This window comes from Amycolatopsis sp. NPDC058986 (assembly GCF_042741125.1).
In the GTDB taxonomy this organism is placed as follows: Bacteria; Actinomycetota; Actinomycetes; order Mycobacteriales; family Pseudonocardiaceae; genus Amycolatopsis.
Genome location: NZ_JBHYJW010000023.1, coordinates 55,959 through 112,386 on the forward strand (window position 1 = coordinate 55,959; position 56,428 = coordinate 112,386).

Annotated in this window: 53 protein-coding genes and 1 pseudogene (1 of these 54 running past the window's edge); 29 read left to right on the top strand and 25 right to left on the bottom strand. The window is 69.1% G+C overall.

Features of this window, described 5'->3' with window-relative positions:
- Positions 1-1,670: the 5' portion of an excinuclease ABC subunit UvrA gene (gene uvrA / locus ACFW0G_RS21190; RefSeq protein ID WP_378327054.1), read on the bottom strand. 1,186 nt of this gene lie to the left of the window's left edge; 1,670 of the gene's 2,856 nt are visible here — the first part of the coding sequence; its start codon is at positions 1,668-1,670; the stop codon falls past the left edge of the window.
- A gap of 427 nt (positions 1,671-2,097) precedes the next feature.
- On the opposite strand from uvrA, the gene ACFW0G_RS21195 reads away from it, so the two are divergent.
- Positions 2,098-2,775, top strand: coding sequence for an MBL fold metallo-hydrolase (locus ACFW0G_RS21195; RefSeq protein WP_378327055.1), 678 nt, complete (start codon positions 2,098-2,100; stop codon positions 2,773-2,775).
- 50 nt (positions 2,776-2,825) lie between these two features.
- On the opposite strand, the gene ACFW0G_RS21200 is transcribed toward ACFW0G_RS21195, so the two are convergent.
- The gene (locus tag ACFW0G_RS21200) at positions 2,826-3,827 is read right to left on the bottom strand and encodes a hypothetical protein (protein WP_378327056.1); all 1,002 of its coding nucleotides are present in this window, start codon (positions 3,825-3,827) and stop codon (positions 2,826-2,828) included.
- A gap of 282 nt (positions 3,828-4,109) precedes the next feature.
- Positions 4,110-5,309, bottom strand: coding sequence for an ATP-binding protein (locus ACFW0G_RS21205; RefSeq protein ID WP_378327057.1), 1,200 nt, complete (start codon positions 5,307-5,309; stop codon positions 4,110-4,112).
- A 184-nt stretch (positions 5,310-5,493) separates the two neighbouring features.
- Between ACFW0G_RS21205 and ACFW0G_RS21210 the strand changes: the two are divergent.
- A pseudogene (locus ACFW0G_RS21210) lies at positions 5,494-5,685 on the top strand (MBL fold metallo-hydrolase); the annotation flags it as partial.
- 52 nt (positions 5,686-5,737) lie between these two features.
- Here ACFW0G_RS21210 and ACFW0G_RS21215 read toward each other — a convergent pair.
- The 3 genes from ACFW0G_RS21215 to ACFW0G_RS21225 form a co-directional block, all read right to left on the bottom strand.
- Complete coding sequence (locus ACFW0G_RS21215; RefSeq protein ID WP_378327058.1) at positions 5,738-6,523, bottom strand: Tn7 transposase TnsA N-terminal domain-containing protein; 786 nt, start codon at positions 6,521-6,523, stop codon at positions 5,738-5,740.
- Positions 6,524-7,033: 510 nt separating this feature from the next.
- On the bottom strand, positions 7,034-7,438 hold the full coding sequence (locus tag ACFW0G_RS21220) for a type II toxin-antitoxin system VapC family toxin (protein WP_378327059.1): 405 nt from the start codon (positions 7,436-7,438) through the stop codon (positions 7,034-7,036).
- A complete protein-coding gene (locus ACFW0G_RS21225) occupies positions 7,431-7,709 on the bottom strand; it encodes a type II toxin-antitoxin system Phd/YefM family antitoxin (RefSeq protein WP_378327060.1) in 279 nt (92 codons plus the stop codon). Before ACFW0G_RS21225 ends, ACFW0G_RS21220 begins: the two co-directional genes overlap by 8 nt.
- Before the next feature lie 231 nt (positions 7,710-7,940).
- On the opposite strand from ACFW0G_RS21225, the gene ACFW0G_RS21230 reads away from it, so the two are divergent.
- Together ACFW0G_RS21230 and ACFW0G_RS21235 are read left to right on the top strand one after the other, a co-directional pair.
- Positions 7,941-9,014 carry a hypothetical protein gene (locus tag ACFW0G_RS21230; protein ID WP_378327061.1) on the top strand — a complete coding sequence of 358 codons (1,074 nt, stop codon included), beginning with the start codon at positions 7,941-7,943 and terminating at the stop codon, positions 9,012-9,014.
- 171 nt (positions 9,015-9,185) lie between these two features.
- Positions 9,186-10,379, top strand: coding sequence for an amidohydrolase family protein (locus ACFW0G_RS21235; RefSeq protein ID WP_378327062.1), 1,194 nt, complete (start codon positions 9,186-9,188; stop codon positions 10,377-10,379).
- Positions 10,380-10,391: 12 nt separating this feature from the next.
- Here the strand turns inward: ACFW0G_RS21235 and ACFW0G_RS21240 are convergent, their stop codons facing one another.
- Genes ACFW0G_RS21240 through ACFW0G_RS21250 form a run of 3 tightly spaced genes read right to left on the bottom strand, consistent with a single transcriptional unit; the run spans position 10,392 to position 12,507 of the window.
- Complete coding sequence (locus ACFW0G_RS21240; RefSeq protein ID WP_378327063.1) at positions 10,392-10,985, bottom strand: GNAT family N-acetyltransferase; 594 nt, start codon at positions 10,983-10,985, stop codon at positions 10,392-10,394.
- A 33-nt stretch (positions 10,986-11,018) separates the two neighbouring features.
- A complete protein-coding gene (locus ACFW0G_RS21245; RefSeq protein ID WP_378327064.1) occupies positions 11,019-12,092 on the bottom strand; it encodes a serine hydrolase domain-containing protein in 1,074 nt (357 codons plus the stop codon).
- 4 nt (positions 12,093-12,096) lie between these two features.
- A complete protein-coding gene (locus ACFW0G_RS21250) occupies positions 12,097-12,507 on the bottom strand; it encodes a MarR family winged helix-turn-helix transcriptional regulator (protein ID WP_378327065.1) in 411 nt (136 codons plus the stop codon).
- A gap of 85 nt (positions 12,508-12,592) precedes the next feature.
- On the opposite strand from ACFW0G_RS21250, the gene ACFW0G_RS21255 reads away from it, so the two are divergent.
- A complete protein-coding gene (locus ACFW0G_RS21255) occupies positions 12,593-14,050 on the top strand; it encodes an MFS transporter (protein WP_378327066.1) in 1,458 nt (485 codons plus the stop codon).
- A gap of 132 nt (positions 14,051-14,182) precedes the next feature.
- Positions 14,183-14,839 carry a hypothetical protein gene (locus ACFW0G_RS21260; protein ID WP_378327067.1) on the top strand — a complete coding sequence of 219 codons (657 nt, stop codon included), beginning with the start codon at positions 14,183-14,185 and terminating at the stop codon, positions 14,837-14,839.
- Position 14,840: 1 nt separating this feature from the next.
- Here the strand turns inward: ACFW0G_RS21260 and ACFW0G_RS21265 are convergent, their stop codons facing one another.
- The 3 genes from ACFW0G_RS21265 to ACFW0G_RS21275 are packed head-to-tail and all read right to left on the bottom strand — an operon-like array spanning position 14,841 to position 16,706.
- Positions 14,841-15,275, bottom strand: a complete 435-nt coding sequence (locus ACFW0G_RS21265) for a nitroreductase family deazaflavin-dependent oxidoreductase (protein ID WP_378327068.1) — start codon at positions 15,273-15,275, stop codon at positions 14,841-14,843.
- A gap of 49 nt (positions 15,276-15,324) precedes the next feature.
- The gene (locus tag ACFW0G_RS21270) at positions 15,325-15,906 is read right to left on the bottom strand and encodes a putative glycolipid-binding domain-containing protein (RefSeq protein WP_378327122.1); all 582 of its coding nucleotides are present in this window, start codon (positions 15,904-15,906) and stop codon (positions 15,325-15,327) included.
- A complete protein-coding gene (locus tag ACFW0G_RS21275; protein ID WP_378327069.1) occupies positions 15,903-16,706 on the bottom strand; it encodes a DUF1684 domain-containing protein in 804 nt (267 codons plus the stop codon). The genes ACFW0G_RS21270 and ACFW0G_RS21275 overlap by 4 nt, the downstream gene beginning before the upstream one ends.
- A 189-nt stretch (positions 16,707-16,895) precedes the next feature.
- Here ACFW0G_RS21275 and ACFW0G_RS21280 point away from each other — a divergent pair, with 189 nt between their 5' ends.
- On the top strand, positions 16,896-17,810 hold the full coding sequence (locus ACFW0G_RS21280; protein WP_378327070.1) for an HIRAN domain-containing protein: 915 nt from the start codon (positions 16,896-16,898) through the stop codon (positions 17,808-17,810).
- 6 nt (positions 17,811-17,816) lie between these two features.
- On the opposite strand, the gene ACFW0G_RS21285 is transcribed toward ACFW0G_RS21280, so the two are convergent.
- On the bottom strand, positions 17,817-18,410 hold the full coding sequence (locus ACFW0G_RS21285; RefSeq protein ID WP_378327071.1) for a hypothetical protein: 594 nt from the start codon (positions 18,408-18,410) through the stop codon (positions 17,817-17,819).
- Between the two features lie 42 nt (positions 18,411-18,452).
- Between ACFW0G_RS21285 and rnhA the strand changes: the two genes are divergently transcribed.
- From rnhA to ACFW0G_RS21305, 4 genes are all read left to right on the top strand, one after another.
- A complete protein-coding gene (rnhA, locus tag ACFW0G_RS21290; RefSeq protein WP_378327072.1) occupies positions 18,453-18,923 on the top strand; it encodes a ribonuclease HI in 471 nt (156 codons plus the stop codon).
- Positions 18,924-19,178: 255 nt separating this feature from the next.
- A complete protein-coding gene (locus tag ACFW0G_RS21295) occupies positions 19,179-19,814 on the top strand; it encodes a hypothetical protein (protein WP_378327073.1) in 636 nt (211 codons plus the stop codon).
- 12 nt (positions 19,815-19,826) lie between these two features.
- Entirely contained in the window at positions 19,827-20,207 is a 381-nt protein-coding gene (locus ACFW0G_RS21300) for a YchJ family protein (protein WP_378327074.1), read from the top strand.
- Between the two features lie 167 nt (positions 20,208-20,374).
- The gene (locus ACFW0G_RS21305; protein WP_378327075.1) at positions 20,375-23,077 is read left to right on the top strand and encodes a sugar-binding domain-containing protein; all 2,703 of its coding nucleotides are present in this window, start codon (positions 20,375-20,377) and stop codon (positions 23,075-23,077) included.
- Positions 23,078-23,137: 60 nt separating this feature from the next.
- On the opposite strand, the gene ACFW0G_RS21310 is transcribed toward ACFW0G_RS21305, so the two are convergent.
- Complete coding sequence (locus ACFW0G_RS21310; protein ID WP_378327076.1) at positions 23,138-24,562, bottom strand: carboxylesterase/lipase family protein; 1,425 nt, start codon at positions 24,560-24,562, stop codon at positions 23,138-23,140.
- 81 nt (positions 24,563-24,643) lie between these two features.
- Between ACFW0G_RS21310 and ACFW0G_RS21315 the strand changes: the two genes are divergently transcribed.
- Together ACFW0G_RS21315 and ACFW0G_RS21320 are read left to right on the top strand one after the other, a co-directional pair.
- Positions 24,644-26,509 (top strand): Na+/H+ antiporter, encoded by a 1,866-nt coding sequence (locus ACFW0G_RS21315; protein ID WP_378327077.1) that lies wholly within the window; start codon positions 24,644-24,646, stop codon positions 26,507-26,509.
- Positions 26,510-26,545: 36 nt separating this feature from the next.
- Positions 26,546-27,220, top strand: coding sequence for a histidine phosphatase family protein (locus tag ACFW0G_RS21320; protein ID WP_378327078.1), 675 nt, complete (start codon positions 26,546-26,548; stop codon positions 27,218-27,220).
- Here the strand turns inward: ACFW0G_RS21320 and ACFW0G_RS21325 are convergent.
- Positions 27,217-27,966, bottom strand: coding sequence for an ABC transporter permease (locus tag ACFW0G_RS21325; RefSeq protein WP_378327079.1), 750 nt, complete (start codon positions 27,964-27,966; stop codon positions 27,217-27,219). The genes ACFW0G_RS21320 and ACFW0G_RS21325 overlap by 4 nt on opposite strands.
- 35 nt (positions 27,967-28,001) lie before the next feature.
- Positions 28,002-28,514 (bottom strand): MmpS family transport accessory protein, encoded by a 513-nt coding sequence (locus ACFW0G_RS21330; RefSeq protein WP_378327080.1) that lies wholly within the window; start codon positions 28,512-28,514, stop codon positions 28,002-28,004.
- Positions 28,515-28,741: 227 nt separating this feature from the next.
- Between ACFW0G_RS21330 and ACFW0G_RS21335 the strand changes: the two genes are divergently transcribed.
- From ACFW0G_RS21335 to ACFW0G_RS21345, 3 genes are all read left to right on the top strand, one after another.
- Positions 28,742-29,719: a LacI family DNA-binding transcriptional regulator gene (locus ACFW0G_RS21335; protein ID WP_378327081.1), complete on the top strand. Its 978-nt coding sequence runs from the start codon at positions 28,742-28,744 to the stop codon at positions 29,717-29,719.
- Between the two features lie 351 nt (positions 29,720-30,070).
- Positions 30,071-30,652 (top strand): DNA-binding protein, encoded by a 582-nt coding sequence (locus tag ACFW0G_RS21340; RefSeq protein ID WP_378327082.1) that lies wholly within the window; start codon positions 30,071-30,073, stop codon positions 30,650-30,652.
- Positions 30,653-30,707: 55 nt separating this feature from the next.
- Positions 30,708-31,364, top strand: coding sequence for an RES family NAD+ phosphorylase (locus ACFW0G_RS21345; protein WP_378327083.1), 657 nt, complete (start codon positions 30,708-30,710; stop codon positions 31,362-31,364).
- Between the two features lie 44 nt (positions 31,365-31,408).
- Here ACFW0G_RS21345 and ACFW0G_RS21350 read toward each other — a convergent pair whose 3' ends face one another.
- Positions 31,409-33,367, bottom strand: coding sequence for a prolyl oligopeptidase family serine peptidase (locus ACFW0G_RS21350; protein WP_378327084.1), 1,959 nt, complete (start codon positions 33,365-33,367; stop codon positions 31,409-31,411).
- Between the two features lie 21 nt (positions 33,368-33,388).
- Positions 33,389-34,372, bottom strand: a complete 984-nt coding sequence (locus ACFW0G_RS21355) for a TerC family protein (RefSeq protein WP_378327085.1) — start codon at positions 34,370-34,372, stop codon at positions 33,389-33,391.
- Between the two features lie 289 nt (positions 34,373-34,661).
- Between ACFW0G_RS21355 and ACFW0G_RS21360 the strand changes: the two genes are divergently transcribed.
- From ACFW0G_RS21360 to ACFW0G_RS21370, 3 genes are all read left to right on the top strand, one after another.
- Positions 34,662-37,553 (top strand): alpha/beta fold hydrolase, encoded by a 2,892-nt coding sequence (locus tag ACFW0G_RS21360; RefSeq protein ID WP_378327086.1) that lies wholly within the window; start codon positions 34,662-34,664, stop codon positions 37,551-37,553.
- A 20-nt stretch (positions 37,554-37,573) separates the two neighbouring features.
- Positions 37,574-38,497, top strand: coding sequence for an ABC transporter permease (locus ACFW0G_RS21365; protein WP_378327123.1), 924 nt, complete (start codon positions 37,574-37,576; stop codon positions 38,495-38,497).
- 269 nt (positions 38,498-38,766) lie between these two features.
- Positions 38,767-39,186, top strand: a complete 420-nt coding sequence (locus ACFW0G_RS21370; RefSeq protein WP_378327087.1) for a hypothetical protein — start codon at positions 38,767-38,769, stop codon at positions 39,184-39,186.
- An 8-nt stretch (positions 39,187-39,194) separates the two neighbouring features.
- Here the strand turns inward: ACFW0G_RS21370 and ACFW0G_RS21375 are convergent, their stop codons facing one another.
- Positions 39,195-39,716 carry an SRPBCC family protein gene (locus ACFW0G_RS21375; RefSeq protein WP_378327088.1) on the bottom strand — a complete coding sequence of 174 codons (522 nt, stop codon included), beginning with the start codon at positions 39,714-39,716 and terminating at the stop codon, positions 39,195-39,197.
- A 235-nt stretch (positions 39,717-39,951) separates the two neighbouring features.
- On the opposite strand from ACFW0G_RS21375, the gene ACFW0G_RS21380 reads away from it, so the two are divergent.
- Positions 39,952-41,370: a S28 family serine protease gene (locus ACFW0G_RS21380; protein WP_378327089.1), complete on the top strand. Its 1,419-nt coding sequence runs from the start codon at positions 39,952-39,954 to the stop codon at positions 41,368-41,370.
- Between the two features lie 7 nt (positions 41,371-41,377).
- Here the strand turns inward: ACFW0G_RS21380 and ACFW0G_RS21385 are convergent, their stop codons facing one another.
- The 5 genes from ACFW0G_RS21385 to ACFW0G_RS21405 form a co-directional block, all read right to left on the bottom strand.
- Entirely contained in the window at positions 41,378-41,779 is a 402-nt protein-coding gene (locus tag ACFW0G_RS21385) for a type II toxin-antitoxin system VapC family toxin (protein WP_378327090.1), read from the bottom strand.
- The gene (locus ACFW0G_RS21390) at positions 41,776-42,048 is read right to left on the bottom strand and encodes a type II toxin-antitoxin system VapB family antitoxin (RefSeq protein WP_378327091.1); all 273 of its coding nucleotides are present in this window, start codon (positions 42,046-42,048) and stop codon (positions 41,776-41,778) included. The genes ACFW0G_RS21385 and ACFW0G_RS21390 overlap by 4 nt, the downstream gene beginning before the upstream one ends.
- A 36-nt stretch (positions 42,049-42,084) precedes the next feature.
- Entirely contained in the window at positions 42,085-44,241 is a 2,157-nt protein-coding gene (gene uvrB / locus ACFW0G_RS21395; RefSeq protein WP_378327092.1) for an excinuclease ABC subunit UvrB, read from the bottom strand.
- Between the two features lie 188 nt (positions 44,242-44,429).
- Complete coding sequence (locus tag ACFW0G_RS21400; protein WP_378327093.1) at positions 44,430-45,065, bottom strand: carboxymuconolactone decarboxylase family protein; 636 nt, start codon at positions 45,063-45,065, stop codon at positions 44,430-44,432.
- Positions 45,066-45,076: 11 nt separating this feature from the next.
- A complete protein-coding gene (locus tag ACFW0G_RS21405) occupies positions 45,077-46,411 on the bottom strand; it encodes a DUF5685 family protein (RefSeq protein WP_378327124.1) in 1,335 nt (444 codons plus the stop codon).
- Positions 46,412-46,529: 118 nt separating this feature from the next.
- Between ACFW0G_RS21405 and ACFW0G_RS21410 the strand changes: the two genes are divergently transcribed.
- The 7 genes from ACFW0G_RS21410 to ACFW0G_RS21440 all read left to right on the top strand — a co-directional run bounded on the left by ACFW0G_RS21410 (position 46,530) and on the right by ACFW0G_RS21440 (position 53,951).
- Positions 46,530-47,048: a DUF402 domain-containing protein gene (locus ACFW0G_RS21410; protein ID WP_378327094.1), complete on the top strand. Its 519-nt coding sequence runs from the start codon at positions 46,530-46,532 to the stop codon at positions 47,046-47,048.
- A 139-nt stretch (positions 47,049-47,187) separates the two neighbouring features.
- Positions 47,188-48,093 (top strand): ABC transporter ATP-binding protein, encoded by a 906-nt coding sequence (locus tag ACFW0G_RS21415; protein WP_378327095.1) that lies wholly within the window; start codon positions 47,188-47,190, stop codon positions 48,091-48,093.
- 25 nt (positions 48,094-48,118) lie between these two features.
- Positions 48,119-48,862 carry an ABC transporter permease gene (locus ACFW0G_RS21420; RefSeq protein ID WP_378327096.1) on the top strand — a complete coding sequence of 248 codons (744 nt, stop codon included), beginning with the start codon at positions 48,119-48,121 and terminating at the stop codon, positions 48,860-48,862.
- A 2-nt stretch (positions 48,863-48,864) separates the two neighbouring features.
- Positions 48,865-50,388 carry an ArnT family glycosyltransferase gene (locus tag ACFW0G_RS21425; RefSeq protein ID WP_378327097.1) on the top strand — a complete coding sequence of 508 codons (1,524 nt, stop codon included), beginning with the start codon at positions 48,865-48,867 and terminating at the stop codon, positions 50,386-50,388.
- 109 nt (positions 50,389-50,497) lie between these two features.
- Complete coding sequence (locus ACFW0G_RS21430) at positions 50,498-52,018, top strand: ArnT family glycosyltransferase (RefSeq protein ID WP_378327098.1); 1,521 nt, start codon at positions 50,498-50,500, stop codon at positions 52,016-52,018.
- Positions 52,015-53,328: a sensor histidine kinase gene (locus ACFW0G_RS21435; protein ID WP_378327099.1), complete on the top strand. Its 1,314-nt coding sequence runs from the start codon at positions 52,015-52,017 to the stop codon at positions 53,326-53,328. The genes ACFW0G_RS21430 and ACFW0G_RS21435 overlap by 4 nt, the downstream gene beginning before the upstream one ends.
- A complete protein-coding gene (locus ACFW0G_RS21440) occupies positions 53,325-53,951 on the top strand; it encodes a response regulator (protein ID WP_378327100.1) in 627 nt (208 codons plus the stop codon). Before ACFW0G_RS21435 ends, ACFW0G_RS21440 begins: the two co-directional genes overlap by 4 nt.
- A 19-nt stretch (positions 53,952-53,970) precedes the next feature.
- Here ACFW0G_RS21440 and coaE read toward each other — a convergent pair whose 3' ends face one another.
- Positions 53,971-55,158, bottom strand: coding sequence for a dephospho-CoA kinase (gene coaE, locus ACFW0G_RS21445; RefSeq protein WP_378327101.1), 1,188 nt, complete (start codon positions 55,156-55,158; stop codon positions 53,971-53,973).
- 215 nt (positions 55,159-55,373) lie between these two features.
- Between coaE and ACFW0G_RS21450 the strand changes: the two genes are divergently transcribed.
- Both ACFW0G_RS21450 and ACFW0G_RS21455 read left to right on the top strand, forming a co-directional pair.
- A complete protein-coding gene (locus ACFW0G_RS21450) occupies positions 55,374-55,586 on the top strand; it encodes a hypothetical protein (protein WP_378327102.1) in 213 nt (70 codons plus the stop codon).
- 165 nt (positions 55,587-55,751) lie between these two features.
- Positions 55,752-56,375 (top strand): TetR/AcrR family transcriptional regulator, encoded by a 624-nt coding sequence (locus ACFW0G_RS21455; RefSeq protein ID WP_378327125.1) that lies wholly within the window; start codon positions 55,752-55,754, stop codon positions 56,373-56,375.
- Positions 56,376-56,428 lie beyond the last annotated feature (53 nt).

A 56,428-nucleotide genomic window follows, 5' to 3' on the forward strand; every position in this document is an offset into this window, starting at 1 on the left:
TGCTCGACCACGATCAGCGTGTTGCCGAGGTCGCGCAGCCGGGTCAGCGTCTCGATCAGCCGGTGGTTGTCCCGCTGGTGCAGCCCGATCGACGGCTCGTCGAGCACGTAGAGCACGCCGACGAGACCCGAGCCGATCTGGGTGGCGAGCCGGATGCGCTGTGCCTCGCCGCCGGAGAGTGTGGCCGAAGCCCTGTCCAGCGAGAGGTAGTTGAGCCCGACGTCGAGCAGGAAGCGCAGGCGCGCCTGGATCTCCTTGAGGACCGCGCCCGCGATCATCGCCTCGCGCTGGCCGAGCACCAGTTCGTCGAGGAACTCCGAGGCCTCCGCGATGGACAGCGCGCACACCTCGGCGATGGAGCGATCGCCCTGGGTCTGGTGCTCGAGGGTGACCGCGAGGATCTCCGGCTTGAGCCGGGTGCCCTGACAGGCCGGGCACGGGACCTCGCGCATGTAGCCCTCGTACCGCTCGCGCATGTACTCGGACTCGGTCTGCTCCTGGCGGCGTTCCAGGAACGGGATCACGCCCTCGAAGTTCGCGTAGTACGACCGCTGGCGGCCGTAACGGTTCTTGTAGCGGACGTGGACCTGCTCGTCGACGCCGTGCAGCACCGCCTTCTGCGCGCGGGCGGGCAACTTGCGCCACGGTGTGTCCATCCGGAAGCCGATGGTCTCCGACAGCGATTCGAGCAGCCGGACGAAGTAGTCCGCGGACTGCCCGCCCGCCCACGGCGCGATGGCGCCCTCGGCCAGCGACAGCTCGTCGTCGGGGACGACCAGCTCGGGGTCGACCTCCTTGCGCACACCGATCCCGGTGCACTCGGGACAGGCGCCGTAGGGCGAGTTGAAGGAGAACGATCGCGGTTCGAGGTCCTCGATGGCCAGCGGGTGCCCGTTGGGGCAGGCGAGGTTCTCGGAGAACCCGCGGATGCGGTGCGCGTCGTGCTCCGGCAGGTCGACGAACTCCAGCTCGACCAGCCCGTCGGCCAGCCGCAGCGCCGTCTCCACCGAGTCGGTGAGCCGCTGCCGCGAGCTCGACTTCACGGTGAGCCGGTCGATCACGACGCCGATCTGGTGCTTCTCTTGTTTCTTGAGCTTCGGCGGGTCGGTGAGCGGGTGCACCGTGCCGTCGACGACCACGCGCGCGTAGCCCTGCTGCTGCAGGTTCTCGAACAGGTCGACGTACTCGCCCTTGCGCCCGCGCACGACCGGGGCGATCACCTGGAAGCGGGTGCCGTCCTCCATCGCGAGCACCTGGTCGACGATCTGCTGCGGGGTCTGCTTGCTGATCGCCTCGCCACACTTCGGGCAGTGCGCCTTGCCCGCCCGCGCGTACAGCAGCCGGAGGTAGTCGTACACCTCGGTGATCGTGCCGACGGTCGAACGGGGGTTGCGCGAGGTCGACTTCTGGTCGATCGACACCGCGGGCGAAAGGCCCTCGATGAAGTCGACGTCCGGCTTGTCCATCTGCCCGAGGAACTGCCGGGCGTAGGCGGACAGCGACTCGACGTAGCGACGCTGCCCCTCGGCGAAGATGGTGTCGAACGCGAGGCTCGACTTGCCGGACCCGGACAGGCCGGTGAACACGATCAGGCTGTCGCGGGGCAGATCCAGATCCACACCGCGGAGGTTGTGCTCGCGGGCGCCGCGAACAACGAGGCGATCAGCCACGCCAGGTCCCTTCAATCTTGCTGGTCAGCTGCGGGGGCCGACCCCGGTTCGAGCTACACGGGCGGCCGCGTCCCATGCTAGGACGCACCACCGACAAAAACCGGCGCCGTCTCCCTCGGCGGGGTCGCGACGGCGGCTCCGGAGGTTTCCGGCGACGGGGTGAGCAACCGGTGGGCCGGTCGTTCGACGAGCATGGTGAGCGGCCCCAGTTCGGCAACGCGCGGGCCGGACGCAAGTCACTACCTGATGCACCGGATAAAGACGATACGAGATGCCTGCGCGTCACCCGACGACCGGGGCACGTTCCGGGTTACCCGGCCGACGCGGCGAAACACCCCGATGGGTGACCCGCCTGAGCCGCCTGTCCCGCCGGGGAAGCGCCCGCGTGGGTGGAACGCCCCGCAGCGCCACGACTACGGTGGGAAAGGTGAACATCGTCGAGACCTACACCGGGCACGTCGAGCCGGGCGGGGACGCCGCCCGCCGCACCCTGGACGCGCTGACCATCACGAAGCTGTCCGTCGGCCCGATGGACAACAACGCGTATCTGCTCGTGTGCCGCGCGCAGAACGAAGCCCTGCTGATCGACGCCGCGAACGACCCCGAGCGGATCTCCGACCTGATCGGCCACGGCCCCGACCGTCCCGCGCTGCGCACGGTCGTGACCACCCACCAGCACCAGGACCATTGGCAGGCCCTCGGCGCGGTCGCCGGCGCCAACGGCGCGAACACCGCCGCCCACCCCCTCGACGCCGACCCCCTGCCGGTCCCGCCGGACTTCCTGGTCGAGCACGGGGACACACTCAAGGTGGGTCAGGTCACCCTGGAGGTCATCCACCTCCGCGGCCACACCCCCGGCTCGATCGCTCTCCTGTACCGCGACCCGTCCGGCCACCCGCACCTGTTCACCGGCGACTCCCTGTTCCCGGGCGGCGTGGGCAAGACGGGGACGCCGGAGAACTTCACCTCGCTGCTGAACGACGTTTCGGAGCGGCTGTTCGACGCGCTCCCGGACGACACGTGGTTCTACCCCGGCCACGGCGACGACTCCACGCTCGGCGCCGAACGGCCCAAGCTCACCGAATGGCGCGAACGCGGCTGGTGAATCTTTGACGGGTGGGACCGCTCAATGTCTGCGGCGGCCCCACCCGGCCTTCAGTCCTCGTATCGTTTTGTCACGATGAAAGCTGTGCCAGCGAGCGCTTCCCCAACAGCGGTTTTCGCCCAGGCGGCGAGTACATCGGATTGCCCACCGCTACGGTTCAGCAGTTCGATGATCTCCGAGAGCTTCGGCGGTTCTGACCGAGCACAGTCTAGTACTGACTTTCCGGTCGCACTGTCGCTGTCCTCGGTTCGCGGACCGTCCGGAACCCATCGACATATCTCAATGTTCCATTCCGTCCTTGCCCACTTGCCGTTCGGCATCGGCGCCTGGACATTGAGGAAGTACCGGTCCTCGTCTTCGTCGTACGGATCATCACTGATCTCGAACCCATCGATGAGCAACCGAGCTTCATCGTTGGCACACTGCAGGTAAGCGTCAAAAAGCAAGCGTAGGTCCGCAACAGCTTGCTCAAGTTCAGCCTGGCCCAGCCCCTCTTCGAGGCTGTTCAGGTTGTCGCGATTCTCCTTATCCAACTCGGAGACCGACACATCGAGGGCCACGAACGGAGAATGGAAGTCCCAGACACGGCGCTTCTCCGGATCCGGTGGCTCGACTGCCTCGGTGAACTCGGCCAGCTCGTCTCGAAGTGCGCGAGCCTCGGTTTCCAACTCCGCACTGATCGCGGTTTTAACGGGTTCCGGCACAGCAGCAACCGCGGTGTCCAGGTCTGTCAGGGCGCGGTGCAGGAGCAGCATGGCCTGCTCGTACCAAAGGCTGTGCGCCCCCTCGATAAGGTCCGGCCGGGCATTTCGATCGGTCAATGCGGCCAGGTGACGCGCCGGGTAGTGGCGGAATTCTCCACCTCGCTCGTCCCAATCGCTGACCGGCACCGTGGCGCAAGCGGAGACCCGGTTCAGTACGTCGACGATCGGCGCGGCGAGCGCCGTGTCATCAACGCTTGTAACAGTGGAGGACACGACGCCAGCCAGCCCATGGTAAGTGGCCAGGATCTGGACTTTTCCACGATTGGCATGCTGAGAGTAGATGGTCATGGGTGTACCCCTTCAGCCGACGCCGCGGCGGGCGGAGTCGGCAACAGACAAGGAAGTTCAGTGGACGAGGCCGAGCGCAGGCACTGTCCAACGCTCCATGCCTCAGAAGAGAGTCAGCGGTGGTTCAGGTCCGATCCCGAACTCCTTGCATCAGCGCCACAGTACAGAGAATCCTGCCAGGTCGGCAATCATCACCGTGTGTTCGGCGAGTCGCTCGACACCGAAGGCGCACCAGCCTCCCTGCGTACACGAACCCAGCCACCCCCGCTGAGCACGAGGTTGTCAGCTGTCCGATCGCCATAGCGCGGAGACGGGAACCGCCCAGATGCGGTCCCCCAACGGCAAGGTCTGGGAACCGGTATGAACGACCAGACCGGTGGTGAATCGGCTCCCCAGCTTGTCCCGCAGCATCATCAGATGTTTGGCGTGCCGAGCCGTCGGCGTGCTGGTCAACTTGATCTCCAGTCCAGCCAGCTCGCCGGTCCGTCGATCTTCCGCGATCAGATCCACCTCGGCTCCATCGCGATCGCGAAAGTAGGACAGGTCCACGCTTCGCTCGCTCCAGGTCGCCTGCTTGAGGACCTCTGTGATGACAAATGTCTCAAACAACGCGCCTGCCGCCGTGCCATCTGCCGCCGGAGCGAACGTTTGCTCGCCGAGGCCGCAGAGATCGGCTGCGAGCCCGGTGTCCACAACCACAACCTTGGGCCGTCGCTTCGCCCTGTTGGTGATGTTGGTAGACCATGCGGGCAGCAATGTCACCAGATGGAGGGCTTCGAGCAGCGTGACGTAGTTCGATGCCGTCTCACGACCGACTTCGGCGTCACCCGCGATGCCCGAGACAACAAGTTCCTGACCTGTGCGAGCGGCCAAGAGCCGCAGCAGCCGACGCAGCTCCGTCTCCAGGCGAACCTCTGCGATGGGACGAAGTGCCTCCCGCGAGACGACATCATGCACATACGCCTCGAACCAGTTCCGGCGCTGCCGTCCGGCCAAGCCCTCGGTGACGATCTCGGGATAGCCACCTTCCAGCAGCGTCCGCACCAGGTCTGCGCGGGGCAAGGCTTCGGTCTTTCCAGGCCAGCTTGCCGGCTCGAACAGGAGGTCCAGGAACGTCTCTCGCACTCCGAGCCGCTCGCCCATGGACAGCGGCCAAAGCGACAGCCGACCGGCGCGGCCCGCGAGCGTCTCCGACAAACCTCGGTCAGCCAGATAGTTGGTTGACCCGGTCAACAACAACTGCCCTCGCATGCGGTCTCGATCAGCCGCCTGCTTCACGGCGAGAAGAAACCCTCGTCCCGCTCGCTGGAACTCATCGATCGCCGCCGGCCGCGGCAAGGCCTCGACGAACCCGACAGGGTCATCCGATGCCCGAGCCAGCACGCCCTCGTCGTCAAAGCTGAACCAGGCATGCCCTGGCAGGTCGAGCAGGTCTCGCACCAGCGTGGTCTTCCCCGTCTGCCGCGCCCCGCCCAGCAACACGACACGAAACGAGGAGAGCAGTTCAGTTACCCTGGGCGCTGTGGTTGCGCCGTACCAGACCCGTCACAACCACAGCCTAGCCGACAGAACGCGGACCTGCTAACCAGCAAAACGCGCCACCAATAGTCGACAGATCGCGACACGCCTGACGCCGCCGAGTCGCTGACATGTTCACCGCTGTTGTGATTCACTGTTCCCGAGCGGCGTGGGTAAGACGGGGACGCCGGAGAACTTCACCTCGCTGCTGAACGACGTTTCGGAGCGGCTGTTCGATGCGCTCCCGGACGACACGTGGTTCTACCCCGGCCACGGCGACGACTCCACGCTCGGCGCCGAACGGCCCAAGCTCACGGAGTGGCGCGAACGCGGCTGGTGAGTCACCAGTAGTCAGGGGTGTGGTTACTTTACCCCCCTGACTACTGGCAGCCTTATCGAAAGGCCAGCCGATACGGGTAAGTCAGTCGCCATTTCTCGCGCAGTGCAAGAACCGAGACATCAACACTGGTAAAATCTGCTCTCGCACGCATGGCTTGGATCTGAGGCCAGCTCACGACGCCTCCTGACAAGGCATTTTTGAACAGGGTTGCAACCTCTTCAGACACCTCTCGCCGCATGAACTGCCGCAATGTCCGCGTTCCATCGGTCACGATAAAACCCCACCCACGCCGGGCACAGTATTTTCGGGCAGCTTCGGCCTTTTCCTGATTGATCCAACTGGCCATGTCAGGCAGCCCTTTGACCTCTACAAGAACACATCGCCCATCGTCAAGCCACACCAACAGATCCGGGTAGTAAGTGCGCACCCTGCCGTCCAAGAAGTATTCAATGGCCACGGGTTGCTCGCAAAACCACTCAACATTAGCGGCATAGCTCAGAGTACGGACCATGTACATCTCGTTGACTGATTCGCAAGCGACCTTGCGGCCGACCTTGGCCGACTCCCATTCAGTGGAGCCAGGGCGCGGATTCACTTCACGAAGTGGCGAAAAGTCCGACCGGTCTGGTGCAATCTCCGCCAAGGTTTCCGGCCACTCGACGTCGTCGAGGATGGCGGCCCAGCGTCGGGTAGCCCGTTCGGCGAAACCGGCCGCCTTGACCTCAGCGACGAGATTCTGCCGCAAGGAGGCGAGCGCGCCTCCCACCGCAGACGACAGGTCGTCCGCGCCGCGCCCGAGGTAGACACCGGCCAGAACTGCGATCAGCTCACAGACCATGCGGGGCTCCGCACCCGGAAACGCTGCCACAGAGATGGCGACCAGGCATTCTGCTAGCCCTACGCCCGCTGCCGCCGACTCTGCGACCAGACACACGAAGGCATCGTGCACATGATCACTTTTTCGACGAGCTCGACCCCGTAAACGCCGCAATGCGTTGCCTTGGAGCCGCGATATCTCCGACGAGCTCACTCCACGGATGCCACCAATCGCCTTCTGCGTCTGGGGCTCTTCCCCGCTCAGCCCCAACCTTCGAGCGAGGACATCGGAATGGCTCGCAGACGCAATCTCGTCGACCGCTGTTGTAACGAGCTCCCGGATGCCCAGGATGCAATCCTGATCCCGCGCCTGGACACCCACCCAGCTGATACTTGGCAAGCCCTGCTCCACCTCGATAGACCGGAAACACACTGCAGGGATTTCACCCTACCGGGTGGCCGGTACGCCATGCCGTCATCACGTATCAGCGGCTCCCAGCGCAGTTGCATCTTCGGACGAACGACAGATCGCTCAGATGGCGATGACCTCGATCATGCTGTCCAGCCCTTTGAAGTCGGCTTCGTTCCGGGTATACAGCGGCAACTCTCGCGACGATGCGATGGCGGCGATCATCAGATCCATCCGCCGAGGCCGCGGACCCCGGTTCGCCGCGAGAACCAGCGCGACCAGCGTTCCATAACGGGCAGCCGCCTCACTGTCGAACGGCAACGGCGCGAAGTCGGCGATCGCGGCACCGAGTTTCTCGGTACGCGCCGCACGAACGGCGGCATCCTTTGCCATCGCCACACCTTGGTGCAGCTCAGCCACGGTGACAACGGTGAGTTCCGGAATCTTGGGCAATGCCGCGGGATCGAGCAGACCGAGGTCAATGTAAGTGCAGGTGTCGAGCACACCTGCCTCATGACGCTCAGTCACGAGACCGCTCCCACACATCGTCGGAATCCACGCGATCGTCGGCGCCGAAGAACTCATCGGCTTCCCGCCGCATCTGAGCAGCCTCGACCGTAGGCAACCTTCGATGTCGCTCCACCAACTCCTCAGCAGTAAGGCGACGCCTGCGCGGTATCGGCCGCAACTCAGCCACCTCGACGCCGTTGCGAGTGACGTGGTAGGTCTCGCCTGCCTCGACAGCGTCCATGACGGCAGCAGAGTTGTTGCGGAACTCCCGCTGAGTGATCACCTTCACCGCACCAGCGTAGCCACACGTAGCCCGTTGAGCTACACCCGCCCCGCTCATCCACCCACGATCGCGCTCGACCTCGTCCTCCAGCCGGACACGAACTTCACTACTCTAAGCATCACCGTTATCACTCATAGGTTTGCCGCCAACCACCTGCACAGGGGACAGCCTTGAGCTCGACAGTGCTCAACACTGAGAAGTTCGAGCCATAACGCCGTCCACGGGGAGGGAAGGCGAATGCACCCCGTTCGTCCACTCGTAGCCGTCAAATGCAAACTCGGCGAACTTGACGCCCTCAGCAACTACTACACTCGACACGACACCCATGTGCGCGTGATGGTCGAATTACTCGATTCAGTGAAGCCCAGCGGCAAATTACTGCCCGCTCTCGTCCGCGCGGCGGTGAACGCCGCAGAATTCGGTCAGACCTTGTGGTTAGACACGACATGGCTAGCATCCGGGAGCCCTCTCGCACAGCAACCGGGAGGGGTGTTCGAGTACCTCGATAACATCATCGAATCCGCGGTGACGGATACCTATGGGCTCCTCGCCCCCGACCTTGCCGCACTGGTCCCGGTCGCCTCAGTCGACGCATCGAACGATGAGCTACACAGGATTCGGCTTCTGATCGAGCACAAAGATCGCGACCTTGTCATCCGGATCCGCCACCCAAGTAGGTCAGCACGGGAACTTGGCGAGCGCATCCGAGCGATTATGCGGTTGACAGGAACCCAGCCCGAAAGCTTCCACACAGTCCTCGACATCGGATTCATAGACACCATACGCAGCCACTATGTAGCAGCGATAGCAGAAGCCGCTACAACGCTGTTGGATCTTCTCGGCCCTGGGTCGACCACACTTCTAGCTGGATCAATCCCCGCCACTCGAACCACCTACGCGACGACCGTGCGCGACCGGCCGGAGGTAACTCTGTGGAACGAAATTCAGCAGGGCAGCGCCTGCGAAGTCAACTACGGTGATTATGGCGTGACGAACCCAACTCCGTCCGCATCCGGCGGCAACGCTCGGAACCCTTTTCCCTACCTTTGCTACACAGTGCCGCGAAGGACAGTCATCTTGCGCCGCAAGCAGGAGAAAGGCGACGCAGCTGCCGATTTGTTCGCTGATCTAGTCGAGGAACTAGTTGAGCGGGACGATTTCGCCGGACCGGACTACTCGTGGGGCGACCGCGAGTTGACACAGTGCCGGCGTAGCGGCGGGCGAACTGCTGGGTCGGTGTCCCGATGGCTCGCCATGGCCACATCACATCACCTCGAACACGTGTCTCGCAGAACCGCGGCCGATCTCTGAGCCAATGTCGTTGGGGAACGCTTCACACATCAGAGGCGCACCGGACCAAGGTCGCCGCACCTGGTCACCTGGGAATCACTACCTGTCGGAAAGGTGCCTTCTTGGCAGCCCGATCATGGGCACATACGGTTTGTGGTCACCAATGGTAACCGCCACCGGGAGGACTCCGCCGTGCATCACTTCGTCATTACTGGCGCGCGCGTTTTCAATGGTGCGGACTCGCTCGGGATCGTCGACGTCGAAGTCGCGGACGGCAGGATCGCGAGCGTCGCGGGCAGACGTCCCGAGGGAGTCGAACTGATCGATGGCACCGGTGCCACGCTGTTGCCCGGCCTGATCGACGCTCACACGCATACCGACGCGGAGTCACTCCGTCAGGCCCTGACGTTCGGGATCACCACCGAGCTCGACATGCTCTCGATCCCGGAGCGCATGAACCCGCTGCGCCGCCAGGTCGCCGAGTCGAGCGACCTCGCCGACGTACGGTCGCCGTCCATCGGGCTCACGCCCGCGGACGGGCATCCGCATCAGCTCCGACAAAGAGAAGGGGACCCACCGTGGCCGACAGCCACGCGCGTGGCGGAGGTCCCGGCGTTCGTCGAAGCCAGGATTCTCGAGGGCGCCGACTACCTCAAGGTGCTGGTGGAGGATGGCCACCTGTTCGGCTCGGCCCTGCCCCGGCTCGCGCCCGAACTGGTCGCGGCTACCGTTCGCGCGGCCCACGCCCGCGACAAGATGGTCCTCGCGCACGCGATGACCATCGAGACGGCCCATCAGGTCGTCGACGCGGGCGTCGACGGGCTCACTCATCTCTTCTTCGATCGGCCTCATGACGACGAACTGATCGAGAAGATCGCCGCCGCGGGCATCTTCGTGATTCCCACGCTGACGGTGATCGCCTCGATCACCGGCGAGCCAGCCGGTGCCGAGCTCGCGAGGGATCCACGGGTCCGCCCCAAGCTGACGCCGATTTGGCTCGACAACCTGTCCGGCGCGATCGCAACGAGTCCGCCCGAAAACTTCGGCTACGCGCTGGAGGCGCTCGCAGCGCTGCGACGAGCAGGCGTCGACATTCTCGCGGGCACGGACGCCGCCCATCTCGGCGCGCCGGGAATGGCCCACGGCGCCAGCCTTCATGGCGAATTGCGGCTCCTGGTGTCAGGAGGCTTCACTCCGCTGGAGGCGCTGCGGACGGCGACCTCGGTTCCGGCTCGCCGGTTCGGCCTTGACGACCGTGGCCGGATCGAGCCCGGGCTCCGAGCTGACCTCACGTTGGTCACCGGCGACCCGACCGTCACCATCGACGACACGCTCTCGGTCCAACGCGTATGGCGCGGAGGTGTACCGGCACCCGCCGCGAACTGAAGGCCAGGTTCGTCAGCGTCGGAGGGCCCACGTCGTCGGGCCACTGTCCGGTAGCTCGACCTCGGCGGTCACTTCGAATCCGAGCTTGCGGTAAAACGCGATGTTCGCGCGCTCGGAGGTCTCCAGGAACGCCGCCACACCAGCGGAATCCGCGGCCGCGAGGCCGGGTTCGACGATCGCGCGTCCCAGTCCCCTGCCCTGATGTCCCGGGTGGACGCCGACCGTGGCGAGGAACCACACCGGCTCCTCAGGCCGGTGCGGGGCCAGCGCTTTCTCAGCGGACGCCGCGGCGAAGGCCCGGTCACCTGCCAGTTCCGGCATCAGCTCGGCCAGTTCGGCGAACGCCGCGCCGGCGCCGGTCGACTCCGGCGTGGTCCAGACCGCGGCGGCGAGCACCCCGTCCGGCCCGTCCGCCACCCACACCCGGCCGTGCGGCAGACCGATGCGTTCGACGAACAACCGCTGGAGTTCCCGCACCCGGCGGAGGTGATCGTCGGCCGAGACGGTGTGCCTGGTCCACGCGTAGTCCGCGAACGCCGCGGCCAGCACGTCTGCGGCGGCGTCGATATCGCCGGGTTCACCCGGGCGGATTCGAGTGTCGATCATCGGACGCGATGCTACCGACACACCGGACACGGCTCAGCCGAAGGCGGCGAGGACCGCGTCGCTGACCTCCGTCTGGTGCCGCGAACCTTCCCGGACGCTCGGCAGCCGGTTCGTCAGATAGGCGAACACCAGCTGACGCTCCGGGTCGGCCCAGGCGAGGCAACAATGGGAACCGTTGTGGCCGAACGTCTTCCATCCGCTCCGACGGCCCATCGGACGTGGGCGGGTCGCGTCGGGACCACCGAGCTGGAAGGCTTGGGACCACCGGATGGGCAGCCGCAGCACCCGGTCGACCTCGCCGTCGCTGGACGGCTGGCGAGCCCCGGCAATGGTGGCCGAAGCGAAAACGCGGACGCCGTCGAGTTCACCACCGGAGAGCAGCAACTGGTAGAAGCGAGCCAGATCACGAGCGGTGCTGGACACCGTCGCGGCGGGAATAACGGCCTCGCGGACGGATCGGCGATTGAACACCAGGCCGCGAAGTCTCCCGTCGAAGCCACGCGAGGTCACCGGAATGTGCTGTGCCCACAAGGAAGGCGGGGTGCCGAGGTGGGTGTCGGACAGTCCGAGCGGGTCAAGCAGTTCCGAGCGCATCACCTCGCGTACTTCGGTACCGGTGACGCGGCGGATCAGCTCGCCCAGCAGGAATCCGTAGCTCAGCACGTGATAAGCGGGGACCTCGCCGGGTCGCCACGTCGGATGCGCGCGTTCGAGAGCCTGGACCGAGCGTCGCCAGTTCGTCGCGACGAGCGCGTCCCCGTGGACGCTGCGCGCGTACGGGACACCCGACCGGTGTTGCAGCACCTGCCGGATCGTGACGGTGTCCTTGCCACGCTGCCCGAATTCGGGCCAGTACCGCGCCATCGGATCGTCGAGCGCGAGCTGTCCTCGCTCGGCAAGCAGGTGGACGAGCATGGCCACCAGCGGCTTACCCGCGGAGAAAAGCAGGAAAGACGTGTCCGCGGCGCAGCCGAAGGCGTGGTCGAGGACGACTTTTCCCTTGTGCAGCAAGCAAATCTGGGCGACCGAACCGCGGGCGTCGATGAGATCGAGAACCTCGCGGGCCGAAGCGCCCGCCCGCTCGGACGAACGTTCCGCGCCACTCACCGGGTCAGGCGTCGGCGGGAGTGCAGACGACGCACTCGCCGTCGCCGATGGTTTCCTGGAGCACCGCGCGGTGCGTCGGCTTGGCCTCGCGGTAGCGCCTGCGGCCCGTCTCGGTGAGGGTCACGAAGATCCCCCGCCGGTCCATCTCGCACAGCGCGCGCTCGACGAGGCCTTCGCGCTCCAGCCGCGCCACCAGCCGGGAAGTCGCGCTCTGACTGAGATGCACGGCCTCGGTCAGGTCCGCGGACCGGCACTTGTGGTCGCAGGTGGCGAGGCGCTCCAGCGCTTCGAACTCGCTGACCCCGATGCCATGACGTTCCTGCAGCGCGACCTCGAGGGCATTGCACACGGCGGCGTGGCGGGCCAGCAGCCCGTGCCACTGCTGCACCAAGCCTCGTTCAGCGACATCGCTCACGTCGCGAAGATAGCATGCAGGTGAATGTGATGCAAACACATTAAATGTGTTGTCATTAGATGCGCGTGCATGTAGTGTCCCGATCATGAGTTCTTCCGCGCACTTGTCCACCTCTTCAACGCGGTGGGACGCACGTCTCTGGGGTGTCCTGCTCACTGTCTCCACCGTCGTCGGTCTCGACGCGCTCGACGTCTCCATGGTCGGCGTCGCGCTGCCCTCGATCCGGGCCGACCTCGGTCTTTCCACCAGCGCCCTGCAATGGGTCGTCAGCGGCTACGTGCTCGGCTACGGCGGGCTGCTGCTCCTCGGCGGACGCACCGCCGACCTGCTCGGCAGGCGCAAGGTCTTCCTGGTGGCCGTCGCGGTCTTCGCCCTGGCCTCGCTGCTCGGCGGCGTGGTCGACAACGGCGCGCTGCTGATCGCGAGCCGCTTCATCAAGGGGCTCGCCGCGGCCTTCACCGCGCCTGCCGCGCTGTCCATCATCACCACGACGTTCAAAGAAGGCCCCGCGCGCAACCGGGCGATCAGCATCTTCGCGGTGTTCGGTGCCAGTGGTTACTCGGCGGGCCTCGTCTTCTCCGGGCTGCTGACCGAGGTCGGCTGGCGCTGGACGTTCCTGCTCCCGGTCCCGATCGCGCTCATCGCGCTCGTCTCCGCGATCAAGCTGATCCCGAGCTATGAACGGGACTCCTCGGGCGCGGGCTACGACTTCCCCGGCGCCATCACCGGAGCCCTGGGCTCCCTGCTGCTGGTCTTTTCGGTGGTCGAGGCTCCCGAGGTCGGCTGGGCCGCACCGCGTACGTTGATCTCCTTCGCCGTCGCGGCCGCGCTGCTCGTCACGTTCGTCCTCATCGAGAAGCGCAGCAAGCACCCGCTGCTGCGGCTCGGCATCTTCCGCTCCGGTCCGCTCGCCAGGGCGAACATCGGCGCCGCGCTGTTCTTCGGTGCCTACATCGGGTTCCAGTTCGTCGTGATGCTCTACCTGCAGTCGGTGATGGGCTGGTCGGCGCTGCAGACCGCGCTCGGCTTCCTGCCCGCGGCGCTGATCGTGGCCTTCGGCTCGCCGAGGATCGAGCCGCTGATCGACCGGGTCGGCACGCCGATCACGATCTTCGCCGGTGTCGTCGCCCACGTCATCGCGTACGTGCTGTTCCTCCGTGTCGACGAGCACTCCGGTTACGCGGGTTCGGTGCTGCCGAGCATGATCCTGCTGGGCATCGGCTTCACGCTGGCGTTCTCGTCGCTGAACATCCAGGCGACGGCCGGGATCTCCGACGACGAACAGGGCCTCGCCGGCGGTCTGCTGAACACCTCGCTGCAGGTCGGCGGTGCGATCGGGCTCGCGGTGGTGACCGCGGTCCTCACCGCCAACGGTGGCGCCGACGCCTCGGCGTCGGCCCTGCTCACCGGCCTGACCCCGGCACTCAGCGTCGTCACCGGCATCGCCGTGCTCGGCCTGCTGGTCGCGGTGTCCGGTGTCATCCGGCGCCGTCGTAGCGAAGCCCCCGCGGCCGAGCCGGAGTTCGCGCTCGCGGCCGACTGATCCTTCTCACCCCAGGTGGCCTGCCGCTCCTCGGAGTGGCAGGCCACCTTTGTGCTCTGTTCGGGCGAAAACCCTTGGCCTTCGCCGGGGCTGCCGGGAAATATCGGGCCTTCCGGACTTGGGGAGGGACGGATGCCTGAGGGATGGAAGAAACAGCCACGGGACTCGAAAGGTCGCTGGACCAAGAAGGGCACCGCGATCACCGCGGCGGCCGCGGTCGGCATCGTCGTCGCGGGCACCGCGAGCGGTCTCGGCGGAGGCGGCGCTTCGACTTCGGCCGTTCAGGGAGCCAGAGCGGGTTCTCAGGGGAGGGCGTCCGGCAAGGAAGCCGCCCGCAAAGGACAACGTGACGCCGCGTGGCAACGCATGGGGCTCAAGGTCGTCAGGAAGGCGGCCGAAACCGAACTACGCTGCGCGACCCGGTCGTTCGGCCAGGCACAGCAGTTCTTCCTGCGCACGCCATGCCGCAAGCTCGATCGGCTGCTCCTGGCCCTCGGCGACGGCCAAGGCAACAGTGTCGCGGTCTCGATCGCCTGGGTGCGGATGGCTTCGGCCAAGGACGCGAGCAGGTTCAAGAATCTCGTCGACACCCAGGGCACGGGCAACATCACGCCGCTCGGTGGCGCGGCGCTCGGGCTCGCCGAAATCCACTTCACCGGCCGGTACTACGACTCGCACCAGAAGGGCGCGCTCGTCGTCAACGCGGAGGCCACACCGATCGGCGGGCACCCCGGCGAACAGCTGCTCCACGACATCGCCGACGTCGCCGACGAATTCCCCCCGCCGTGACCTACCTGGCGGCCGGTTCGAGCAGGACGAGCGGGATCTCGCGGTCGGTCTTCGTCTGGTAGTTCGCGTAGTTCCGGTAGTCGGCGGTGATCTTCGGCCACAGCCGCTGCCGCTCCTCCGGCGTCGCGACCCTGGCTCGCATCGGCTGCCGCGATTCACCCTGAAGGGCGACCTCGACGTCGGGATTGTCGCGGAGGTTGAGGAACCAGGCGGGGTGGTGGTCGTCCCCGCCGCGCGAGGCCACGACCACCACCGCGTCGCCGTCCCGCAGCGGGGACGTGAGCATCACGGACCGGGGCTGGCCGGACTTGCGGCCGATCGTGGTCAGCTCCAGCACCGGCATGTTCGCGACACGCCAGCCGGCGCGGCCGCCCGAGATCTTGAGCAGACCACGGTGGACGGCGTTCATGGTCTTCAGTGCGAAATCACTGGGCATGCCCGCAACCTAGCCCTGCGACCGCAGCGCGTCGAGTGCGCCCACCGAGTCAGACGACACGAGTCGCGATGCCGGGGTACGACACCACCAGTCCTGAGTCGTCATAGCTCAGCTCGCACGCGAAGGCGAACGCGGGCGCGGCGTACGCGTACCGCTGTTCGCCGTCCGTAGTGCGCGCGTATTCCTGCTCCAGCCGGTCGACCGTGAGGTCGAGGGCCCTGACGTACGCGGCGGGCGCCGCCGAACGAGCAGCGGGCGCCAGCTTCAGCCGGTGCACGGGGAAGGCGTTGGTCATGGCCGACGCTTCGAGATCCACGTCGAAACACCCGTCCAGCCGGGGCGCCGGCTCGCCGTCGACGAACCATCGCCCCTCGCCGTCGCTCTCGAGGAGAGCCGTCCGGACACCCGCGGCCGACCTTCCGGTGACCAAAGCCCGCCGCGTAGCCCAGGTCTCGTCAAGCGTGATGTCGTAGTCGACGCTCCACGTCCGGCCGTCCTCGACAGCCGTCGTCATCCCCGCCGCCCGGAAACCGTTGCCGCTCCGGGAAAAGTACACGACCTCGAAACCGGAACGCACACTTTCGTGAGCCCACGCGGCGGTGGCGGGCAGCTCGGCGAAAATCGGGCTCAGCCCTGGCGCTCGTAGGGCAGCTTCTCCCCCGCCTCGACCGCGAACGGCAACCGGTTCCCTTCCGGCGGCAGCGGGCACGTCGCGAAATCGGTGAACGCGCAGGGCAGGTTGCGGGCGCGAGTGAAGTCGAGGACGACGGAGCCGTCCTCCGCGGGAGTGTCCACGGCGAGTGACCGGTTCGCCCCATAGGTGGTGACACCGCTCGTGGCGTCGGTGAACAGGATGCTCAGCCCGCCGTCATGACCGTTGAACGCGGTCAGCGTGTACTCGGTGCCGTCGTGGGCGAACCGCACCAGGCCGGGTGCCGTGTAGACGTGGCTGAGGCCCTCGACCACGGCTCCCACGGTCGTCGGACGGGGCTCGTCGAACGGTTCGAAGTGGCCGGTGAGCACCCAGGACGGGTCGGGCTCGTAGGCCGGGACGCCCCGGAAGTCCCGCAGCACCGGCGCCTTCGGGTCGTGCACGCGGATCAGGTAGCCGGAGCGGCGGGCGATCTCGACCTCGACTTCACCCGTGCGCACCCGCGTGCCGGCGCCGCTGTTCACCAGCTCGAACCGCCGTACGCCGGCCACCGGCTCGCCCTCGTGGGAGAACTCGGCACCCCGCGGGTCGAGATACGCGGCTTCCTTGTCCTGCCACCAGCGGCCGGGCAGTCCCGGATACTCCCGGGGTTCGTCCTCGAGCCAGTCGAGGGAGACCAGCGCCAGCCAGCCGTGGGGATCCGCGAGGTCCCGCTCCCGCTGCTCCCGCCAGTCCCGCCACCGCTGGACGAATTCCCCGGATCGCACACTCGCGCTCATTGTCTGCCCCTTTCCGGCCCGTATGGCCACCATGCCAACATCGCGCCACACCGGGTATTCCGCGTCCCACCATGCGGTCGTATCACCTCCGCGTTCCGATCCGGCTCGGGCCCTGGTAGGCGCGTAACGCTCGTCGGGCCGGGCGCGACTGCTGGGAACGCACGGGAAACAGTGCAGGGGAGGTCACAGATGTGGTCGTTGTTCAGGAGGAACACGCTTCCCGGGGCGCCGGTGAATCCGCCGTTCGCGCCACCGCCGGTCGGCCGGATCAGCGCGGAACCCCCGCCGATGGGCACCGATTCCCCCTCCCGCGCAAGGCTTGTCGCGTTACCGGAAAACGGCAGGATCCGAGTAGTCGGTGAATCCCGCTATCAGGAGGCGTTGCGGCTCGCCGCGCACGGCCGGGCCGCCGGGAACGAACTCGACGACCACATTCCGGCCACCGCGGTCCTCGTCCCCGAGCCGGGCAACAAGGCGGACGCCAACGCGGTGCGCGTCGACGTCGTGTGCGGGCAACGGAAACTGACCGTCGGCTATCTCCCCCGCGAGCTGGCCGCCGAGTACCAGCCGGAACTACTCGACCTGCGCCGGCGCGGCGCTTTCGGCACCTGCCCGGCGCGGATCGCGGGCGGCGGCGCGAAATTCTACGGAATCTACCTGCATCTCGCGCGCCCCTGGGAACTCCGGGCCGCCGGGCCGGGCGACCCCGTCGTCGCCGCATCGCACGACCGCACGGTGCTGCTGCGCAACGACTGGTTCTGCACGGTCACGAAAGAACAGGACCACCAGGACGTCCTGCTGAAGTTCGCGCCGCGGCGCGGCCAGGAGTTCCGGACGGTCACCGCGCAGCTCGGGTTCTGCACGATCAGCTCCGGGAAATACCGGGGCGAACCGGCGATCGAGGTACGCCTCGACGGCCAGCGCGTCGGGCAGCTCACCTACGCGATGTCCATGCGGTACCACGACCGGGTGAAGGCCCTGCTCGACCGCGGGCTGGAGGTCACCTGCGAAGCGGTCACCAAGAACACGGACAAGGGCATCGAGATCGAGCTCATGATGCCTGCCGGTCCGAGACGCGACAACCAACGCCGCCTCTCGCTCTGACGGGCTTCACGCACCCCTGGCGTCGAGCAGGTCGAGATAACCATTGCTCGCTTCCCACAACGCGTCGGAAATCCCGGTGAGCTTGCCGGGCTTCCAACGGCGATCGTCGTACTCGCGAGTGCGCTCGCGCAGCGCACGCAGACTGACCGCGAGTTCGTCGTCGAGCCGGGTACGCAGTTCCTCCGGTGACGGCGCGGGAAGGCGGACGTCGTGGCCCCGGCCCGCACGCAACGTGGCGAGCGTGTCCTCGGCGATCCCCGTTTCCGTGTCCCACACCAAAGCGGGCCGGTCGACGAAGTGGTTCCAGACCGGGGCGTGCGCCGACCGCCACAGCGTGCGGACCGGGATCTTCGCGACCCTGGTCATCTGCTCCCAGTGCTCCGCGCCCTGCGGTCTGGCCAACCAGGGAACGTCGCCGACCGGCAGGTCGACGACCAGCGCCACGGTGACGTAGTCGAGTTCGCGAGGCGACTCAAGGATGTCCCCGAGCGCCCACAGCTGGGTGACCGACAGCGAGTACCGCGCCATCAGCGAACCGACGAGTTCCGCGCACGTACGCGCGACCGCGTTGAGATGGTGGATCCCGCGCTCCCACTTCACCCGGGCATTCTGACCCCTCCGTCCGTTGAGTAGGGTCGCCGGGTGGCGGAGAGTGAGACCGTCGTCGAGATCTACACCGACGGCGCGTGCAGCGGCAATCCCGGACCGGGCGGCTGGGGCGCCGTGCTGCGCTACGGCAAGCACGAGAAGGACCTCTACGGCGCCGAATCCGGCACCACGACGAACAACCGGATGGAGCTCATGGCGCCCATCCGCGCGTTGGAAAGCCTCAAGCGGCCTTCGGTGGTCCGGGTCTTCACCGACAGCACGTACGTCCGCAACGGCGTCACGCAGTGGATGGTCCGCTGGAAGGGCAATGGCTGGCTCACCCAGGCGCGGCAACCGGTGAAAAACGCCGACCTCTGGCAGCGGCTCGACGCGGCCGCCGCGCCGCACGAGGTGGAATGGCGCTGGGTCAAGGGACACGCGGGGTTGCCCGGGAACGAACGCGCCGACCGGCTCGCCGTTCGCGGGGCGCAGGAAGCGGCCGGAATCGTCGCGGCGGGCGGTTAGCCGCCCGCCGTCGGTGCCCGCGAAGTCGCCGAAGCGGGCGACGTGGTGCCACACCTTCTTGGGCGGCAGCCCGTGCCCGCGTCTCCCGCACCTTTCTCGCAATCGTGGGCCCCAGCGCACGGGAAGATCCACGGGGCGTTGCGAAACGATCACAGCGCTGGGCCGTTCGGGCGATTTGTACCGAACGGACGTTTGACCGCTTCCCCTCGAAAGGAATCATCAACGCTACGAGGTCAGTCGAGGACGGAGAGTGACATGGCGGATCCTGAATTCTTCCTCGGCCCGGACGGGAAACTCCACCCCATCACCCCCAAAAAGACCGGCGGGGCGGCGGCCATGGCCGCCATGGCGCTGGGCGCCGCGATGGCCGCGAGCAGTACGGCCGGCGGTGGCACGGCAGCACAACCGGACGCGGGCGGCGGCGCCGGTGGCGGCGGCAGGACGTCGTCCGAGGCGGCGGCACGTAGCGGAAACCACGAGGAAGCCTTGCGCTTTCTGGGACTCACGACCGTCACGAAGGTCGGCAGCGCCCGCGAACCCACGTGCGTACCCCGCACCTCCGGCCAGGTGCGGCAGTTCCTGGTCCGGCATCCCTGTGTCTCGATGTCGCGGATGTCGCTCACCGCCGGGGACGACGCGGGCACCGCGATCGCGGTCACCGTCGCCTGGATAGAACTGCCCCAGGCAGGCCAGGCAGCCGAACTCGAGACCCTCACCGGCGATGTCGAGCCGCTGCCCGGCGGCGTACGTTCCGGTGCGCACCGGCAGTCGCGAATGGACGGTGCGGTCGTCGTCATCGCCGCCGCCACCGCGACGAGCGGGCAGCCGTCCGCGCGGACACTCGACGAAGTGGCGGGCACCGCCGCGCAGTTCCCGCCGCCGAGCACCTGACACAATCGCGGGATGCCCGAAACTCCGTGCCCCTGCGGCCTCGGCGAACCGTACGACGCCTGTTGCGGCCGCTACCACCGGGGCGAGCAGACCGCCCCGACCGCCGAACTGCTGATGCGCTCGCGGTACAGCGCGTTCGCCGTCGGGGACGCCGGCTATCTGCTGCGGACCTGGCATCCCTCGGCCCGGCCCGCGAACCTGGACCTCGACCCGGCCCAGCGGTGGGCCCGGCTGGAGATCCTCGGGCACACCGGCGGCGGACTCCTGCAGGCCGAGGGCACGGTCGAGTTTCGCGCGCACTACCGGCACGACGGGCAGCGCGGCGTCCTGCACGAGAACAGCCGGTTCGTCCGCGAAGGCGGGCAGTGGCTATACCTCGACGCCCTCGCCTGAAGCCAACGCCGGGCGACATTCGGACGAAACGTGACAACTGGGGCTGTTCCCCGGGTGTCCGGGCGGCTACCATCACCCTCGATTGTTAGGGATCTTTACTAACGATCAGTGCCCCACCCGTCCTTCCCGATCACCCGCCGCCGTGTGCCCAATGAGGAGGCGCGCTCGTGAGCCATCGGCATGCAAGACTCCGGATCCCGCTACGGCTGCTGGCCGTGGCGACACTCGCCGTCGCGGTGGGCGGTGCGACCGTCCCGGCGGCGACCGGCCAGGAACCCGCGCGCGCCGCGGTGTCCGTCGGCGCCGCGGCCGGGACCGCGACCCCGCTTCCCGGTTATCTCATCCAGACCTCCGCGCAGGCCGGCGACGACGCGGCGGTCTCGAAGCCCGGCTTCCCGACCGCCGGCTGGTACCCGGTCGACTCCCGCAGCACGGTCTTCGCGGGCCTGGTGCGCAACGGCAAGTACCCCGATCCGTTCTACTCGACGAACATGAAGAACGTGCCGAAGTCCGACTTCGCCGTTCCGTGGTGGTACCGCACCGATCTCACGCTCGACGACACGTCCGCGCGCACCTACCTGGACTTCAGCGGCGTACTGTCCAAAGCGGACGTCTGGGTCAACGGCACAAGGGTCGCGGCGAAGGACCAGGTCAACGGCGCCTACACGCGGCACGACCTGGACATCACCGCGCAGGTGCACACCGGCGTCAACAGCGTCGCGTTCAAGGTCTACCCCAATGATCCGAACAAGGACCTCTCGATGGGCTGGATCGACTGGGCGCAGACCCCGCCGGACCAGAACATGGGGATCGTGCGCGACGTCCTGGTCCGCCGCGGCGGACCGGTCGCGCTGCGCGGCGGGCACGTCGTCACGAATCTCGCGCTCCCCGGCCTGAAGCACGCCGACCTCACCGTGAAGGCCGACGTCCGCAACGACTCGGCGAACGCGGTGCAGACCGTCGTCTCCGGGACCGTCGCCGGGCGTCCGATCAGCCAGACGGTTTCCTTGGCGGCGAAGGAGAAGAAGACCGTCACGTTCCCGGTGGTCGGGATCGACGACCCGAACGTGTGGTGGCCGGCCGGGATGGGCGGCCAGCCGCTCCACGACCTCGACCTGACCGCGAGTGTCGCCGGGTCCATTTCGGACAGTGCACACTCAAGGTTCGGGATCCGGGACGTCAAGGCGCCGCTGAATTCCAGCGGCGGGCGCCAGTACTCGGTCAACGGACGGCCGCTGCTGATCCGCGGCGGCGGCTGGTCGCCGGACCTGCTGCTGCGCTGGGACGTACGGCACGTGGCCGACAAGCTCTCCTACGTCAAGGATCTCGGGCTCAACACCGTGCGGCTGGAGGGGCACATCGAGCCGGACGAGTTCTTCGACCTCGCCGACGCCATGGGCATCATGACCATGCCGGGCTGGGAATGCTGCGACAAATGGGAAGGCCAGGTCAACGGCAGCGAGCCCGGTGACAAGTGGACGGCGGCGGACTACCCGATCGCCAAGGCGTCGATGACCGGGGAGGCCGAGCGGCTGCGAAACCACCCGAGCGTCGTCTCCTTCCACATCGGCAGCGACTTCGCGCCGGACGCCACGATCGAGAAGAACTATCTCGACGCGCTCAAGGCGGCGGACTGGCAGCTGCCGGTGGTCCCGTCGGCGAAGACGAACTCGTCGCCGCAGCTGGGCAAGTCCGGGATGAAGATGAACGGGCCGTACGACTGGATCCCGCCGAACTACTGGTACGACAAGGCGCATTCGGACGCGGGCGGCGCGTGGAGCTTCAACTCCGAAACCAGCGCGGGGCCGGACATCCCGACGATGGACACGCTCAAGCGGATGATGACCTCCGGGGAGCTGGACACGCTGTGGAAGAACCCGTCCGCGGCGCAGTACCACCGTTCCTCGTCGTCGACGTTCTCGAACCTGAAACTGTTCGGTGACGCGCTTTCCGGACGATACGGTGCCCCGGCGAACCTCGGCGACTACGTCCGGAAGGCACAGCTGGCGCAGTACGAGAACGTGCGGGCGGAGTTCGAATCGCACGCACGGAACTACTCCGACAGCTCGAACCCGTCGACCGGGCTGATCTACTGGATGCTCAACAGCCCGTGGACTTCGTTGCACTGGCAGCTCTTCGACGCCTATCTCGATCAGAACGGCGCGTACTACGGCGCGAAGAAAGCCAACGAGCCGCTGCACATCCAGTACTCGTACGACTCGAAGTCGGTCGTCGTGGTGAACTCGACCCCCGCCGTGGCGAACGGCCTGACCGCCAAGGTGCAGCTGTTCAACCTCGACGGCACGGAGAAGTTCGCCCAGACCAAGCCCGGGCTCTCCGTCGGCGGGGACGGCGCCAAGGCCACCGCGCTGACGATCCCCTCGGTGAGCGGACTGTCCACAACGTACTTGGCGAAGCTGGTGCTCACCGACGGCTCGGGCAAGGAGGTCAGCCGCAACGTGTACTGGCTGTCCACCAAGGCCGACACGCTGGACTGGTCGAAGACCGACTGGTACTACACGCCGACGACGAGTTATGCCGACCTTTCCGGGCTGAACAAGCTCGGCCAGGCCACGGTGAGCACGACGGCGAAGTCGGCCGACAACCCCGACGGCACCACGACCACGACGGTGACGCTGAAGAACACCACGGGCGGCAAGCTCCCGGCGTTCTATGTGGACAGTCACATCGTGAACGCGAGCGGGAAGCCGGTGCTGCCGATCCAGTGGAGCGACAACGCGGTCAGCCTGTGGCCGGGTGAGTCGACGACGCTGACGGCGACCTACCGGACAGCCGATCTCGGCGGCTCGGCGCCGTCGGTCCGGGTCTCCGGCTGGAACACCGGCACGCAAACCGTCCCCGCGAGGTAGGCCGCCGAAGGTCCGTGAAGGCCTCCTTCCCAGCGCTGGCAAGGGGGCCTTCACGGAACGTCAGAGCGAGTCCCAGAGCAGGCGTTGCTCCCGATCGGGGTCGGACGCCGGGGCGCTGACGTCGTCGAAGAGCATCGTGACGCGGTCCGCGGGCGTGTAGCGCGCCCAGCCGGGATCGCCGGCGGTGACGAACCGGACCCAGACGTCGAACATCGTCGTCGCGATCGCCTGCAGCCGTTCGCGGGGTGGTTTGGCCGTGGCGAAGAGAAAACGCCAGTTCACGTTGCCGATGTCGTCGAACACCAGCGGCAGGTCGAGCCCGTGCGGAGCGCCGAAACTCTTGCCGCGCGGGGCGATCCGCCAGTCGAGCCGGTACATCCACGCCGCTCCCCCGGCACCGTGCTGTGCCTCGGCGAGCCGGATCGCGGGCAGCCACCAGTCGCCCGCGGTGAGCGCGCGATTGCGGACGTGGTCCTCCGGCCAGTCCGGCAGCACCTCCCGATAGGCGGCCGTCGCCTTCTCGATCGCGGCCGTGTCCAGCATGGTCGACCCGGTGCCGAGCGGGTTCGCGCTCCCCGTCGCGAGCCACGCGAACAGGTCGTACTCGTCGGCCGTGGTCCCGGTCAGGATCTCGACGTCGCGAGCGGCGCCGGCCGCCACCGCGTCGCCCGGCCGTTCCGGCAGGACGTCGCCGTCGACGACAACCCGGTAGGTCACCAACGTGCCCGAGGCGGCCGAAACCCGTTGCTGTGCCTCGAGAATGCGCGTCGTGGGCAAGGTCGCCAGCCGGTCGGGACCGACGCCGAGTTCGGCCAGCACGGCCTCGGCGACCCGGTCCGCCTCGGCCGGGGTGTGCACCACCGAGCCGACCCCGGTGCCGCTCTGTACGATCGCCCGCCGGAACAACCCCCGCGCCGCGGGCACCGCCAGCAGCGTCCCGACCGTGCGCCCGCCGTTGGACTGCCCGGCGAGGGTGACCCGGCCGGGATCCCCACCGAACGCCGCGACGTTGTCGCGCACCCATTCCAGGGCCGCGACCTGGTCCCGCAGCGACAGATTGCTGTCGGCGATCCCGGGCAGCCGCAGCATGCCGAGCACGCCCAGCCGGTACCCGACGGTCACCACCACGACGTCCCGCCGCGCGAACGCCGACGCGTCGAACTGGTGTGGTGCGCCCATGACGCCGCCTCCGCCGTGGATCCACACCAGCACCGGATGCGGCCCCGGCGTCGTGGGCGCGTAGACGTTGACGGACAAGCAGTCCTCGTCGCCGAGAAAGCCCTTTCCCGTGATGCTGGGTTGCGGCGCCCGCGCGGCGAACTTCAGCGTCTCCCGCACCCCCGTCCAGCCTGCCGGGCGCCGCGGAGCGCGGAACCGCAGCTCCCCCACCGGCGGTTCGGCGTACGGGACGCCGAAAAAGACCCGGATGCCCTGGCGTTCCCTGCCGCGGACGGCGCCCGCGGCGGTTTCGACGGTGATCTCCACCCGGCCAGCCTAGAACCGGGAGTTTCGCGGCGGGGGCCAGCCCGGCGGGCCCCGGGCGACCGCCCGGGGAATGATGTTCGCGTGGAGATCGCAGCAGAGATTGTCGCCCTGGTGGTGGCGGTGCTCGTGGTGAGCGCCGTGGCGCGGCGGCTGGACTGGCCGGCGCCGCTGTGCCTGATCGCGTTCGGGGTGGCCGTCTCGTTCGTCCCCGGCATCCCGGAGTACCACCTCGAACCCGAGGTCGTGCTGCTCGGGCTGCTGCCGCCGCTGCTGTACTCGTCGGCGATCCAGGTGTCGCTGATCGACTTCCGCCGCAACCGGGGGCCGATCGCGCTGCTGTCGGTCGGGCTGGTCGTGTTCACCACGTTCGGGGTCGGCCTGGTGGCCTGGCTCATCGTCCCCGGCCTGCCGCTGGCCGCGGCCATCGCGCTCGGCGCCGTCGTCGCACCGCCGGACGCGGTCGCGGCCAGCGCGGTCGCGCGCCGGGTCGGCATGCCGCGCAAGCTGGTCCGGCTGCTCGAAGGCGAGAGCCTGTTCAACGACGCCGCCGCGCTGGTCGCGCTGCGGACCGCGATCGCCGCCATCGCCGGATCGGTGAGCCTGTGGCAGGTCGGCGGGGACTTCCTGCGTGCCGCGGTCTTCGGCGCGGCGGCCGGGCTCGTGGTCGGGTTCGCGGGCGCGTGGATCAGGACCAGGCTGGACGAGCCGGTGCTCGACACCGCGTTGTCGTTCGTGCTGCCGTTCATCGCCTACCTGCCCGCCGAGGCCGTGCACGGCTCGGGGGTGCTCGCGGTGGTGATCGCCGGGCTGATCCTCGGGTACAAGGCGCCCACCATGCTGTCCGGATCGTCCCGGCTGGCCAGCAGGCTCAACTGGCACACCATCCAGTTCCTGCTGGAGAACATGGTGTTCCTGCTGATCGGCCTGCAGCTGCGGCGCATCCTCGCCGAGGTCGCGGACACCGGCATCGGCATCTTCGGGCTGGCAGGGATCTGTGCCGCCGTCCTCGCGGCGACGATCCTCACGCGGGTGCTGTGGCTGGCCGGGATCGGCCTGTTCCGTCGCGTGATCGGCACGAAGAAGAAGGTGTGGCCGTGGCGGTACTCCGCCGTGCTCGCCTGGGCCGGGATGCGGGGCGTGGTCACGCTCGCCGCCGCCTTCGTGCTGCCGCAGGACACCCCGCAACGTCCCGTGCTGGTGCTCGCCGCGTTCGTGGTGGTGGCCGGGACCCTCGCGCTCCAGGGCACGACCCTGCCGGCGCTGATCCGCAGGCTCCGGCTGCCCGCGCCCGACCCCGCCGAGGACGCGTTGCAGGAGGCCGCGGTCCTCAACGACATGACCCGCGCGGCGCTGGCGAAACTGGAGGAGATCCGGCGGCCGGAGGACCCGGACGACGTCGTCGAGCGCATTCGCGACCGGCTCCAGGCCCGTTCGGACGCCGCGTGGGAACAGCTGGGGCGGCAGAGCGCGCTCGCGGAAACGCCGAGCGACGCCTACCGTCGGCTGCGGATCCAGCTGCTCGAAGCGGAGCGCGAGGTGTTCCTGAAGGCGCGCGCCGCCGGGACCGCCGACGACGACGTGCTGCGGCGGGTGCTGGAACGGCTCGACATCGAGGAGTCGATGCTCGACGCGGACGAGGAGGAACCGCCGATGGAAGGCCGTGAACTGCGGACCCCGGCCGCGTCGGCGGGCTCCTGCAAGCATCTGGCGCACGACTGGCCGGACCACCGGCCGGAAACCACCGACTCCTGCGCGGAGTGCGTCGCGGAGGGCAGCACCTGGGTGCACCTGCGGATGTGCCTCAAGTGCGGGCACGTCGCCTGCTGCGACTCGTCACCGAAGCGGCACGCCTCCGGGCATTTCCACGACACCCGCCACCCGGTGATGCGCAGCGTCGAGCCCGGTGAGACGTGGCGCTGGTGCTTCGTGGACAAGCAACTCGGCTAACCATCGCGGTCCTTCGGCACTGTTATGTTCGGCCGTATGAGTACGCCCGAGCAGGAGATCGAATACCGCCAGCACCGTTTCACCCCGCCGCCCGGCGCGGCCGACATCTTCCTGGTGCGGCACGGCGAATCGGCGCCGGTGCGGGTGAGCTCGCCGCCGCCGATGCTCGACGGCCAGGCCGATCCCGCCCTCGCGCCCGAGGGCAGGGAGCACGCCGAACGTGTCGGCGAACGGCTGGCGGACGAGCGGATCGACGCGCTCTACGTGACGCCGCTGCGGCGGACCGCGGAAACCGCCGCGCCGCTCGCCGCGAAGCTCGGCCTCACCCCGCGAGTCGAACCGGGCCTGCGGGAGATCAACCTCGGTGAGTGGGAGGGCGGGCTGTTCCGCAAGAACACGTCCGAGGGACATCCGATCGCCGAGCGGCTCTGGAACGAACAGCGCTGGGACGTCATCCCCGGCGCCGAAGCCGACGAGGCTTTCGGCGCCAGGGTCCGGGCCGCGATCGGCAGGCTCGCCGCCGCGCACCCGGATCAGCGCGTCGCGGTGTTCACCCACGGCGGAGTCATCGGCGAGGTGTTCGCGCAGGCCGCCGGTGCCGGCGAGCGGTTCGCGTTCCTCGGCGCCGACAACGGCTCCATTTCCCGGCTGGTCGTCCTGGGCGACACGTGGATCGTGCGCGGCTTCAACGACGTCACGCACCTCGGTTAAGGACGGGAAACGTATCCCACGGCGACGAGTTCGACCGCGACGAGCACCGAGACGGCTTCGGCGGCGACCAGGCCGATGAGCACCAGGACCTGGGTCATCCCCGCCTGCACCGGGGACGCGCCGCCCAGCAGGACGCCGACATACGCGCCGGGCAACGTCACGAGCCCGACGGTCCGGGTCTGGTCGAGCGCCGGGATGAGCGCCTGACCCGCCGACGGGCGGCAGATCTCCAGCGCGGCGGGACGCGGGGTGAAGCCGAGCGCGAGTGCCGCTTCGTACTCACCGTGCCGCGCCTGGAGTTCGTCCAGCGCCCGTCGCGACGCCTGCGACGTCGCGGTCATCGCCCCGCCGATCACGATCCCGGCGATCGGCACGACCGCGATCGGCCGGAACGGCACCACCCCGGCCGCGAGCACGAGCCCCAGCACCGGGGCGACCCCGGCGGCGATCGCGACCGCCACCCACGGCAGTACTCTCCCGGCCCTCGACCCGCCGATCCGGCGTGCCGAGGTGACCGCCGCGATGCCGAACATCAGCAGCACGAACAGGCCGGTCAGCCAGCCGGAGCGCAGGATCGCCGTGATCACCAGCGAAACGAGGGCGAGCTGGACGACGGCGCGCACCGCGGCGACGACCACGGCCCGCCCCCGGCCCAGCCCGCCGTACCGCACCACGAGCGCCCCGGCACCCGCGAGTACCGCCAGCACCACCACCAGCGCCGGTCCGAACGTGATCACAGCGCTCATTATCGGGCGCTTCCGCGATCACGCCCGGCGATCGGCTAAGCGGTACAGGTCAGTTGGCGGTCTTCACCGGTGACGGTCTTTTCCGCCACGACGACGCCGTCGACGAGAATCCGGCAACGCAACGTGCCAGGGCCGGCATTCTGTGCCGACACGCTGGAGAACCCGGTCCGGTCGGCGGGCCCTGTCCTGGTGAAGGACATCGACCACGGTGTGGTGACCTCGGCGGACTGGACGAGGTCGGTGCCCGCGCCGACGTAGGTGAGGTTGCGCGCCCCGTGCTCGCCGGTCAGTTCGTAGACCACGGCGTGGCTGACCGGCTTCGCCGCCACGACCGGCGCGGCGCGTGCTTGCTCCGGGGGCGGCGCCGACGGCCGCGACGCCGTCTTGGGCATCACGTACCACGCCAGCGCGATCGCCACCGCCGCGACGCCGAGGACGACCACCACGTTGCCGATCGGTCTGTCCCGGCCCGTCCCGCCCGAAGCCGGCGGTGTCCCCGGCGATCCCGGCGACGACGGTGGCGGTGAGACCACGGTGCGAACGCGCATGGAGAGGTCATCCCTCGTTCGAGCGCACTCCCGACGAGTACGATGCCTACTTCTCGTCCGGTGTGGACGGCGCGTTAGCCACTCGACCCAAGAACTCCCACATTCACCCTTTCGGGCGCGTATCGGTCACGGAGTGTCCGACGGTTAGCGAGGGGTTAACGACGGCGGTGACGCCGTGGTCCGTGTGCGAAGGTGTCTGGTATCGCCATCAGTGCAGGGAGGTCGCGATGGCCACCATCACCGACGTCGCGTCCAGGGCCGGGGTGTCGACCGCGACGGTGTCCAGGGCGCTCAACGGCAAGTCCACTGTGGACCCGCTGCTCGCCGCCAGGGTCCAGCAGGCCGCGGCCGAACTCGGCTATCACCCCAACGGGCTCGCCAGGAACCTGCGCCGCCAGGAGACCGCCGTCCTCGCCCTCATCATCTCCGACGTCGAGAACCCGTTCTTCACCGCGATCGCGCGGGGCGTGGAGGACCTCGCCCAGACCTCCGGCTATTCGGTGGTGCTGTGCAACGCCGACGAAAACGCCGACAAGGAGCGCCGCTACATCGACGTCGCGCTGCAGGAACGGGTCGCGGGCGTGGTGCTGTCCCCGACCGGCCTCGCGACCAACGTCGACCGGCTGCGGCGGCAGGGCACGCCCGTCGTCGCGGTGGACCGCCCGCTCGCCGGGATCGTCGGCGACCAGGTGCTCGTCGACACCCGCCACGCCGCGAGCGAGGCCACCGGTCATCTGCTCGGCAACGGTTACCGGCGCGTCGGCTGTCTCACCGGTCCCGCCGGGGTCCGCACCGCGGACGACCGGCTCGCCGGGTACGTCGACGTCGTCGGCGGCCCCTCCGCGATGTTCCGCCGGTCGGAGTACCGGGCCGAGGGCGCGCGCCTCGCCGCGCTGGAACTGCTCGACGAACCGGCGCCGCCGGACGCGTTGCTGGTCGCGAACAGCACGATGACCATCGGCGTGCTGGAAGCGCTGGCCGGGCGCGGACTGCGGCCGGGGCGCGACGTCGGGATCGTGTCGTTCGACGACGCACCGTGGACGACGCTGATCGACCCACCGCTGACCGTCGTCGCCCAGCCCGCCTACGACGTCGGCCGCGTCGCGGCGGACCTGCTGCTGGCCCGGATCGGTGACAGCACCCGCGAGCCCGCCACCGTGACGCTGGAAGCCCGGCTCATCGAGCGGCGCAGCTCGCGGCGCTGATCCCCCGCGCGGGCGAGAAAGCGCTCTCTCCACGAACGTGCCCGGGGGCCGGCGAGATTGCCGGCCCCCAGGCACGCCCCACCCCCTGTGTCCCCCAGGTCCGGCGGCCGTGGCCACCGGGGCCAGTGAAGCACGAAGGCAGGAAATCGATTTCACCGGAACGTAAAGGCCACACGTCGGGGTGTCAAGCGAATACAAGCCTGGACAAGCTCGTCCGATCGAGGCAGACTTTCCGTCAGTCGCCTACCGTTCGTGTTGAGTAATGTGCGGTCTGTGTCGATCTTTGGTGAATTGACCCACAAATTGGGCGAGATACCGCACGAACCCGCACATCCGGGTTAGTCTAGGCGCATGTCTGTAGCGCTGGAGAACGTCCTCGCCAAGGCGGGCCTCAAAGTCGACGCCACCGAGTTCCTGACGATGGTCGAGGACGCCGCTCGCAGACTGTCCCCACCCAACCCGGATCCTTCGCACTACTTCTCCCCCGACCAACGGGCCGCGCTCACCGATGTCGGCCTCGACCTGACCCCCCGCGCCGAGGGCGAACCCGACTTCCGGGCCCGCACCGTGGCCGCGCACGCCGTCCTCGCCGAATCAGCGCTCAGCGTGGTCGAAGCCGCCCGGATCCTCGGTGTCGACGACAGCCGCATCCGCCACCGCCTCAAGGAAGGCAGGCTCACCGGCTGGAAGGACCAGGGCTGGCGGCTGCCGTCCTGGCAGTTCGCGGGCTCGGGCGTGCTTCCCGGCCTGGAGGTGGTGCTGCGCGCGCTGCCCGAGGACCAGCCCGCCCTGGTCGTCGCCGCCTTCATGAGCACCCCCCAGCCCGACCTCGTCATCAACGACCACCCCGCGACTCCCCGTCAGTGGTTGCTCTCCGGGGGTGACCCGGAACACGTCGCCCGGCTGATCGCCACGTTAGGCTCGCCGTTCTAGGCTGATACGTTCGCAAGTAACGATCTCTCCGACAAGGACGGACAACTCCCGACGTATGGCCCGGCTCCCCCTGCCGCCCGCACGGTCTGTCCTGGTCAAGGAGCTGAACCGCACCAAAGACGTGGTGCCGGTCCAGCCCGACACCAGGCTGGTCAGGATCTTCACCGCGCACGGCAACCATCCGCAACAGTGGAATTCGTTCCGCTACACCGGCCCGCTCCCGCACGGCCGGTTCGACCAGCAGTCGCCCGGCCGGGGCGGCCGCCCGGTCACCGACGCGGCCAACGGCGTGCTCTATTTCGGGCTTACCGTACGCACCAGCGTCGCCGAGGTCTTCCAGACCAGCTCCACCGTCGACCGCAAGACCCGCGGTCCGCGCCTGGTCGTCGTCCGTCCCACCCGCACCCTCCACCTGCTGGACCTCACCGGCCTCTGGCCCACCCGCGTCGGCGCGTCCCAGGAGATCTCGAGCGGGCCGAAGAAGCTCACCCAGGCATGGGCACGCGCGATCCGCGCCGCCTTCGGCGATCTCGACGGGCTCTGGTACCGCTCGTCGATGGACTCCGGCGGCCCCGCGCTGTGCCTGTGGGACCCGCCCGCCGGCGCCGCCCTCCCGATCGCGCCCGACGTCCTGCTGCCGCTCGACCACCCCGGCCTCGACGTCCCCCTCGGCCGCGTCTGCGAGGAGCTGAACTACACGCTGCTGTCGTGATCAGCCGGAGATCTCATGTGATCAGCCGGAGATCTCGCGTGTTCCTACAGGTGACGTGACCACCAGTCGAGGACGGCGTCGAAGCGCTGGACCCGGTGGCGGGGCTTGCCCGAGCGAGTCAGCTCGTGGCCTTCGCCGGGGAAGAGCAGGAACTCCGTCTCGGTGCCGTGCCGCCGCAGTGCCACGAACATCCGCTGCCCCTGCTCGATCGGGCACCGCCAGTCCTGCTCCGAATGCACCACCGCGAACGGGATGTCGATCTTCTCGGCGTGGGTCAGCGGACTGCGGTCGCGCTGCACCTCCGGATCCTTGCCGACGTACAGATCCACGAACGTGTAGCCGATGTCCGAACTGCCGACCATCGACACCCAGTCGTTCACCGCGCGCTCGCTCCACGCCGCCTGGAACCGCTCGCCGTGGTGCGCCGCGAGCCAGCCGGTCATGAACCCGCCGTAGGAGCCGCCCATGATCCCGACCCGCGCGGCGTCGAGGTCGGGCCGTTCGAGCGCGACGTCGAGCAGTGCGAGCACGTCGTCGGCGTCGACCGTGCCGAGGCCGCGAACGACGGCCCGTCCATAGCTTTCCCCGTATCCCGCCGAGCCGCGCGGATTGCCGAGGACGACGGCGTAGCCCGCCGACGCGTACACCTGCGCCTCGTCGAACACCGCCCAGTCCTGCTGGGCGAACGGCCCGCCGTGCACCACGCGCAACACCGGATGCGGCCCCTCGCCCTCGGGCAGCACCAGCCAGCCGTGTACGGGATACCCGTCGGGCGCGGTCGTGTTCAGCTCGACGACCTCGCACAATCCTTTGTCCCGCAACGGCTTCGAGTAGTCGGTGAGCACCCGCGGCCCACCCACGGCGAGCAGGACGACGTCGCCGGAGCTGACCGGAGTGGCGACCACCGCGACCACGTTCGGCCCGTCGGCGGCGAACCCGCGGACCACGGCCTGCCCGGCGAACACCACGGGAAGATCGGTCAGCGACGCGGTTTCCGCCGTCACGGGCACCGTACGCAGTTCCACCGCACCGCGGTTCCGCACCGCGACGAGGACGTCCTCGCCACGCGGCACCGGAGCACCCGCCGAAGCGTCGCAGTCCACCGACTCGATCTCGGTGAGCCTGCGCGCCTGCCACGGCCCTGCCCCGTCGAACGGACCGGCCGCGTAGAGGCCGGTGTTGCAGACCTCCCAGTTTCCATCCACAAAGGACTGTCCATAGAAGAACAGCGTGCCGTCGGTACCGAACACCGGATGTTCGAGATATCCCTCGCCACGCACGAAAAGTTCCGGCTCGCCACCCTCGTGGCCGACGACGTACAGGTCGCGTTCCTCGGTCTCCACCCGGCCCCAGGCGACCGGGGCGGTGAACACGATCCGTGCTCCGTCGGGTGTCCACACGGGATGCTCGACGTCGACCGCGCCGTCGGTCAGCGGCTCCGGCTCGCCCGGCTCGTCGGCGTCCAGCGCCGCGGCCACGTCGAGCGCGAACAGCCGCTGCGGCCGGTCGCGCAGGAAGCCGATGTCGTCGATGTGGTAGTCCATGCGCGTGATCCGGCGCGGCGCCTCGGCGTCGGGTTCGAGCACCTCGCCGTTTTCGTCAGGGACGCCGTAGCGGCCCGGTTCGGGAATCCGCGCCACGAAGGCGATCCGGCTCGAATCCGGGGACCACGCCGGCGCGGACACGCCGAGCGGGAGCGCGGTGAGCCGCTTCGCGTCCCCGCCCCCGGCGGGCATGACGTGCAGTTGCGGACCGCCTTCGGCGCCGCGGCCGGACCCGGCTCGCAGGAACGCCACCCACCGCCCGTCCGGCGAGATCACCGGTGACGCGTCCCGCGGCCCATGGGTCCAGGCGCGCTCGCCACCCTCGAGCGCGACCTGCCGGAGGGACCGCCGCTCGGTGTTGGACTTCAGGTCCGGCCCGCCCACCCCGACGAGCAGCAGATCGCCGTGCAGAGCGGGATGACCGGGGACCACCAGGGCTTCGATGTCGGCAGGGCGCATTCCGCCGACGGTACCGGATCGTTAGCTTGCCGAACTACCGCTCTTCGTCGTGAGCCCGGCACGTTCGTCGCGCTTGGCTTTCACCAGGCTGGCCACCGTGGTGGTGGTCAGCACGACCACGATGACGCCGAGCGAGACCCAGTTGTTGATGTCCGCCCAGTCCGGGACGACGTGGTACTCGTGCAGGGCATGCAGAACCAGCTTGAGGCCGATGAAGCCGAGGATCACCGCGAGGCCGTAGGAGAGGTAGACCAGCTTCGTCACCAGCCCGCCGAGCAGGAAGTACAGCTGCCGCAACCCCATCAGCGCGAACGCGTTGGCGGTGAAGACGAGGAACGCCTCCTGGGTGATGCCGAAGATCGCCGGGATCGAGTCGACCGCGAAGAGCAGGTCCGCGCTGCCGATCGCGACGATCACGACGAACATCGGGGTGATCATCCGCTTGCCGCCGACCTTCACGAAGGACTTGTGCCCGTGGTAGTCGTCGGTGACCGGGTAGACCTTCCGCACCCAGCGGGTGACGGCGTTCTCGTGGTACTCCTCTTCCTCCCCCTTGTTGCGCAGCATGCTGACCGCCGTCCAGATGAGCACGGCGCCGAAGAGGAAGAACACCCACACGAACTGGGCGATCAGCGCGGCGCCGACGGCGATGAACACGCTGCGCATGGCCAGCGCGAGGAGGATGCCGACGAGCAGCACCCGGTGCTGGTGGATGGCGGGCACCTTGAACGACGTCATGATGATCATGAAGATGAACAGGTTGTCCACGCTGAGCGAGTACTCGGTGATGTACCCGGTGAAGAACTCGACGCCGGGATCGTGCCCGGCGAAGAGGAAGACGCCGATGCCGAAGAGCACCGCGCACGAGATGTAGAAGATGACCCACCGCGCGGCTTCGCCCGTGGTGACCTCATGCGGCTTGCGGTCGACGATGACCAGGTCGAGCGCGATGAGCGCCAGCAGGCCACCGACCGTGGCGATCCACAGCCACAAGGGGACGAACATCGACGAAACCTCCGGATAGTGCGCAGCAGCAACTAACCGGAGGTCTCTTCCGCCGGTGCGGACACCGGCCGACGGTGCCGGGGGCGCTGGCCACCGTGCTGACGACACCGCCGCGGAGGAATACTCCCCTCACAGCGTGTCTAGTTTGACCGTTACTGACGGCGAACGCCAGTCAAGGTTGCCCGTGTCACCGTCTTGGTCGTGTTAACAGCGTCACGTGCACCCATCGGTGTCTGATCCGCGTGAGGCCGAGCCCGTGTTCTCAGGAAACTTCACATACGGTGACCTCGTGCCCCGACTCCCGATCCCGCGTACCCGCGGTGCCCGGCTCTTCGCGCTCGCCGCGGTCGTGGTGGTCCTCGCCGCCGCTGTCGTCGTCTGGTCGACCCGCTCCTCCGCGCCACCTCCGGTGCGCACCCAGGACGCCGTCCTCGACCTTCCCGCCGCGCCCGGCTCGGCCGACAAGGTCGCCATCGACACCACCACCTATTACCCCGAGCGAACCCCCGCGCCCGCCGTCCTGCTCGCGCACGGCTTCGGCGGCAGCAAGAACAGCGTCGCCGACCAGGCCCGTGAACTGGCTGGGAACGGCTTCGTCGTGCTGACCTGGTCGGCCCGCGGATTCGGGCGCAGCACCGGGAAGATCGGCCTCAACGACCCCGACGGCGAGGTCGCCGACGCGAGCGGGCTGATCGACCACCTCGTCGCGGCCCACGAGGTCGTCACCGACGCGAACGGCGACCCGAAGGTCGCGGTGACGGGCGGGTCCTACGGCGGGGCGCTGGCCCTGCTGCTCGCCGGCACCGACAAACGCGTCGACGCCGTCGCCCCGGTGATCACCTACAACGACCTCGCGCAGGGGCTGCTCCCGAACGCCGCCGCCGCGAAGGCACCGGCCGCCGGCACCCCCGCGGCGGGCGCGTTCGCCGCGGACGGGGTCTTCAAGAAATCCTGGGCGGGCAACCTCTTCTCCGCCGGATCGGGCCAGTCGGCCTCGGGCGCCGGTCCCGCCATCGAAGCGCCCGAACCCGGTCAGCAGACCCGGGACGCCGGTCAGCAGGCCGGCGGCACCGGGGGCACGGGCGGCGGTTCGGCACCGGCGCAGCCGGGCACTGGCCAGCCCGGCCCGGGTGCCGCGCAGCCCGCGCCCGCCGGGCTCTGCGGCCGGTTCACCGCGCCGGTGTGCGAGGCCTACACCGAGCTGGCCACCACCGGGAAGGCCAGCGCGAAGACGGTCGACCTGCTGCGGCGCGTCTCCCCCGCGTCGGTGACGAACCGGATCACCGTGCCGGCACTGCTCGTGCAGGGCGAGAACGACACGCTCTTCGGCCTCGACCAGTCCGACGCGACCGCCCGGCAGATCACCGCGGCGGGCGGCAAGGTCACCACGATCTGGTACACCGGCGGACACGACGGCGGCTCCCCGGGCCCGCAGCTGCGTGGCAAGATCGCCGGGTTCCTCAAGAACGCGCTCACCGGCGAGGGCCCGGCCCCGGCGAGCGAGTTCAGCTACGACGTCCAGGGCACGTTGCGGGCCAACGGAACGCCGTCGGTGCGCACCGTGCAGGCACCGGCCTACCCCGGCCTGACGACCCCGCCCGCCGAACGGCGGCTGTTCGCGCTGCGGGGCCAGGCCCAGCCGGTGGTCCGGCCCGCCGGAGCCGTTCCTTCGGCGGTGAGCGGGATTCCCGGGCTCAACGGCCTGGCGAGCGGAAGCTCGCGGCTGAGCGCGTTCTTCGGGATCGACCCGCCCGGCCAGTCCGCGCAGTTCGGTACCCCGCCGATGGACAGCCAGGTCGTCGTGGCCGGGTCCTCGACGGTGCGGCTGCGGATTTCGGCCGACCCCGCGCACCCGGTGCCCGAGGCGGTGCTGTTCGCCAAGCTCTACGACGTCGGCCAAGACGGCACGCGAGCGCTCCCGGCGAACGCGGTCGCGCCGTTCCGGGTCACCGGACTACCCGCGGACGGCAGCCCGGTGGACGTCACCGTGACGCTGCCGGGCATCGTGCGCCCCGTCGAAGCCGGTCATTCGCTACGCCTCGTGGTCGGCACGACCGATCAGGCGTACTCGGTGCCTGCCACACCGGCGGCGTTCCGGATCGCCCTGGCCGACAACACCGCGCTCGGCGTCCCGGTCGTGCAGGGCACGGCCGTCGGCGCAGGGGTGCCCGCGTGGCAGCTGATCGGCATCGGCGGCACGCTCGCGATCGGGATCGTGGTGGTGGTGTTCGCCGCGATCCGGCGCCGCCGGGCCCATGACGTCGACCCGGAGCTGGAGCGGACGCCGCTGGTCATCGAGGGACTGCGCAAGCGGTACTCCGGCGGGTTCGTCGCCGTCGACGGCCTGTCGTTCCGGGTCGAGCCGGGCCAGGTGCTCGGCCTGCTCGGGCCGAACGGCGCCGGGAAGACGACGACCCTGCGCATGCTGATGGGCCTGATCACCCCGACCGAGGGCAGCATCAGGGTCTTCGGCCACCGCATCACGCCCGGCGCGCCGGTGCTCTCCCGTATCGGGTCCTTTGTGGAGGGTTCGGGGTTCCTGCCGCACCTGTCCGGCAAGGCGAACCTCGAACTGTACTGGGCGAGCACGGGACGCCCCGCCGAGAAAGCGCATTTCGCCGAGGCGCTGGAGATCGCGGGGCTCGGCGACGCGGTGCACCGCCGGGTGAAGACCTACAGCCAGGGCATGCGGCAGCGGCTCGCGATCGCGCAGGCGATGCTCGGCCTGCCGGAGCTGATGGTGCTCGACGAACCGACCAACGGGCTCGACCCGCCGCAGATCCACCAGATGCGCGAGGTACTGCGCCGGTACGCGGCGACCGGGCGCACCGTGGTGGTGTCGAGCCACCTGCTGGCCGAGGTCGAGCAGACCTGCACGCACGTGGTGGTCATGCACCGCGGCAAGCTGGTCGCCTCGGGCGAGGTCGGCGAACTGGCGGCGTCCAGTGGGGAAGCGACGTTCCGGGTGGACAACCCGCGGACGGCCGCCGAGGCGCTGCGAGCCGTCGGCGGGGTCACCGGTGTCGCCGTCGAAGGCGACCTCGTGCACGCGAACCTCGACGGTGTGCCGCGCGCCGAAGCGGTGGCGCTGCTCGTCCGCGCGGGTGTCGCGGTGGAGCAGGCCGGACCGCGGCGACGGTTGGAAGACGCTTTCCTGCAGCTGGTCACGGAGGAATCGTGAGTAACCAAGGGACCGACGGGATGCACGGTGGGGTGCACACCGATCCGGCCGCGCTGACCGAACTGACCGACGTCGCCTCACACGAGCCTGCGGAGGTGGGGCCGGACGGCGCCGTCGCCGGGTACCGGGCCGACCGCACGCTGCGGCTGGGTGTGGAACTGAAACGGCAGCTCAGGCGCCGCCGCACCCAGCTGCTGCTCGGGTTCGTCGCGGTGCTGCCGTTCATCCTGGTGCTGGCGTTCGAGCTGGGCCAGTCCAGCCCGAACCGGCGCAGCGGCGGGTTCGTGGACCTGGCGACCGCGAGCGCGCCGAACTTCGTGGTGCTGGCGCTGTTCGTCTCCGGTACGTTCCTGCTGCCGATGATCGTGGCGTTGTTCTTCGGCGACACCATCGCGAGCGAATCGTCGTGGTCGAGCCTGAAGTACCTGCTGGCGATCCCGGTACCCCGGCACCGGGTGCTGCGGCAGAAGGCGATCGTGTCGGGGATCCTGTCGGTGGCCGCGCTCGTGCTGCTGCCACTGGTATCCCTTGTGGTGGGGCTGCTCTGGTACGGGGCGGGCGACGCGATCAGCCCGACCGGCGACGCGGTGCCGTTCGGCAAGAGCCTTGTCGCCATCGGACTGTCCACTGTGTACATCATCGTGCAGTTGGCGTGGGTGGCCGGGCTCGCGCTGCTGCTGTCCGTGTCCACCGACGCGCCGCTCGGCGCGGTCGGCGGCGCGGTGCTGGTGGCCATCCTGTCCCAGATACTGGACCAGATCACCGCGCTGGCCGGGCTGCGGAACTACCTGCCGACGCACTACTCCTTCTCCTGGATCGACCTGATATCCACCGATATCGACTGGACGAACATCGCCTCCGGGCTGTTCTCGGCGGCCGTCTACGGCACCGTGTTCCTGTTGCTGGCCGGTCGCCGCTTCGCCACAAAGGACATCACCAGCTGACATTCGGTGAGCCGGGAACGGGCCGTCGCAAACACCGGTGTCCCCCAGGGAGACGAACCAGAGTCCTTGGGGGACACCGGTTTTCACCGCTCGTGGCGATATTCACCCAACCGAGCGGGCGAGCCGTGGAATCCATTCGCTGATTACTATTTCTTCCGCCGTGGCCCTCTTCGGGTGAAAACCGCTCCGGCCATGGCTCATCCGGCGGGAACTCTCTATCTTCATGAAGGACGACGCGGCGAGGGCACCGAGAACGCAAGGATGTCGCCATGACCCAGTCTGTGGAAGTTCCACTCCAGGAATTCGTCCTCGATTGGACGCTGCCCGCACCCGACGGCAGCCGGATCAGCTTCGTCGCCTCTGGTGAGGTGAGCCTGCTGAACGGCGACCGCGCCTACAAGATCGACGGTGTGCTCTACATCGCCGAGGGCGGCGAACATCTCCGTCAACTCGGCAGCCCCAAGTTGTTCGTCCGCCGCAACGGCGTCGAGGCCAGCGGACGCTACTGGGGCTGGGAAACCATCACCCGCCAGTCCGGCACCCGGCTGACCGAGATGGACGCGTACTTCATCCGCACCGGCTACTGGGCTCCCGCGGATCGCTCGATCCTGCTGAGCCTCGGCGCGGAAACGGGCTGGACCAAGAAGAAGACCTACAGTCCCACGGTCCGCGTCCGCCTGGTCGACTGACCGCCGGGTCAGCCCGCCGCGCCGACGTTTTCCTCGCGGGGGCCCGCTTCGGCGAGTGCCTTGATGCCCTCGACGGTGGCTCGCATGTTCGTGCGGAACTCCTCGATCCGCATGGCCACGAGCTGCTCCTCGCGTTCGGGCATCTTCGCGATGATGTCGGTGAGGTTGGAGGGGCCGGGGCCCATCTGCCCGCGCTGCCGCAGGAGGGTCCCGTCCCCGTCCGGGATCAGCTCGAACCGCCAGGTCCCGGCCGGATTGTCCACGTCCTCTACCGCCCACGCGAACAGCCTGCCGGGCTCGAAGCCCACCACCGTCGAGGTGGTCTCCCACTCCCCCGCGTACGGGTGGGAGTTGCGGCCGCGGAACCGGGCACCGAGCCCGGGTCCGGCGTCGTCGAGCCAGTAGCCGCCCTTGAACTCGGCCGAGAACCGGGACGGCAGGTCGACGTCGATCAGCCACGACCACACGTGCTCCGGCGACGCGGCGATCCGGATTTCGACCTCGGCCGACGGACAGTCCGAGTACTTCATGGCTCTCCCCAGTGCTTCCGGCGATTCGGCGTTCTCGCAACCTAGTCATCGCGGTACGGCGGGAACAACTCGCACCGTGCCCGCGTCCGGGCACCACCGGAGATGCCACCCCGGCGGTGACGAGCCAGCCGAAAGTCGGTGACCGGCCGGTTCTTCCACCGGTCAGCGCTTGTCGCCCCCATGCGGTTTCTGTGAGGATCCCACGGCTGGGGAAATCCCGAACTCGGAGGCGCGGATGCGCGGGCTGCTCGCTGTCTGGTCGGCGGTTCTGGTCACCATCCTGACCGTGTCGGGCTTTGCCCCGTCCGCGCGGGCGGCCACACCCGGCGGCGGGGACATCGGCGACGCGCTGCGGCACATTCCCGGTCTCACGGTCGTCGGCGAGGATCCCGCTCCGGCGGGTTACCGCTTCTTCCGGTTGACCTTCACCCAGCCCGCCGACCACCGCGATCCGCGGGCGGGGACGTTCGAGCAGCGGTTCACCTTGCTGCACCGGGATTTCGCGGCGCCGACCGTCGCCTACACCAGCGGGTACAACGTGTCGACCACGCCGAACCGGTCCGAACCGACCCAGCTCGTCAACGGTAACCAGCTGTCGATGGAGTACCGGTATTTCACCCCGTCGCGGCCGCGGCCGGAGAACTGGGCCGAGCAGCTGACGATCTGGCAGGCCGCGGTCGACGAGCATCGCGCGGTGCAGGCGTTCAAGGCCATCTACCCCGGGAAATGGCTGGCCACCGGTGGCAGCAAGGGCGGGATGACGGCGACCTACTTCCGCCGGTTCTTCCCGGACGACGTCGACGGCACGATCCCCTACGTCGCACCCAACGACGTCATCAACGAGATCGACAGCTACAACCGGTTCCTTTCCCGGGTGGGCAACGATCCGGGCTGCCGTGCGGCGCTCAAGGCAATCCAGCGAGACGCGCTGAAACGACGCGACGAGTTCGGCGCGCTCGCCGGGGCCGACGCGGCGAAGAAGGGGTACACCTTTTCGATCGTGGGCTCACTGGACAAGTCGCTGGAGGTCGCGGTCATCGACTCGTACTTCGCCTTCTGGCAGTACCAGAAGCAGGCGGACTGCGCGACGGTGCCGAAGGCGGGCGCTCCCGCGGCCGACGTCTACGCCTGGTTCGAGAAGGTGGAAAGCTTCACCACCTACGCGGACCAGGAGCTGGCACCGTACATCCCGTACTACTACCAGGCGGCGGTCCAGCTGGGCTCACCCGAGGCGTACGACGGTTATCTGCGGGATCTGTTGCGCTACCCGGGCGCCGACGTCCCGGAGACCTTCGTGCCGAAGTCGATCGAACGTCCTCCGTTCGACCACTTCGCCATGCCGGACATCGACTTCTGGGTGCGCTCGCAGGGCCGCCGACTGCTGTTCGTCTACGGCTCGAACGACCCATGGGGTGCCGAGCCCTTCCGGCTCGGGCCCGGTTCACGCGACTCGTACCGGTACTTCGTTGCGGGCGGCAACCACGGCGCGAGGATCGCGCAACTGCCGGCGGACGACGCTTCGGCGGCAACCGCGACGATCCGCCGCTGGGCCGGACTGCCACCGGCTTCTTCGGCGCTGACGGCGAGGTCCGCCCCGGCGGGCTTCCCGGACTTCGACGCCGATCCGATCATGACCACGCGGCCGCGGCTGTGAGGCCGGACTACTGCTCGCCGAGCTTCACCAACTCCAGATCGGTCTGCGGGAAATCGTCCCCGATACACAGCAACGGCTCCCCCGCGACGAACGCGGCGGCATAGGTCAGGCAGTCACCGAAGTTCAACCCGGCGGGGTGTCGTCCCTTGCCGTACCGGAGGTACGCGACCTGCGCGGCCCTCCAGTGCGCGTCTCCGAAGGACAACACATCGAAGTTCCGCTGCTGCAGGAAATCCGCGAGCAGCGCCTTGCCTCGGTTGCCTTCCTTGTGCACGAGCACGATCGTCGTCTCGACCAGGGTCGGCGAACCGATCCGGCACACCGGGGCGGCACCGATGGCCGCGCCGATCCGCTCGGCCCGGGGTTCTCCGAGAATCGCGGCGATGATCGCGGAGCTGTCCAGGATCACACGCCACCCGGCCCGTACCCGAGGATCTCCTCGCGCTCCGCCTTCGTCACCGGCACGCCCCGGTTCTCCGGGCTGACCTGCGGCCAGATCTCCTCCCGGAGGAAACGCACGAACTCCTCGCCGTTGCGCGCGCCGTCCCGTTCCGCGACCAGCCGATCACGCAGCAGCCGTAAACCGTCGCGCACCGCCGCCGTCTTGCTACCACCAGTCATCGCTGCCACCTCCTCGGCAAGTCGCTCCGCGTCCGGATCCTTGATGTTCATCGGCATGGTGTAATGGTACCCGGCTATGGTGTAAATGCACCATCATTTGATTCCGGCCGCGTCCATGCCGCGCAGCTCCTTCTTCAGGTCGGAGATCTCGTCTCGCAGCCGGGCGGCCAGCTCGAACTGCAGATCGCGCGCGGCCTGCATCATCTGGTCGGTCATCTGCTGGATGAGGTCGGCGAGCTGGGCCCGCGGCATGGCCGAGACGTCCTTGTCCACGAGCATCCCGGAGCTGCGGACCTTGTCCCCCTGTTCGGGCTTCTTGCCCCGCGAGACGTTGCGGCCCGAGCCGCCGACGGCCACCGACTCGGTGTCCTCGGCCTCGCTGTAGACCCGGTCGAGGATGTCGGCGATCTTCTTCCGCAGTGGCTGCGGATCGACGCCGCGCTCCTCGTTGTACGCGACCTGCTTCGCGCGGCGCCGGTCGGTTTCCTCGATCGCGTGCCGCATCGAATCGGTGATCTTGTCCGCGTACATGTGCACTTCGCCGGACACGTTCCGCGCCGCGCGGCCGATGGTCTGGATCAGCGAGGTCCCGCTGCGCAGGAAGCCTTCCTTGTCCGCGTCGAGGATCGCCACCAGCGACACCTCGGGCAGGTCGAGGCCCTCCCGGAGCAGGTTGATGCCGACCAGCACGTCGAAGTCGCCCGCGCGCAGCTGCCGCAGCAGCTCGACGCGGCGCAGCGTGTCCACCTCGGAGTGCAGGTACCGCACCCGGATGCCCAGTTCGAGCAGGTAGTCGGTGAGGTCCTCGGCCATCTTCTTGGTCAGCGTCGTGACCAGGACGCGCTCGTCCTTCTCCGCGCGCTCGCGGATCTCGTGCACCAGGTCGTCGATCTGCCCTTCGGTGGGTTTGACGACCACCTTCGGGTCGACCAGGCCCGTCGGCCGGATGACCTGCTCGACGAACTCGCCGCCTGCCTGGCCCATCTCGTACGGCCCCGGCGTCGCCGACAGGTAGACGGTCTGGCCGATCCGGTCGGTGAACTCCTCCCAGGTCAGCGGGCGGTTGTCGACCGCGCTCGGCAGCCGGAAGCCGTACTCCACCAGGTTCCGCTTGCGGGACATGTCGCCCTCGAACATGCCGCCGATCTGCGGCACCGTCTGGTGCGACTCGTCGATGACCAGGAGGAAGTCGTCCGGGAAGTAGTCGATCAGCGTCGCGGGCGCGGACCCGGCCTCGCGGCCGTCGATGTGCCGCGAGTAGTTCTCGATCCCGGAACAGAAGCCGACCTGGCGCATCATCTCGATGTCGTAGGCCGTGCGCATCCGCAGCCGCTGCGCCTCCAGCAGCTTGCCCTGCTTCTCCAGGTCGGCCAGCCGCTCCTCCAGCTCGGCCTCGATCCCGCGGATCGCCTTCTCCATCCGCTCCGGCCCGGCGACGTAGTGCGTGGCCGGGAAGATGCGCACCTCGTCGACCTCTTTGACGATGTCCCCGGTCAGCGGGTGCAGGTAGTACAGCTTCTCGATCTCGTCACCGAAGAACTCGACCCGGATGGCCAGCTCCTCGTACGCCGGGATGATCTCGACCGTGTCGCCACGGGCGCGGAACGTGCCGCGGGCGAACGCGATGTCGTTGCGCGTGTACTGCACGTCGACCAGCGCGCGCAGGAAGACGTCCCGGTCGAGCTGCTCGCCGACCTTCAGCTTCGTCGATCGGTCCAAATAGGACTGCGGCGTGCCGAGGCCGTAGATGCAGGACACACTGGCCACCACGATCACGTCCCGCCGGGACAGCAGGTTCATCGTCGCCGAGTGGCGCAGCCGCTCGACGTCGTCGTTGATCGAGGAGTCCTTCTCGATGTAGGTGTCCGTCTGCGCGATGTACGCCTCGGGCTGGTAGTAGTCGTAGTAGCTGACGAAGTACTCGACCGCGTTGTGCGGGAACAGCTCGCGCAGCTCGTTGGCCAGCTGGGCGGCGAGCGTCTTGTTCGGCGCCATCACCAGCGTGGGCCGCTGGACGCGCTCGATCAGCCACGCCGTGGTCGCCGACTTGCCGGTACCGGTGGCACCCAGCAGCACGACGTCCTTCTCGCCCGCCTTGACCCGGCGTTCGAGCTCGTCGATGGCCGCCGGCTGGTCACCGGCGGGCTGGTACTCGCTGACCACCTCGAACCGGCCGCCGGTGCGCGGGATGTCGGTCACCGGGCGGAAGTCGGACTGGGCGAGTACGGGATGTTCGGTTGCGAAAGCCACGAGAACCAGGGTAGGCGCCACCACCGACAGTTTCCCAACCGAGCGGCGCCGACCTGCGTGAAGCCGCCCGGCCGACGCGCCGGGCCAGCGTGCTGAAGGACGCTTTCAGTGCGTTGGCGGTGCTGAAGGACGCCTTTAGTGCATCGAGCGCTCCGAAGGCGTCCTTCAGCACATCCGGCCGCCGGAACTCAGCCGGGGCGGTAGGCGGTGACGTCGGTGACGGCCGTGCCGGAGACGGTGAAGAACAGCAGCGCGGCCGGGACGGGCGCGTCGCCGTAGCACTCGACCACGACGCGGTCCGGACCGGTCGCGCGCACCTCCGTCCGGCCGCAGGCGGCCAGCACCGCCAGCACCTCGGGTGCGACCGCGTCCCGCTCCCCCGCCCGCACCCGCGCGCAGAACGCGAGGACGACCTCGCGCGGGGAGGGCGGCGGCGGCGAGGGCAGGCCCGCTTCGTCGAAGAGGCGATTGAGCTGGTCGGCGGCCGAAACCGCGCGCGGGAAGCCGGCGAAGGCGGCGGCCTGGACGACCACCTCGCACAGCTCGGCAGGCGAGAGTCCGGATGCCAGTCCGGTCTTCAGGTGCACGCTCAGCGGCGGGCCGACCATTCCCGCCGCCACGATCGCGGAGAGCGTCGCGGCTTCGCGCGTCCTGGCGTCCAGGCCCGGCCGCTCGTGCAGGTGGCCGTACACCGTGCCGACCGCCAGTTCGCCGAGCGCCGGGACGGTCGCGAACAACGCGTCCAGCCGCTGCTCGCCGCCTTCGACCAGTTCGGCGAAGTTCGCCCGCCCGCGACGGTGCAGTTCGTCCATCGGCTCGGTCATCGAGGTTCCTTTCAGCAGCCGCAGTCGCAGCAGGAACAGCACTCGCAACAGGAACTGTCACAGCCACAGCCGTCGCACGACGTGCCGACGGGCTTGCCGCTCCACGGGCCGGGATAGGGATCACGGCAGCAGAACTGGCAGGTGCAGCACATGTACGTCGCGACCCCGCAGCCCGCGAAGAAGTTCCGTTCGCGAGGCGGGACGGCGAACTTCGGCACCCAGCAGCCGCCGCCCTGGCCGTCCTTCGGCCCAGGGTCCTTCGGCGGCTCGGGCGGCGGACCACCAGGGCCACCCGGACCACCCGGACCTCCGGGCCCACCGGGGCCGGATGCGCCGGGCGGCCCGTACCCGGGCGGCGGCGTCCCCTGCTGGAACGGCGGTGGCCCGTAGCCGGGCGGCGGGCCGAACCCCGGCTGCCCCGGTTGATGCGGATGCTGCTGCGGTCGCGGCCCCGGCCCGATCCACCCCGGCGGCGGCTGCTGATGGCCCTGCAGGTGGTGATGCCCGAAGGCACGGCGGACAGCCTGCCGCAGCTCGTGCACGAGCAGGACGTGCACCAGCGCCGAGTCGGTGAACTCCGCCTCGCGCAGGGCGAGTTCGACGCCCAGCACGGCGTCCGCGCACAACCGGTGGGCTTCGGCGAGGTCGGTTCCGGTCGCCAGCAAGGGATTCCACGCCCCGGCGGCCGCATCCTCCGCCAGGTCTTCGACGGCGTCGAGCAGGTGCGCCACGCGGCCGAACAACCGGCCCGCCTCGGCGAGCGGCGCCTTGTTGCCGGGACGTCCGGCCAGCACCGCGGTCTGCGCGAACGCCGCCGCCGTCGCCAGTTCGGCCGGTTCGGTGGCGAGCAGGGCCGAGTCGCCGAGCCGGACGGCGCCTTCGAGCTCGGCCTGCCGGCCGACCGCCTCGGTGAGCACCGCGGTGTCGAAGCCGAGCCGTGCCCCGGTCCGGCCGCCCTGATCAGCCCAGCGAGCCGCGACCCGGCGCGCGGCGGCGGCGACCGGACGCCGCCGGAAGGCACCGTCCCGGTCGGCCACGTGATCACCGACCTTCGCTGACGCGAGCACGAGCGACACCGCCGCGGCGAGCTGCGCGCCACCGCCCTCGGCGACGGAAGCGGGCCGCATCGCGCGCAACGCACACGGCCCCGCGTCGCGCCGTCCGCTCCGGGGAGACTGCGCCTCCACCAGCACCGAGACGATCAGCCCGTCGTAGTTGGTCACCACCCTGGCGAACTGTCCGTGCTCGTCGCGCAGCGCGAGGCAGAGCCCGCACAGATGCGCCAGCCAGTCCGCGTGCAACCGGCCGGTCAGCCGATGACGGCAGGGCCTGATGATCCCGAACAACTCCCGCTCCCCCAGATTCGTGACGATGCTTCGCGGCACCCTAGCGCCCGCGGCGGCACCGTACCGGCGTTCGGCGGTTTTCCGCCCGGTCCGCCGCCCGGCCGGGCAGGATGGGGCGATGACCGACCTGCACCCGCCGAAGCGCGAAATCTTCGACGTCGCCGCCAGGACCAACACCGACCCGAAGGGCATCACCCGCGAGGTCGAGGAGTACCGCGAGGAGCCGTTCGGCCTGTACCTGGCCCGCCCTGCCCCTGGCAGGCCCCAGTTCCGCTACCTCGAATCGTGGCTGCTGCCCGGGCTCGGGCTGCGCCTGACCGACTTCTGGTACAACCCCGGCCACGAGCGCGACCAGGATTTCTACGCCGACGTCGTCCGCGTCGACCGGGACGGCAGCCGCTGGACGACCACCGACCTCTACCTCGACCTGGTGCTCAAGGACAAGGTCTCGGTACAGGTCATCGACACCGACGAGCTGGTGGCGGCCGTCGCGCAGGAACTGCTTTCCGTCCAGGACGCCGAATACGCGCTCGAAACCACCTACGCCGCCGTCGAGGGCCTCGCCACGCACGGCTACGACCTGGCAGCCTGGCTGTCCACAAAGGACATCAGGCTGACCTGGAAGCGGCACCCCTAGGGGACGTCCCATCCACCGATCGGTTGATCCCGGCGACCTGCCGGTGGATTCCGGTTCTGGCCGCTCCGACGATCCGCCGGGCCCCGTCCGCGCGGGATTCTCGAACACGACGAGAAGCCCGACGAGAGGGGACGGCCGGATGCCGGTCATTGAAGTACACGGACTACGCAAACGCTATGGGGACAAGGTCGCCGTGCACGACGTCTCGTTCGACGTCGAACGCGGCGAGATCTTCGGCATCCTCGGGCCCAACGGCGCGGGTAAGACAACCACGGTCGAATGCCTCGAAGGCCTGCGCGTGCCCGACGGCGGCACACTGTCGGTACTCGGGCTCGACCCGCGGCGCGACAAGGACGAGGTACGCCAGCGCGTCGGCGTCCAATTGCAGGAAAGCCGGCTGCCGGACAAGCTCCGCGTCGGCGAGGCACTGGACCTGTACGCCTCGTTCTACCGCACGCCCGCGGATCCGGAGAAGCTGCTCGCGACACTCGGCCTCACCGACAAGCGAGACACCGCGTACAAGCAGCTTTCCGGTGGGCAGAAACAACGGCTGTCCATCGCGCTCGCGCTCATCGGGAGCCCGGAGGTCGCCGTCCTCGACGAGCTCACCACCGGGCTCGACCCGCAGTCCCGCCGCGACACCTGGGATCTCATCGAGGCGGTGCGCGACCAGGGCGTGACGATCCTGCTGGTCACCCACTTCATGGAGGAGGCCGAGCGGCTCTGCGACCGGCTCGCCGTGATCGACGGCGGCCGCGTGGTCGCCATCGACACCCCGGCCGGGCTCGTCGCCGGGGTGAACGACGAACAGCGCATCCGGTTCCGCCCGTCGCGGCCGATCGACCCGCGCGAGCTCGAGACGCTGCCCGAGGTGCGGCGGGTCGACGAACACGGCGGACAGCTCGTCGTCACCGGGCGCGGCAACGTGCTGCACGCGGTGACCGCCCATCTCGCCCGCGCCCAGGTGATCGCCGGGGACCTGCGGGTCGACCAGGCCAATCTCGACGACGCGTTCGTCGCGCTGACCGGCCGGAAACTGGACTAGGACAAGGGCTGGACAGGACAAGGAAATGGCCGCACTGACCAAGATGACCGCCGTCGAGGCGAAGCTCTTCCTGCGCGATCCCGGCGCGCCGATCACCGTGCTCGGCATCCCGGTCGCGCTGCTGCTGGTGTTCGGGCTGATGCCGGACACCAGGAACCCCGATCCGAAGTTCGGCGGGCACGCGCCGCTGTCGACGCTGATCGCGCCGATGTCGGTGACGATCCTGCTCGCGATGCTCGCGCTCACGCTGTTCCCGGCCGCGATCGCCACCTACCGCGAAAAGGGGGTGCTGAAAAGGCTTTCGGCGAGCCCGGTGCCGCCGACCAGGCTGCTCACCGCGCAGCTGCTGGTGAACCTGGCGGCCGCGGTGATCGTGGTCCTGATCATCACCGGCGTGGGCAGGCTCGCGCTCGGCATGGACCTCCCGGCGAACCCGGCGGGCTTCGCGCTGTCCCTCGTACTCGGCACGGTCGCGCTGTTCTCCGTCGGCCTGGTGATCGCCGCGCTGGCGCCGACAGGGCGGGCCGCGAGCGGGATCGGCGCCGCGGCGTTCTTCCCGATGCTGGCGCTCGGCGGCGTCTGGGTGCCGAAGGAACAGCTGCCGTCGTTCCTGCAGCACGCCGCCGACGTCCTGCCGCTCGGCGCGACGCTGAACTCGCTGCGGGAGACCTGGGCGGGGAACGCGCCCGGCCTGACTCAGCTCATCGCGATGGCCGTCTTCGCCGTCGTCTGCTCCGTGATCGCCGCCCGTTCCTTCCGGTGGGAGTGAAAATGACCGCGACGCAGGAGAAAACGACCACGCTCACGGAGCCGCGCGCGGTCGCGCGGTTCGCCGCGAAGCCGGTGCTCACCATCGCCGCATTGCTCGCCGCCGTGCTCGCGCTGACCGCGGGCCGGTACGGCTACTTCGGCGACGAGCTCTACTTCCTGGCGGCCGGTCGGCATCTGGCCTGGGGGTATGTCGACCAGCCGCCGCTCCTGCCGCTGCTGGCGAGGGCGATGGACGCGATCGGCCCCGGATCCCCTTTCGTACTGCGGATTCCGGCGATCCTGGCGATGGCGGCCGGTGTCGTCTTCACCGCTCTGATCGCCCGTGAGCTGGGTGGCCAGGGCAAGGCGCAGGCGATCGCCGCGGCGACGTTCGCGGTGGCGACCCAGTTCGTCGCGACCGGGCACTACCTCGCGACGTCCACGATCGACCCGTTCCTGTGGACGGTATTGCTGTGGCTGCTGGTCCGCTGGATCCGGACCCGGCGGGACGGGCTGCTCGTATGGGCCGGAGTGGTCACGGCCATCGCGCTGTACACGAAGTTCCTGATCGGCGGCTTCTGGATCGTCGCGGGGATCGCGCTGCTCGTGTTCGGCCCGCGTGAGCTGCTCCGCCGCCCGAAACTGTGGGCGGGCGCGGGAATCGCCGCGCTCGCGCTGGTGCCGACGTTGATCTGGCAGGGCACACACGGCTGGCCGCAGCTGGGCATGGGCGCGGCGATCTCCCACGAGGTCGAGCACACCTGGGGCGGCCGGGTGGTGTTCCTGCCGTCCGTGCTGCTCATCGCGGGAATCCCGATCGGCGCGGCGCTGCTGTGCTACGGCCTGTGGCGGCTCCTGCGCTCGCCGGAGCTGCGGCCGTACCGGTTCCTCGCCTGGACGGCACTCGGCCTCGCGGTCGTCTTCTTTGCCGTGAACGGCCGGAACTACTACGTCGCGGGCATGTTCGCACCGTGCTGGGCGGTCGCGGCGGTGGAGATCGAGCGCGGGCAAGCCTCGCGGTGGTGGCGCTGGATCGCCACCTGGCCGGTGTACCTGGTCGCCGCGCTCGTCGTCGTCCCGATATCGCTCCCCGTGTGGCCGCAGTCGTGGCTGGCGAAGCATCCGTCGCTGCCGAGGCCGGTATTCGCCACCCAGGAGATCGGCTGGCCCGAAACGGCTCGCTCGGTCGCCGACGTGTACGCGGCGTTGCCCGGATCGGAACGCTCCGACACCGCAGTAATCGCCGAGAGCTACTGGGGCGCGAGCGCGCTCGACCGGTTCGGGCGCGACCTCGGACTCCCCGCGCCCGCGAGCCCCGACCGCGGTTACACGACGCTGGTGGTGCCGCCGGAAAACGCGACGAACGTGCTGTTCGTCGGCGAAGATCCGCGGCTCCTCCTCGGACATTTCGCCCACCTGCGGCCGATCGGAAAGGTCCACACCGGACTCGCGGTGGCCAACGCGATCGACGGCCAGCCCGTCTGGCTGGCCACCGGGCGGAACGAACCGTGGACGACGTTGTGGCCGAAGCTGGCACACGACTGAGGCCACCTGCCAGGGGGAACCCGGCGCCGTGGTCCCGTCCACGGCGCCGGGCCCGGCCCACGTAGGGTGCGGGTCAGGCCCGAGACCGACCACGAACGCGAGGAGCAGCATGGACGCCGTGACCACGGCCCCCGCGAAACCACGCGCCGGCGTCGCGACGTTCGCCAAGCTGCCGGTGGCCCTGCTCGCCGCCGGGACAGCGGCGGCCCTGCTGCTCACCGCCGGGAGATACGGCTATTTCGGGGACGAGCTGTACTTCCTCGCCGCCGGGAAGCACCTGGCCTGGGGCTACGCCGATCAGCCGCCGGTGCTCCCGGCACTGGCGTGGCTGATGAACTCGCTCGCGCCGGGGTCACTGATCGCGTTCCGGATCCCCGCGATCCTCGCCACCGCGGGCGGGGTCGTCTTCACCGCGCTCATCGCCCGCGAACTCGGCGGCGAACGCCGGGCGCAGACCAGGGCGGCGGCGGCGTACGCGATCTGCGGCCAGTTCGTGGGCAGTGGTCACTACCTCGCGACGTCGACCGTCGATCCGCTGCTGTGGACGGCGATCCTGTGGCTGCTGGTCCGCTGGATCCGTACTCGCGACGACAACCTGTTGCTGTGGCTCGGTGTGGCCACCGCGGTCGCGCTGAACATCAAGCTCCTCATCGGCGCGTTCTGGCTCGTCGCCGGGATCGCCGCGCTGGTGTTCGGCCCGCGTGAGCTGTTCCGCCGCCCGAAACTGTGGGCGGGCGCGGGAATCGCGGCGCTCTCGCTCGTCCCGACCATGATCTGGCAGGCGACCCACGGCTGGCCGCAGCTGGGCATGGGCGACGCCGTCAGCAACGAGGTCACCGAGGCAGGCGGCCGGAGCGCGTTCCTCCCCGGCCTGCTGACCGGCGCGGGACTGGTGATCGGTGCCCTGGGTGTCCTTTATGGACTGTGCGTGCTGCTGGGGAGCCGGCATCTGCGGCCGTACCGGTTTCTCGGCTGGGCCGCGCTGGGCGTGATCGCGGTGTTCGTCCTCGCCAACGGGCGCCCCTACTACGCCGCGGGCATGTTCGGCGTGTTGTGGGCCGCGGCCGCGGTGCACCTGCAACTACGACGTCCCGCGTTGTGGTGGCGCTGGGTGCCGACCTGGCCGGTGTTCGTCCTTTCCGCGCTCTTCAGCCTGCCCTACGCGCTCCCGGTGTGGCCCGCGCACTGGGTCGCCGACCATCCGGGAGCCCCTCGCCCTGCCTACGCGGCCGAGGAGATCGGCTGGCCCGATCTCGCCCAGAGCGTCGCGGACGTCTACCGCTCCCTGCCGCCAGGACAACGCGAGCACACCGCGCTCGTCACCGCGGGCTACTGGCAGGCCGGCGCGCTCGACCGGTACGGCCCCGAACGCGGGCTTCCCGAGGCGTACAGCCCGAGCCGTGGTTTCTGGTACTTCGGGCGGCCCGCGGACCACGTCGACACCGTGCTGTTCGTCGGCTACGACCCGCGGAAGCTGACCCGCGACTTCACGAGCGCGCAGATCGTCGGCAAGGTCGACAACGCGCTCGGCGTCCGCAACGCGAGCAGGCACATGCCGATCTGGCTCGTCACCGGACGGACGGCGGACTGGGCGACGATCTGGCCACAGCTGAGAGACATGAAGGCGTGACAGGTGTGAAGGTGGACTGGCGCGCACCGCTCTGGCCACCCGAGCACCGAACCGAAGCGCCGACCGGCTGGCGGCCCTGGCTTGCCCTCGTGGAGCGCTATCTGCCGTATGTCCTGCTCGCGGTGCCCACCGGGCTGAGCATCGGACTCGGCGGCCACGAACCACCCTGGGTGCTCACCACCACCGGGCTGGTCGCCGCGTCCCTGGTATGGGTCCTGCTCACCGTCACTCTCCCGCCGGAGCGGTGGCAGCAGAACCCGGTGTTCGCGGTGGTGGCCTTCAGCGGATTCGTGACGCTGGCGGGCATCCTCGAAGCGCGGGACACGAACTTCCTGATCTTCATGATCTTCGGGTTCTTCCAGGCGATGCGGCTCCGCCCGACGCCGCTGGCGCTGGCCGGGGTCGCGGTGGTGTCCCTGCTGATCCAGACGCTGCCGAACGGCGGGACCTGGCACGCGTTGACCACCGCGCCCGGCATTTGGCTCACCGTCGTGCTCGTGCAGACCGCCGCGATCGGCGGTGGTGCCGTGATCTCGGCGACGATCGCGCGGCAGAACGAAGAGCGGCGGCGCATGCTCGACCAGCTCACCGCCGCGGCCGAGGAGAACGCGGGGCTGCACCGGCAGTTGCTCAGCCAGGCCCGCGAGGCCGGCGTGCTGGACGAACGCCAGCGGCTCAGCCAGGAAATCCACGACACCCTCGCACAGGGGTTCACCGGGATCATCACGCAGCTCGAGGCGGCGGCACAGGCGAAGGAAGATCCGGGGAAGTGGCAACGTCACCTCGCGACAGCGACCACGCTGGCGCGCGAGAACCTGACCGCGGCCCGGCGCTCGGTGCACGCACTGCACCCGGAGCCGCTCGAATCGGCGACACTGCCCGAAGCGCTGGAAGAGGTGTCGCGGCAGTGGAGCGAGCGCACCGGCGTCGCGACGTCGTTCACCACCACCGGCACGGCCCAGGTGCTGCATCCGGAACTGGAGGCGACGCTGCTGCGCATCACCCAGGAAGCACTGTCCAATGTGGACAAGCACGCCGCCGCGGGCAGGGTCGGCCTCACACTGTCCTATATGGAGGACGAGGTGACGCTCGACGTGCGTGACGACGGCACCGGCTTCGTACCGTGCCCGGCGTCGCGGCCCTCCGAAGCCGAGAGCGGATTCGGGCTGCCCGGGATGCGGCGCCGCGTCCAGCGGCTGGCCGGTACGCTGCACGTCGAGTCCGAACCGGGCGGCGGCACGGCGATCTCCGTCAGTCTCCCCGCGATCGGCGTGCAGCCGGTCGCCGGGGCCGAGGAGGGACGCGGATGACGATCACCGTGCTGATCGCGGACGACCATCCGATCGTCCGAGACGGCCTGCGCGGCATCTTCACCGGCGAGAACGGCTTCGAGGTCCTCGGCGAGGCGGGTGACGGCGCGGAGGCCGTCGCGCTGGCCGAGCGTCTCCGTCCCGCCGTGGTCCTGATGGACCTGCGGATGCCCGGCACCGACGGCGTCGCCGCGATCACCGAACTCGCCCGGCTGGGCAACCCGGCCAGGGTGCTGGTGCTGACCACCTATGACACCGACTCCGACGTGGTGCCCGCGATCGAAGCCGGCGCGACCGGCTATCTGCTCAAGGACGCGCCGCGCGAGGAACTGTTCCGCGCCGTCCGCGCGGCGGCCCGCGGCGAGGCGGTGCTCTCCCCCGCCGTCGCGAGCAGGCTCATGGGCCGGATGCGCGAGCCCGCGCGGGAACCGTTGAGCCAGCGCGAGATCGAGGTGCTGACGCTGGTGGCCCGCGGGTCGACGAACAAGGACGCGGCGAGGAAGCTGTTCATCAGCGAGGCCACCGTGAAGACCCATTTGCTGCACGTCTACGCGAAACTCGGGGTCAAGGACCGCGCCGCCGCGGTCGCCGTCGCCTTCGAACGCGGCCTGCTCGGCGGCTGACCTTCGGCGAGCTGTCTGCTCAGGGCATCCAGTCGACCGTTGCCGCCCACGCCTCGGCACGGGTGAAGGCGGCGTTGACCCAGCTCTGCTTCTCGTCGGCGTAGTGCTCGACAGTGCCGTCGGCGGCGTGCTTGTCCGCCAGCTGCCGCTTGAGAGCGGCGTAGGCCTCCCGCTCCTCGGGGTGCACCCGCAGCCAGTCGCGGAAGAGCAGCGCGAGCCGCCACGCCGGCGTTTCGGGCGTGCGGACGTGCAGATTGACCGCGCGACGGGGATCGGCCCCCAGATGCATCCGCTTGAGCCACGGCTGGGTGCCACCGTCCTGCGGGTCGTCCCACCACTCGCCGCTCGCGCGAGGGAAGCCCGCGTCCGAAAGGGCGTCGGCGACCGCGTCGGCGTCGTCCAAAGTGGACACCGTGAGCTGGAGGTCGAGGATGTTCTTGGCGGGCAGGCCCGGCACCGACGTCGAGCCGATGTGGTCCGCGCGGACGAGCCGGTCGGCCGCCGCCTGCCGGATCCTCGTCAGCTGCCGCTCGGCCTGCACCGGCCAGTCCGGGTCGTACTCGTCGATCTTCGGCGACATCGGCGGCCTGGGGCGGCGCAGGCGCAGGTTCGCCTCGAACGGCACGAGCCGGTCGGCCCACAGCGCGTCGACCTCGGCGAGGACGATGTCGGCGGCGCCGCCGTTGTCGAGCCAGACGTCGGCGACGGCGCGGCGCTGCTCCTCGGTGGCCTGCGCGCGGACCCGCGCCCGCGCGTCGTCCTCGGCCATGCCGCGGGCGGACACCAGCCTGCGCACCCGGGTCTCCACCGGCGCGTCGACCACGACGACCAGGTGATACGCCGCGGCGAGCCCGCCCTCGACCAGCAGCGGGATGTCGTGCACGACGATCGCGTCCGCCGCGGCCCCGGCCATCAGCTCGGCCGTGCGGGCACCCACGCGGGGATGGACGATCGCGTTGAGCCGCTTGCGCGACTCCTCGTCGGCGAAGGCCTTGGCGGCCAGCGCGGCGCGGTCCAGCGAACCGTCGGGGGCCAGCACGTCCATGCCGAAGGCGCTGGCGAGTTCGGCGAGCCCATCGGTGCCCGGCTCCACCACCTCGCGGGCGATCCGGTCGGAGTCGATGAGCACCGCGCCGTGCTCGGCCAGGCGGTTGGCCACCGTCGATTTCCCGGCGCCGATCCCGCCGGTCAAGCCCACTCGCAGCATGAACTCACCCTAGTCGGCCCAGCCCGCCACCCGATCAGGGGACGTCGTGGTAGCGCGCACGTGCACCCGCACGGTCCGCTGCACACCTGCTCGGGAATAGCAAGATGACCGTAGGGCGTGATTCAACTGATATGGGTGACACGCCGGGTGATTACCACCATTGCGCGTACCCATTGCGTACCGTGCGCGGCGAAGGTCGCCCACACGGAGGAACGATGGCGGACAGCAAGCGCGGCGGGAGGCACCGGCTCGGCACGCCGGGGCTGGTGCACTGCCTTCAGTACCGCCCCGTCGCACTGGCGCTCGAGGAGTATCGGCGCACGTGGTGGAACGCGCTCCTGGTGCCGGCGAAGCACAGCCTCGCGGGCCTGCGCCGCAAGGCACGGGCGGCGGCTGCCGAGCGCATCTGGGTGCCCGCCACGTCCTGATCCCGGCCGGACGGCGAAATCCGCCTGGACCAGTGGTCCGGACCAGGGAAAAGGCAAGTTCCCAAGACGGCTCGAATATCGTATCTTCTGCACCGAGGCGGACTTCGACGCCGGTGAACGGCGGATGCGAAGGGGGTGCGGGTCGTGGCCATCCGGCATCTGTCCATGCAACCTGCGGAACAGAACAATCGTGAGCGTTTTCTGGACGCGGCACTCGCCGTGTTGCTGGATCGGGGACCGACGGCGCTCACCATCCGTGGCGTCGCGGAGGCCGCCGGCGCGTCGACTATCGCTGTGTACACCAGGTTCGGCGGGCGGAGCGGGTTGTACGACGCCCTCTACGAGCGCACCTTCGACCTGCTGCGGGAAATGCTGGAAACGCTTCCGCCGGAGACCGAAGACGGGCTCGGTGATCTACTGGGCCTCGCCATGGAGTTCCGGAAGTTCGCCTGGGAGAGCCCGGCGCGATACGCGTTGATGTTCGAGCGGCCGCTGCCGGATTTCAATCCCGATCCCGGTCTGCGCGCCGTGGTGCTGCGGACGACGTTCGAATTGTTCATCGGCAAGGTACGCAGAGTTTCCCCACCGGGAATCGACGCGCGGGCGGCCGGCTACCAGTTGTGGGCCACGATGCACGGCCTGATGAGCATGGAACTGACCCTGCGGTCGCGCGCGGCGGTGTCCGGCTGGTTCATCCCGCCGACGGACGAGGCCTACGAAGAGGTCTACCGCTCCGGTGTCCAGTCCATGATCACCGGTCTCGGCCTGCGCAATCTCGCCGGCGCCTGATTTCTCCTCCCGTGCCCACTTCCCGAGCCGCGCCCGAGGGACGCCTTCGGTGC

Bases quoted from the DNA above. Each gene is read 5' to 3' on its own strand.
- ACFW0G_RS21340 (WP_378327082.1), top strand. From the start codon at position 30,071: ATGTCTGTAGCGCTGGAGAACGTCCTCGCCAAGGCGGGCCTCAAAGTC.
- ACFW0G_RS21380 (WP_378327089.1), top strand. From the start codon at position 39,952: ATGCGCGGGCTGCTCGCTGTCTGGTCGGCGGTTCTGGTCACCATCCTG.
- ACFW0G_RS21370 (WP_378327087.1), top strand. From the start codon at position 38,767: ATGACCCAGTCTGTGGAAGTTCCACTCCAGGAATTCGTCCTCGATTGG.
- ACFW0G_RS21280 (WP_378327070.1), top strand. From the start codon at position 16,896: ATGTGGTCGTTGTTCAGGAGGAACACGCTTCCCGGGGCGCCGGTGAAT.
- ACFW0G_RS21295 (WP_378327073.1), top strand. From the start codon at position 19,179: ATGGCGGATCCTGAATTCTTCCTCGGCCCGGACGGGAAACTCCACCCC.
- ACFW0G_RS21330 (WP_378327080.1), bottom strand. From the start codon at position 28,514: ATGCGCGTTCGCACCGTGGTCTCACCGCCACCGTCGTCGCCGGGATCG.
- ACFW0G_RS21335 (WP_378327081.1), top strand. From the start codon at position 28,742: ATGGCCACCATCACCGACGTCGCGTCCAGGGCCGGGGTGTCGACCGCG.
- ACFW0G_RS21260 (WP_378327067.1), top strand. From the start codon at position 14,183: ATGCCTGAGGGATGGAAGAAACAGCCACGGGACTCGAAAGGTCGCTGG.
- ACFW0G_RS21375 (WP_378327088.1), bottom strand. From the start codon at position 39,716: ATGAAGTACTCGGACTGTCCGTCGGCCGAGGTCGAAATCCGGATCGCC.
- ACFW0G_RS21415 (WP_378327095.1), top strand. From the start codon at position 47,188: ATGCCGGTCATTGAAGTACACGGACTACGCAAACGCTATGGGGACAAG.
- ACFW0G_RS21200 (WP_378327056.1), bottom strand. From the start codon at position 3,827: ATGACCATCTACTCTCAGCATGCCAATCGTGGAAAAGTCCAGATCCTG.
- ACFW0G_RS21440 (WP_378327100.1), top strand. From the start codon at position 53,325: ATGACGATCACCGTGCTGATCGCGGACGACCATCCGATCGTCCGAGAC.
- ACFW0G_RS21255 (WP_378327066.1), top strand. From the start codon at position 12,593: ATGAGTTCTTCCGCGCACTTGTCCACCTCTTCAACGCGGTGGGACGCA.
- ACFW0G_RS21265 (WP_378327068.1), bottom strand. From the start codon at position 15,275: ATGCCCAGTGATTTCGCACTGAAGACCATGAACGCCGTCCACCGTGGT.
- ACFW0G_RS21390 (WP_378327091.1), bottom strand. From the start codon at position 42,048: ATGCCGATGAACATCAAGGATCCGGACGCGGAGCGACTTGCCGAGGAG.
- ACFW0G_RS21350 (WP_378327084.1), bottom strand. From the start codon at position 33,367: ATGCGCCCTGCCGACATCGAAGCCCTGGTGGTCCCCGGTCATCCCGCT.
- ACFW0G_RS21450 (WP_378327102.1), top strand. From the start codon at position 55,374: ATGGCGGACAGCAAGCGCGGCGGGAGGCACCGGCTCGGCACGCCGGGG.
- ACFW0G_RS21320 (WP_378327078.1), top strand. From the start codon at position 26,546: ATGAGTACGCCCGAGCAGGAGATCGAATACCGCCAGCACCGTTTCACC.
- ACFW0G_RS21355 (WP_378327085.1), bottom strand. From the start codon at position 34,372: ATGTTCGTCCCCTTGTGGCTGTGGATCGCCACGGTCGGTGGCCTGCTG.
- ACFW0G_RS21325 (WP_378327079.1), bottom strand. From the start codon at position 27,966: ATGAGCGCTGTGATCACGTTCGGACCGGCGCTGGTGGTGGTGCTGGCG.
- ACFW0G_RS21430 (WP_378327098.1), top strand. From the start codon at position 50,498: ATGGACGCCGTGACCACGGCCCCCGCGAAACCACGCGCCGGCGTCGCG.
- ACFW0G_RS21345 (WP_378327083.1), top strand. From the start codon at position 30,708: ATGGCCCGGCTCCCCCTGCCGCCCGCACGGTCTGTCCTGGTCAAGGAG.
- ACFW0G_RS21455 (WP_378327125.1), top strand. From the start codon at position 55,752: ATGCAACCTGCGGAACAGAACAATCGTGAGCGTTTTCTGGACGCGGCA.
- ACFW0G_RS21365 (WP_378327123.1), top strand. From the start codon at position 37,574: ATGCACGGTGGGGTGCACACCGATCCGGCCGCGCTGACCGAACTGACC.
- ACFW0G_RS21300 (WP_378327074.1), top strand. From the start codon at position 19,827: ATGCCCGAAACTCCGTGCCCCTGCGGCCTCGGCGAACCGTACGACGCC.
- ACFW0G_RS21420 (WP_378327096.1), top strand. From the start codon at position 48,119: ATGGCCGCACTGACCAAGATGACCGCCGTCGAGGCGAAGCTCTTCCTG.
- ACFW0G_RS21425 (WP_378327097.1), top strand. From the start codon at position 48,865: ATGACCGCGACGCAGGAGAAAACGACCACGCTCACGGAGCCGCGCGCG.
- ACFW0G_RS21240 (WP_378327063.1), bottom strand. From the start codon at position 10,985: ATGATCGACACTCGAATCCGCCCGGGTGAACCCGGCGATATCGACGCC.
- coaE (WP_378327101.1), bottom strand. From the start codon at position 55,158: ATGCTGCGAGTGGGCTTGACCGGCGGGATCGGCGCCGGGAAATCGACG.
- ACFW0G_RS21275 (WP_378327069.1), bottom strand. From the start codon at position 16,706: ATGAGCGCGAGTGTGCGATCCGGGGAATTCGTCCAGCGGTGGCGGGAC.
- ACFW0G_RS21410 (WP_378327094.1), top strand. From the start codon at position 46,530: ATGACCGACCTGCACCCGCCGAAGCGCGAAATCTTCGACGTCGCCGCC.
- ACFW0G_RS21230 (WP_378327061.1), top strand. From the start codon at position 7,941: ATGCACCCCGTTCGTCCACTCGTAGCCGTCAAATGCAAACTCGGCGAA.
- ACFW0G_RS21215 (WP_378327058.1), bottom strand. From the start codon at position 6,523: ATGGTCTGTGAGCTGATCGCAGTTCTGGCCGGTGTCTACCTCGGGCGC.
- ACFW0G_RS21400 (WP_378327093.1), bottom strand. From the start codon at position 45,065: ATGACCGAGCCGATGGACGAACTGCACCGTCGCGGGCGGGCGAACTTC.